This window comes from Streptomyces sp. NBC_00376, assembly GCF_036077095.1.
GTDB lineage: Bacteria > Actinomycetota > Actinomycetes > Streptomycetales > Streptomycetaceae > Streptomyces.
In genome coordinates this window covers 7,115,127-7,172,797 of the sequence record NZ_CP107960.1, presented here as the reverse complement: position 1 = coordinate 7,172,797, position 57,671 = coordinate 7,115,127, and the positions used below count along the sequence as shown (strand labels likewise).

General features: G+C 70.9%; 52 protein-coding genes and 2 pseudogenes (2 of these 54 cut by a window edge). 8 read left to right on the top strand and 46 right to left on the bottom strand.

Features of this window, described 5'->3' with window-relative positions:
- The 4 genes from OG842_RS32415 to fmt form a co-directional block, all read right to left on the bottom strand.
- Positions 1-179, bottom strand: partial view of a sugar-binding transcriptional regulator gene (locus OG842_RS32415; RefSeq protein ID WP_072484555.1) — the 5' end (the start) only. The gene continues 838 nt to the left of window position 1, outside the view; 179 of the gene's 1,017 nt are visible here — the first part of the coding sequence; it begins with the start codon at positions 177-179; its stop codon lies off the left edge, out of view.
- 152 nt (positions 180-331) lie between these two features.
- Positions 332-1,015, bottom strand: a complete 684-nt coding sequence (gene rpe, locus OG842_RS32410) for a ribulose-phosphate 3-epimerase (protein ID WP_266735842.1) — start codon at positions 1,013-1,015, stop codon at positions 332-334.
- 189 nt (positions 1,016-1,204) lie between these two features.
- Positions 1,205-2,638: an RsmB/NOP family class I SAM-dependent RNA methyltransferase gene (locus OG842_RS32405; RefSeq protein WP_266735844.1), complete on the bottom strand. Its 1,434-nt coding sequence runs from the start codon at positions 2,636-2,638 to the stop codon at positions 1,205-1,207.
- Positions 2,639-2,727: 89 nt separating this feature from the next.
- Entirely contained in the window at positions 2,728-3,660 is a 933-nt protein-coding gene (gene fmt / locus OG842_RS32400; RefSeq protein WP_266735846.1) for a methionyl-tRNA formyltransferase, read from the bottom strand.
- A gap of 229 nt (positions 3,661-3,889) precedes the next feature.
- Between fmt and OG842_RS32395 the strand changes: the two genes are divergently transcribed.
- Complete coding sequence (locus tag OG842_RS32395) at positions 3,890-4,432, top strand: hypothetical protein (protein WP_266735848.1); 543 nt, start codon at positions 3,890-3,892, stop codon at positions 4,430-4,432.
- A gap of 178 nt (positions 4,433-4,610) precedes the next feature.
- On the opposite strand, the gene OG842_RS32390 is transcribed toward OG842_RS32395, so the two are convergent.
- The 14 genes from OG842_RS32390 to pyrR form a co-directional block, all read right to left on the bottom strand.
- Positions 4,611-6,755, bottom strand: coding sequence for a primosomal protein N' (locus OG842_RS32390; protein ID WP_266735850.1), 2,145 nt, complete (start codon positions 6,753-6,755; stop codon positions 4,611-4,613).
- 126 nt (positions 6,756-6,881) lie between these two features.
- Positions 6,882-8,090, bottom strand: a complete 1,209-nt coding sequence (gene metK / locus OG842_RS32385) for a methionine adenosyltransferase (protein ID WP_266735852.1) — start codon at positions 8,088-8,090, stop codon at positions 6,882-6,884.
- A 243-nt stretch (positions 8,091-8,333) separates the two neighbouring features.
- Positions 8,334-9,536 carry a bifunctional phosphopantothenoylcysteine decarboxylase/phosphopantothenate--cysteine ligase CoaBC gene (gene coaBC, locus OG842_RS32380; protein WP_266735853.1) on the bottom strand — a complete coding sequence of 401 codons (1,203 nt, stop codon included), beginning with the start codon at positions 9,534-9,536 and terminating at the stop codon, positions 8,334-8,336.
- Between the two features lie 132 nt (positions 9,537-9,668).
- Positions 9,669-9,941, bottom strand: a complete 273-nt coding sequence (gene rpoZ, locus OG842_RS32375; RefSeq protein WP_003970369.1) for a DNA-directed RNA polymerase subunit omega — start codon at positions 9,939-9,941, stop codon at positions 9,669-9,671.
- 88 nt (positions 9,942-10,029) lie between these two features.
- Positions 10,030-10,647 (bottom strand): guanylate kinase, encoded by a 618-nt coding sequence (gene gmk, locus OG842_RS32370; protein ID WP_266735855.1) that lies wholly within the window; start codon positions 10,645-10,647, stop codon positions 10,030-10,032.
- Between the two features lie 38 nt (positions 10,648-10,685).
- On the bottom strand, positions 10,686-11,009 hold the full coding sequence (locus tag OG842_RS32365; RefSeq protein ID WP_014157387.1) for an integration host factor: 324 nt from the start codon (positions 11,007-11,009) through the stop codon (positions 10,686-10,688).
- Between the two features lie 244 nt (positions 11,010-11,253).
- Entirely contained in the window at positions 11,254-12,093 is an 840-nt protein-coding gene (pyrF, locus tag OG842_RS32360; RefSeq protein WP_266735856.1) for an orotidine-5'-phosphate decarboxylase, read from the bottom strand.
- Positions 12,090-13,199 (bottom strand): quinone-dependent dihydroorotate dehydrogenase, encoded by a 1,110-nt coding sequence (locus OG842_RS32355; RefSeq protein WP_266735858.1) that lies wholly within the window; start codon positions 13,197-13,199, stop codon positions 12,090-12,092. Before OG842_RS32355 ends, pyrF begins: the two co-directional genes overlap by 4 nt.
- A gap of 64 nt (positions 13,200-13,263) precedes the next feature.
- Positions 13,264-16,572 carry a carbamoyl-phosphate synthase large subunit gene (gene carB, locus OG842_RS32350; protein WP_266735859.1) on the bottom strand — a complete coding sequence of 1,103 codons (3,309 nt, stop codon included), beginning with the start codon at positions 16,570-16,572 and terminating at the stop codon, positions 13,264-13,266.
- The gene (carA, locus tag OG842_RS32345) at positions 16,565-17,707 is read right to left on the bottom strand and encodes a glutamine-hydrolyzing carbamoyl-phosphate synthase small subunit (protein ID WP_266735861.1); all 1,143 of its coding nucleotides are present in this window, start codon (positions 17,705-17,707) and stop codon (positions 16,565-16,567) included. Before carA ends, carB begins: the two co-directional genes overlap by 8 nt.
- Positions 17,704-18,282, bottom strand: coding sequence for a PH-like domain-containing protein (locus OG842_RS32340; RefSeq protein ID WP_266735863.1), 579 nt, complete (start codon positions 18,280-18,282; stop codon positions 17,704-17,706). The genes carA and OG842_RS32340 overlap by 4 nt, the downstream gene beginning before the upstream one ends.
- Positions 18,279-19,565 carry a dihydroorotase gene (locus OG842_RS32335; RefSeq protein ID WP_266735864.1) on the bottom strand — a complete coding sequence of 429 codons (1,287 nt, stop codon included), beginning with the start codon at positions 19,563-19,565 and terminating at the stop codon, positions 18,279-18,281. The genes OG842_RS32340 and OG842_RS32335 overlap by 4 nt, the downstream gene beginning before the upstream one ends.
- Positions 19,566-19,567: 2 nt before the next feature.
- Entirely contained in the window at positions 19,568-20,554 is a 987-nt protein-coding gene (locus OG842_RS32330) for an aspartate carbamoyltransferase catalytic subunit (protein WP_266737312.1), read from the bottom strand.
- Between the two features lie 93 nt (positions 20,555-20,647).
- On the bottom strand, positions 20,648-21,232 hold the full coding sequence (pyrR, locus tag OG842_RS32325; protein ID WP_072484539.1) for a bifunctional pyr operon transcriptional regulator/uracil phosphoribosyltransferase PyrR: 585 nt from the start codon (positions 21,230-21,232) through the stop codon (positions 20,648-20,650).
- 221 nt (positions 21,233-21,453) lie between these two features.
- Here pyrR and bldD point away from each other — a divergent pair, with 221 nt between their 5' ends.
- The gene (bldD, locus tag OG842_RS32320) at positions 21,454-21,954 is read left to right on the top strand and encodes a transcriptional regulator BldD (RefSeq protein WP_014044812.1); all 501 of its coding nucleotides are present in this window, start codon (positions 21,454-21,456) and stop codon (positions 21,952-21,954) included.
- 182 nt (positions 21,955-22,136) lie between these two features.
- Here bldD and nusB read toward each other — a convergent pair whose 3' ends face one another.
- The 13 genes from nusB to OG842_RS32255 form a co-directional block, all read right to left on the bottom strand.
- On the bottom strand, positions 22,137-22,568 hold the full coding sequence (nusB, locus tag OG842_RS32315; protein WP_266735866.1) for a transcription antitermination factor NusB: 432 nt from the start codon (positions 22,566-22,568) through the stop codon (positions 22,137-22,139).
- A 2-nt stretch (positions 22,569-22,570) separates the two neighbouring features.
- Positions 22,571-23,137 carry an elongation factor P gene (gene efp / locus OG842_RS32310; RefSeq protein WP_266735867.1) on the bottom strand — a complete coding sequence of 189 codons (567 nt, stop codon included), beginning with the start codon at positions 23,135-23,137 and terminating at the stop codon, positions 22,571-22,573.
- Between the two features lie 50 nt (positions 23,138-23,187).
- Positions 23,188-24,294: an aminopeptidase P family protein gene (locus OG842_RS32305; protein WP_266735869.1), complete on the bottom strand. Its 1,107-nt coding sequence runs from the start codon at positions 24,292-24,294 to the stop codon at positions 23,188-23,190.
- Between the two features lie 92 nt (positions 24,295-24,386).
- A complete protein-coding gene (locus OG842_RS32300; protein WP_266735870.1) occupies positions 24,387-25,208 on the bottom strand; it encodes a Pro-rich N-terminal domain-containing protein in 822 nt (273 codons plus the stop codon).
- A 126-nt stretch (positions 25,209-25,334) separates the two neighbouring features.
- A complete protein-coding gene (gene aroQ, locus OG842_RS32295) occupies positions 25,335-25,775 on the bottom strand; it encodes a type II 3-dehydroquinate dehydratase (protein ID WP_266735872.1) in 441 nt (146 codons plus the stop codon).
- Positions 25,772-27,418 (bottom strand): 3-dehydroquinate synthase, encoded by a 1,647-nt coding sequence (gene aroB, locus OG842_RS32290; protein WP_266735873.1) that lies wholly within the window; start codon positions 27,416-27,418, stop codon positions 25,772-25,774. The genes aroQ and aroB overlap by 4 nt, the downstream gene beginning before the upstream one ends.
- On the bottom strand, positions 27,415-28,599 hold the full coding sequence (gene aroC / locus OG842_RS32285; RefSeq protein ID WP_266735874.1) for a chorismate synthase: 1,185 nt from the start codon (positions 28,597-28,599) through the stop codon (positions 27,415-27,417). The genes aroB and aroC overlap by 4 nt, the downstream gene beginning before the upstream one ends.
- Positions 28,600-28,744: 145 nt before the next feature.
- On the bottom strand, positions 28,745-29,581 hold the full coding sequence (locus tag OG842_RS32280; RefSeq protein ID WP_266735876.1) for a shikimate dehydrogenase: 837 nt from the start codon (positions 29,579-29,581) through the stop codon (positions 28,745-28,747).
- A complete protein-coding gene (gene mltG, locus OG842_RS32275) occupies positions 29,568-31,292 on the bottom strand; it encodes an endolytic transglycosylase MltG (RefSeq protein ID WP_266735877.1) in 1,725 nt (574 codons plus the stop codon). Before mltG ends, OG842_RS32280 begins: the two co-directional genes overlap by 14 nt.
- Positions 31,293-31,387: 95 nt before the next feature.
- Complete coding sequence (ruvX, locus tag OG842_RS32270) at positions 31,388-31,873, bottom strand: Holliday junction resolvase RuvX (RefSeq protein WP_266735879.1); 486 nt, start codon at positions 31,871-31,873, stop codon at positions 31,388-31,390.
- Positions 31,870-34,539 carry an alanine--tRNA ligase gene (gene alaS, locus OG842_RS32265; RefSeq protein WP_266735881.1) on the bottom strand — a complete coding sequence of 890 codons (2,670 nt, stop codon included), beginning with the start codon at positions 34,537-34,539 and terminating at the stop codon, positions 31,870-31,872. Before alaS ends, ruvX begins: the two co-directional genes overlap by 4 nt.
- Positions 34,539-34,901, bottom strand: coding sequence for a DUF6167 family protein (locus OG842_RS32260; protein ID WP_266735883.1), 363 nt, complete (start codon positions 34,899-34,901; stop codon positions 34,539-34,541). The genes alaS and OG842_RS32260 overlap by 1 nt, the downstream gene beginning before the upstream one ends.
- A gap of 7 nt (positions 34,902-34,908) precedes the next feature.
- Positions 34,909-35,346, bottom strand: coding sequence for a DUF948 domain-containing protein (locus OG842_RS32255; RefSeq protein WP_266735885.1), 438 nt, complete (start codon positions 35,344-35,346; stop codon positions 34,909-34,911).
- 206 nt (positions 35,347-35,552) lie between these two features.
- Between OG842_RS32255 and OG842_RS32250 the strand changes: the two are divergent.
- Positions 35,553-37,755 (top strand): annotated as a pseudogene (locus tag OG842_RS32250) (ATP-binding protein).
- 17 nt (positions 37,756-37,772) lie between these two features.
- Here the strand turns inward: OG842_RS32250 and rpsD are convergent.
- Positions 37,773-38,387, bottom strand: coding sequence for a 30S ribosomal protein S4 (rpsD, locus tag OG842_RS32245; protein ID WP_072484525.1), 615 nt, complete (start codon positions 38,385-38,387; stop codon positions 37,773-37,775).
- A 188-nt stretch (positions 38,388-38,575) separates the two neighbouring features.
- Here rpsD and OG842_RS32240 point away from each other — a divergent pair, with 188 nt between their 5' ends.
- A complete protein-coding gene (locus tag OG842_RS32240; protein ID WP_266735887.1) occupies positions 38,576-39,277 on the top strand; it encodes a DUF2470 domain-containing protein in 702 nt (233 codons plus the stop codon).
- Between the two features lie 25 nt (positions 39,278-39,302).
- Here OG842_RS32240 and OG842_RS32235 read toward each other — a convergent pair whose 3' ends face one another.
- The 4 genes from OG842_RS32235 to OG842_RS32220 form a co-directional block, all read right to left on the bottom strand.
- Positions 39,303-40,682, bottom strand: a complete 1,380-nt coding sequence (locus OG842_RS32235) for a replication-associated recombination protein A (RefSeq protein ID WP_266735889.1) — start codon at positions 40,680-40,682, stop codon at positions 39,303-39,305.
- Between the two features lie 66 nt (positions 40,683-40,748).
- Complete coding sequence (locus OG842_RS32230; protein WP_266735891.1) at positions 40,749-41,384, bottom strand: vitamin K epoxide reductase family protein; 636 nt, start codon at positions 41,382-41,384, stop codon at positions 40,749-40,751.
- A gap of 535 nt (positions 41,385-41,919) precedes the next feature.
- Positions 41,920-43,182 (bottom strand): histidine--tRNA ligase, encoded by a 1,263-nt coding sequence (hisS, locus tag OG842_RS32225; RefSeq protein WP_266735893.1) that lies wholly within the window; start codon positions 43,180-43,182, stop codon positions 41,920-41,922.
- 13 nt (positions 43,183-43,195) lie between these two features.
- On the bottom strand, positions 43,196-43,882 hold the full coding sequence (locus tag OG842_RS32220; RefSeq protein WP_266735894.1) for an MBL fold metallo-hydrolase: 687 nt from the start codon (positions 43,880-43,882) through the stop codon (positions 43,196-43,198).
- Positions 43,883-44,030: 148 nt separating this feature from the next.
- Here OG842_RS32220 and OG842_RS32215 point away from each other — a divergent pair, with 148 nt between their 5' ends.
- From OG842_RS32215 to OG842_RS32200, 4 genes and pseudogenes are all read left to right on the top strand, one after another.
- Complete coding sequence (locus OG842_RS32215; protein ID WP_266735895.1) at positions 44,031-44,822, top strand: peptidylprolyl isomerase; 792 nt, start codon at positions 44,031-44,033, stop codon at positions 44,820-44,822.
- 196 nt (positions 44,823-45,018) lie between these two features.
- Positions 45,019-46,248 carry a DUF349 domain-containing protein gene (locus OG842_RS32210; RefSeq protein ID WP_266735896.1) on the top strand — a complete coding sequence of 410 codons (1,230 nt, stop codon included), beginning with the start codon at positions 45,019-45,021 and terminating at the stop codon, positions 46,246-46,248.
- Positions 46,249-46,503: 255 nt separating this feature from the next.
- A pseudogene (locus OG842_RS32205) lies at positions 46,504-46,893 on the top strand (ALF repeat-containing protein); the annotation flags it as partial.
- A 35-nt stretch (positions 46,894-46,928) separates the two neighbouring features.
- Positions 46,929-47,255 carry an ALF repeat-containing protein gene (locus tag OG842_RS32200; protein ID WP_443064017.1) on the top strand — a complete coding sequence of 109 codons (327 nt, stop codon included), beginning with the start codon at positions 46,929-46,931 and terminating at the stop codon, positions 47,253-47,255.
- A gap of 64 nt (positions 47,256-47,319) precedes the next feature.
- Here OG842_RS32200 and OG842_RS32195 read toward each other — a convergent pair whose 3' ends face one another.
- The 10 genes from OG842_RS32195 to pdxT all read right to left on the bottom strand — a co-directional run.
- Positions 47,320-49,899: a RelA/SpoT family protein gene (locus tag OG842_RS32195; protein WP_266735898.1), complete on the bottom strand. Its 2,580-nt coding sequence runs from the start codon at positions 49,897-49,899 to the stop codon at positions 47,320-47,322.
- Between the two features lie 169 nt (positions 49,900-50,068).
- The gene (locus OG842_RS32190; RefSeq protein WP_266735900.1) at positions 50,069-50,620 is read right to left on the bottom strand and encodes an adenine phosphoribosyltransferase; all 552 of its coding nucleotides are present in this window, start codon (positions 50,618-50,620) and stop codon (positions 50,069-50,071) included.
- Positions 50,617-51,720 carry a protein translocase subunit SecF gene (gene secF / locus OG842_RS32185; protein ID WP_266735902.1) on the bottom strand — a complete coding sequence of 368 codons (1,104 nt, stop codon included), beginning with the start codon at positions 51,718-51,720 and terminating at the stop codon, positions 50,617-50,619. Before secF ends, OG842_RS32190 begins: the two co-directional genes overlap by 4 nt.
- A gap of 1 nt (position 51,721) precedes the next feature.
- On the bottom strand, positions 51,722-53,509 hold the full coding sequence (gene secD / locus OG842_RS32180; RefSeq protein WP_266735903.1) for a protein translocase subunit SecD: 1,788 nt from the start codon (positions 53,507-53,509) through the stop codon (positions 51,722-51,724).
- Between the two features lie 145 nt (positions 53,510-53,654).
- Positions 53,655-54,134, bottom strand: a complete 480-nt coding sequence (yajC, locus tag OG842_RS32175; RefSeq protein ID WP_266735904.1) for a preprotein translocase subunit YajC — start codon at positions 54,132-54,134, stop codon at positions 53,655-53,657.
- A gap of 165 nt (positions 54,135-54,299) precedes the next feature.
- On the bottom strand, positions 54,300-55,373 hold the full coding sequence (ruvB, locus tag OG842_RS32170; RefSeq protein WP_266735905.1) for a Holliday junction branch migration DNA helicase RuvB: 1,074 nt from the start codon (positions 55,371-55,373) through the stop codon (positions 54,300-54,302).
- Positions 55,374-55,457: 84 nt separating this feature from the next.
- The gene (ruvA, locus tag OG842_RS32165) at positions 55,458-56,084 is read right to left on the bottom strand and encodes a Holliday junction branch migration protein RuvA (protein ID WP_266735907.1); all 627 of its coding nucleotides are present in this window, start codon (positions 56,082-56,084) and stop codon (positions 55,458-55,460) included.
- On the bottom strand, positions 56,081-56,653 hold the full coding sequence (gene ruvC, locus OG842_RS32160; RefSeq protein ID WP_266735909.1) for a crossover junction endodeoxyribonuclease RuvC: 573 nt from the start codon (positions 56,651-56,653) through the stop codon (positions 56,081-56,083). Before ruvC ends, ruvA begins: the two co-directional genes overlap by 4 nt.
- A 124-nt stretch (positions 56,654-56,777) precedes the next feature.
- The gene (locus OG842_RS32155) at positions 56,778-57,530 is read right to left on the bottom strand and encodes a YebC/PmpR family DNA-binding transcriptional regulator (protein WP_072484508.1); all 753 of its coding nucleotides are present in this window, start codon (positions 57,528-57,530) and stop codon (positions 56,778-56,780) included.
- A gap of 61 nt (positions 57,531-57,591) precedes the next feature.
- Positions 57,592-57,671, bottom strand: partial view of a pyridoxal 5'-phosphate synthase glutaminase subunit PdxT gene (gene pdxT, locus OG842_RS32150; RefSeq protein WP_266735911.1) — the 3' portion only. Its footprint extends 514 nt past the window's final position; the window shows 80 of its 594 coding nt (coding positions 515-594); its start codon lies off the right edge, out of view; its stop codon occupies positions 57,592-57,594.

Here is a 57,671-nt window from a genome sequence, read left to right as displayed (position 1 = left end):
CGTACGAGGTCGCGCTCGAGAGCCGTCTCCAGGACCCGGGCCACCTTGAAGCGGCTGACGCCGAACTCCTCGGCGATCTGGATCTTCGACTTTCCCTCGAGGTAGAAGCGGCGGGCCATGGCCGCCGCCTGCACCAGCTCCGCGGGCCCCATCCGCAGGGCGGACCGGCCCGCCGACATTGCAGACACCGCGATCTCCTCACTGCTGTTCACACTCTCGATACGCCGTTCATCCTGTCAGATCCGGCGTTCCTTGATCGGTCCCGTCGGACCGAGTTCATCTGGCCTTGGCCGGGCCGACCCGTGATCGGGTACGGGAACCGGTTCGGGTGTCAGTGACCGCACGCCCAGGCCGCCGAGGCGGTGGCCCCGTCGGCCTTGGCGCGCAGGGCCCGCACGGCTTCGGCCGGGTCCGTCGCCCCGTACACCGCCGAACCCGCGACGAAGACGTCCGCACCGGCCTCGGCGCACCGCTCGATGGTGGAGGCGGAGACGCCGCCGTCGACCTGGAGCCACAGTTCGAGGCCGTGCTTGGAGATGAGCTCACGGGTGCGGCGGATCTTCGGCAGCATGATGTCCAGGAAGGCCTGGCCGCCGAAGCCCGGCTCCACCGTCATGATCAGCAGCATGTCGAGCTCGGGGAGCAGGTCCTCGTACGGCTCGATGGGCGTCGCGGGCTTGAGCGCCATGGAGGCGCGGGCGCCCTTGGCCCGGATCTCCCGCGCCAGCCGCACGGGGGCCGCCGCGGCCTCCACGTGGAAGGTGACGGAACCCGCGCCTGCCTCGACGTACTGGGGCGCCCAGCGGTCCGGGTCCTCGATCATCAGATGGCAGTCCAGCGGGGTTTCCGTGGCCCGGCTGAGCGATTCGACGATCGGCACGCCGAGGGTCAGATTGGGCACGAAGTGGTTGTCCATCACATCGACGTGGAGCCAGTCGGCGCCTTCGACCGCCTTCGCCTCCTCGGCGAGACGGGCAAAGTCGGCGGACAGGATGCTGGGGTTGATCTGGGCCATGTCCCAAGCCTGCCATGCTCCGCGCCACTTCCCCGCCCCGGTGCGGGCCAAAGCCTCACGGGATCATTACAGTTCGCGCGATCCGGGCGCTCCCGGCCGCACGATCCGGGCGTTTCGGTCCCGGGCGGGTGGTTCGGGGCCCGCCGCCGCCGGAACGGGCGCGGGCCTCGAGGGCCGCCGTCGAAGGGGTCAGGCGGTACGTCGCAGCAGTGCCAGGTACATCGCGTCGGTGCCGTGCAGATGCGGCCACAGCTGGACGTCGGGGCCGTCGCCCAGCGCGGGCACGCCCGGCATCAGCGGGCGGGCGTCCACCCACTCGGCCTCCACGGGCTGACCGCCGCGCCCCTTGAGCACGTCCTCGACGACCACCCGGGTCTCCGCGAGGTGCGGCGAGCAGGTCGCGTAGCCGACCACGCCGCCGACCCGCACCGCCTTCAACGCCTCGCGCAGCAGGCCGCGTTGGAGCGGAGCGAAGTTCTCCAGGTCCTCCTTGCGGCGGCGCCAGCGCGCCTCCGGGCGGCGGCGCAGGGCACCCAGACCCGAGCACGGCACGTCCATGAGGACCCGGTCGAAGCTGCCGGGCTGCCACGGCGGGCGGGTGCCGTCGGCGGTGATCACCTGGTACGGGCCGGGGTTGCCGGCCAGCGCGCGCTCGACGAGGCGGGCCCGGTGTGGCTGCTTCTCGGCGGCGAGCAGGGCGGCGCCCCGTTCGGCGGCGAGCGCGGCGAGCAGGGCGGCCTTGCCGCCGGGACCGGCGCAGCCGTCGAGCCAGCGGCTGTCGCCGCCCTCCACGGGTGCGTTGGCCAGGGCCGCGGCCACCAGCTGGCTGCCCTCGTCCTGGACCCCGGCCCGGCCCTCCTGGACGGCGGTCAGCGCGCCGGGCTCGCCGCCCTCCGCCATCCGTACGGCGTACGGGGACCAGCGGCCCGGCAGGCCGTTCTCGTCGCCGAGAGCGGTCAGCAGCTCCTCGGTGGTGGAGCGGCCGGGGCGGGCGACCAGGGTGACCTCGGGCCGCTCGTTGTCCGCTTCGAGCAGGTCCTCGATGCCGGCGCGGCCGCCGCCCAGCGCGTCCCACAGCGCGGAGACGACCCACCGCGGATGCGAGTGCACGACCGCGAGGTGGTCCTCGGCGTCCTCCTCGTACGAGGGGGCGACCTTGGCCACCCAGCCGTCGAGGTCGTCCGCGGAGACCTTGCGCAGCACCGCGTTGACGAACTTGGCGCGCCCCTCGCCGAGCACCACCCGGGCCAGCTCCACGCTGGCGGAGACCGCCGCATGGGTGGGGATCCGGGTGCCGAGCAGCTGGTGGACGCCCATGTTCAGCACGTCCAGGACCGGCGGGTCGACCTCGCGCAGCGGCCGGTCGATGCAAGCCGCGACGATCGCGTCGTACGTCCCCTGGCGGCGCAGCGTCCCGTAGACCAGCTCGGTCGCCAGCGCCGCGTCCCGGTTGTCGAAGTCGCCCTTGGCGCGGGCCTTCTTCAGCAGCGGGGGCAGGACGAGGTTGGCGTACGCGTCCCGTTCGTCGACGGCCCTGAGGGCCTCGAAGGCGAGGAACCGGACGGGGTCCTTCTTGGGGCGGCGATGCGGCTTGGCGGGACGGCGACGCTGCTGGTCGTTCACGTGAAAGGTGCTCCGCTGATGGTGAGGGGGCGAACCCTCCCAGCCTACGTCGCCGCCCCGGCCCCGGAGAGCCTCGGCTCCCGAGGGCCTCAGCTCTCCAGCAGCTCGCCGTGGGCGATCCGTACCCCGCGGGCCCAGTCCGCGGCCCGCATCGGCTTCTTGCCCTGGGGCTGGACCCAGAGCAGCTCGACCGCGTGCGATCCGGTGCCCACGTACACGTTGTTCTTGGCCGCCGACAGCTCGCCGGGCGCCAGATCGGCACGGTCCAGCACGGGCACCGCCTGGATCAGCTTCAGCCGCTCCCCCCGGAACAGCGTCCACGCGCCGGGCGCGGGCGTGCAGCCGCGCACCACGCGGTCGACCCGCAGGGCCGGGGCGGACCAGTCCACCTGGGCGTTCTCGACCGTGATCTTCGGTGCGAGGGTGATCCCGTCGGCGGGCTGCGGCACGGCGTGCAGGGTGCGGTCCTCGATGCCGTCCATCGTGGCGACGAGCAGCCCCGCACCGGCGAACGCGAGCCGGGTGAGCAGGTCGCCGCTGGTGTCGGTGGGACGCACTTCCTCGGTGAGTACGCCGTAGACCGGGCCGGAGTCGAGCCCCTCCTCGATCAGGAAGGTCGACGCGCCGGTCACCTCGTCCCCGGCCATGACCGCGTGCTGCACGGGGGCCGCGCCGCGCCAGGCGGGCAGCAGCGAGAAGTGGAGGTTGACCCAGCCCCGGGCGGGGACGGCGAGCGCCTCCTTGGGGAGCAGCGCGCCGTAGGCGACGACCGGGCAGCAGTCCGGGGCGATCTCCCGCAGCCGGGCGAGGAAGTCCTCGTCGCGCGGCCGGACGGGCTTGAGCACCTCGATGCCGGCTTCCTCGGCGCGCTCGGCGACGGGGCTCGCGACCAGTCGGCGGCCGCGCCCGGCGGGGGCGTCGGGCCGGGTCACGACGGCGGCCACCTCGTGCCGGTCGGAGGCGATCAGGGCGTCCAGGGCGGGTACGGCTACCTCGGGGGTGCCTGCGAAGACGAGCTTCATGGGTGGCTGACTGCCTCTCGGGCCGGAACGTACGGTGACGAGCAACGCACAAGTCTATTGGCCCGGCAGCCGGGGGGCGTACGCATGACCGCGCGCCCCTTTGAAGGGCGCACGCGCCCCTGAAGCGTGACCAGATCCACAGGTGAGGCGTTGGTCAAGAGAGATTGACCGAAGCGAGCCGCCATGGTGCGGCCCGATCCCTTTCAATGCCGGTTCGAGAGGCTTCTTCATGGCCGACCACGCAACCCACGACGCCCAAGCGAGGGCCAGTCTGCATCTGTTGGTGCGCGACATCGAGCGGGTCCGGCGGCAGGTGGACGCGCTGCGCACGCTCACCGCCCAACTGGGCAACGTCTACCGTCCGCGCCGCTCCGGCCCGTCCACGGGCTTCGTCGTCTACGGCAGGGCCCCGGCCCCCACTGTCAGGCTGGCCCAGGAACTGCGCGACAGCGTCGAGACCCTGGTCACCGCCGCGGTCGACTTCGACCGCTCGCTGGGCTTCTCCTGGGACGCGGTGGGCTCCGCACTGGGGGTCACCAAGCAGGCGGTGCACCGCCGCTACGGCGCACGCCGCAACGCCCGCCAGCCCGGAGCGGCCGAATCCGGCGCGGAGACCGCGGTGCCGCGCCCGCTGCCGGGCTCCGCCAACCCGTCCGCGCTGCCGCCCGTCGTGCCTGCCGCGCGCTCCATGCCGCCGCAGCCGTCGGCGGACCGCCCGTCACTGCGCGAGGACCTGCGCCCGGGCGTCTTCCCCGGCCCGCGCAACGGCTGACCGCCCCGCCCACTGCCCCGCCGCGCCCGACGCCCGGCGGGGCAGCCGCATACCCGCCCCGAGCTCCGGGCTCCTGGGCTCCCGGCCGCCGAACGGCCCCGGGCGCCGCGTGCTCCGTCGCGTCACCCGGCGTCCGCCGGCGCATCGCCCGGCTTCCGCCGGGCCGCCCGGCCCCCTGTCACCCGATGTCCGGCGGATCCACCCTGATCCGGACCTGCTCGCCGCTCCCCCGGGACATCCGGGCCGCCTGTGTGGCCTTCAACGCGGCCGCCAGCGCCGCCCCGCTGCCCGGAGGCACCCTGAGCAGCGCCCGCTCCCAGGACTCCCCGTGGGGCGCGTCCCCGGGTCTGCGGGGCCTGCCCGGTCCGGTGACCGGCACCGGGACCGGGCCCAGCACCTCCGCCTCCGGCGGCAGCTCGGCCGCCGCGAGGAACGCGGCCAGCGCCTCGGGCGTGCCGGTCACCGAGGCCATCCGGGACACCGGGGGGAAGCCCAGCTCGGCCCGCTCCGCCAGCTCACGACGGGCGTGGCCGACCGGGTCCCAGCGCACCAGGGCCTGCACCGGCCGCAGCGTCGGCTCGGCGACGACCACCACCGTGCCGCCCTCCGGCTGGCCGCGCACCAGCGAGGCCGCGGCCGTCCAGCGGCGCAGCGCCTCCTCGCCGGCCCTGAGGTCGGGGCGGCCGACCATCGCCCAGCCGTCCAGCAGCAGCGCGGCCGCGTAGCCGCCCTCGGCCACGGGCTCGGCGCCGGGGGTGCTGACGACCAGCGCGGGCGCATCCGGCACCGAGTCGAGGATGTGGTCGCGGCCGGAGGTCCGCACCGGCACCGCGGGGAACGCACGGCCGAGCTCCTCGGCCGTGCGGCGGGCGCCGACGATCTGGGCCCGCAGCCGGTTGGAACCGCAGGCGGCGCAGTGCCATGAGGTTTCGGCCCGCCCGCACCAGGCGCAGTCGAGCGCCTGCTGGTCAGGCGCCTGAAGCGGCCCCGCGCAGTGCCGGCACCGGGCGGGCTCACGGCAGCGCTCGCAGGCCAGCCGCGGCGCGTATCCCCGGCGTGGCACCTGGACCAGGACGGGGCCGCTGCGCAGCCCGTCCCGTACCGTCTGCCAGGCCAGGCTGGGCAGCCGGGCGGCCCTCGCGGCGCCGTCCCGCGCCAGCTCGCCGTCGCCGACCGTACGGACCAGGGGCGCCGCGGTCCGCAGCTGTTCCCGGTCCGCGCGCAGCGGCAGCGCCCAGCCGCTCTCCACCAGCTGGGCGGCCTCCACCGTGCAGCTCGTACCGCCGAGCAGGAAGGCGCAGCGCCCGTGCGCGGCCCGCAGTTCGAGCACTTCGCGGACGTGCGGGAAGGGGGCGTTGTCGTCGCTGTGGCTGGCGTCCCCGTCGTCCCAGACCGCGACCAGGCCGAGGTCCGCGACCGGGGCGAACATCGCCGCCCTCGTCCCGACGACCGCCCGTACCGAGCCGCGCCGCACGGCGAGCCACTCCCGGTACCGCTTCTCCGGACCGGAGTCGGCGGTCAGCAGCGCATGACGCCCGGGGCCGAGCAGCGCGGTGAGTGCGGCGTCCACCCGCCCGGCGGTCCGGCCGTCGGGGACGACGACGAGGGCGCCGCGCCCGGACGCGAGGGTCGCGGCCATGGCCCTGGCGATCTCCTCGGGCCAGTGGGGTCCGGGCAGCGCGGTCCAGACGGCCCGGGGGGCACCGCCCTCGGCCAGCGCCCGCAGGAACGCCGGCCCCTGTGCGTACCGCTCCCAGCTCCCCGCCGACGGCGCGGGCGGTGGGGGCAGCGGCTCGGGCGAGGGCCTGGACTCGGCCCTGCTGTTCCGGGGTGGTACGGCGAGCTGGAGCACATCGGCGAGGCTGCCCGCGTAGCGGTCGGCGACGGCCCGCGCGAGCGCGAGCAGCTCGGGGCCCAGCACCGGTTCGGTCGATACGACGGAGGCGAGCGCGGCGAGGGCGCCCGGGTAGTCCGACTCGGCGAGCCGCTCGACGAGGAAGCCGTCGATCAGCCCGCCGCCTTCGCGCCTGCCGCCGCGCACATTGCGTCCACCGGCCCCGAAGCGGACCCGCACCCGCACCCCCGGCTGAGCCTCGGCGGCGAGCTCCTCGGGCACCGCGTAGTCGAAGTACTGGTCGAGGTGGAGCACGCCCTTGTTGACCAGCACCCGGGCGACGGGAAGCTCCTTGGCGAGCGCGGCGCCGCGCCAGGTCCGCGGCTTGGCCCGGGGCACCTTGGCCTTGCGCACCGTCTCCCGGATCAGCGCAAGCTGCTCCGGGGCCCCGTCGCCGGGGTCCGCGGATCGCTCGTTCTCGCTGCTCACAGCCAAATTCCTACCAGACACGACTGACAGCGGCCCCGTCGAGGCGGTGCCGGGGCCGCACGCACCGGGGCCCGGACACCATGTGCGGTGTCCGGGCCCCGGCGTACGGACGGAAGAGCGGCGGGCCTACAGCCCGGCCGCCGCGCGCAGCGCGTCCACGCGGTCGGTGCGCTCCCAGGTGAAGTCGGGAAGCTCACGGCCGAAGTGGCCGTAGGCCGCGGTCTGGGCGTAGATCGGGCGGAGCAGGTCGAGGTCGCGGATGATCGCGGCCGGGCGGAGGTCGAAGACCTCGCCGATGGCGTGCTCGATCTTCTCGGTGTCGACGGCGGCGGTGCCGAACGTCTCGACGAACAGACCGACCGGCTCGGCCTTGCCGATCGCGTACGCGACCTGCACCTCGCAACGGGCGGCGAGGCCCGCGGCGACGACGTTCTTGGCGACCCAGCGCATGGCGTAGGCGGCCGAGCGGTCGACCTTCGACGGGTCCTTGCCCGAGAAGGCACCGCCGCCGTGACGGGCCATGCCGCCGTAGGTGTCGATGATGATCTTGCGACCGGTCAGACCGGCGTCGCCCATCGGGCCGCCGATCTCGAAGCGCCCGGTCGGATTGACCAGCAGCCGGTAGCCGTCGGTGTCCAGCTTGATGCCGTCCTCGATCAGCTGCCCGAGCACGTGCTCGACGACGAACTCGCGGATGTCGGGCGCGAGCAGCGAGTCGAGGTCGATGTCGCTGGCGTGCTGCGAGGAGACGACGACCGTGTCGAGGCGGACGGCCTTGTCGCCGTCGTACTCGATGGTGACCTGGGTCTTGCCGTCGGGGCGCAGGTACGGGATGGTCCCGTTCTTGCGGACCTCGGAGAGCCGGCGGGAGAGCCGGTGCGCGAGGTGGATCGGGAGCGGCATCAGCTCGGGCGTCTCGTCGCAGGCGTAGCCGAACATCAGGCCCTGGTCGCCGGCGCCCTGCTTGTCGAGCTCGTCCTCATCGCCCTCGACCCGCTTCTCGTACGCGGTGTCGACACCCTGCGCGATGTCGGGAGACTGCGCCCCGATGGACACCGAGACACCGCAGGAGGCGCCGTCGAAGCCCTTCTTCGAGGAGTCGTAGCCGATCTCCAGGACCTTGTTGCGTACAAGGGTCGGGATGTCGGCGTAGGCCTTGGTCGTGACCTCACCCGCAACATGCACCAGACCGGTGGTGATCAAGGTCTCGACGGCGACGCGGGACCGGGGGTCCTCGCGCAGCAGCGCGTCGAGAATGGTGTCGCTGATCTGGTCAGCGATCTTGTCGGGGTGACCCTCGGTGACGGACTCCGAGGTGAAGAGACGGCGGGACACATCGCTCCCTGGGGTTGCAGCGGCTGCTGGCTGATCATTTGGCGGACGGCCGGGAGCTGCGCCCGGCATGGTCCGGGGGTCAGTTTATCGTTCGCCTCCGTCCGGCGGACAACGTGTCTCGCCCTTTGGGAGTTCTGTGACCTGCGGCACGGCCATCCGGCGCGGGCCGATTCGCCTCGGTCGATGCCATTTACGCCCATATTCCAAGGGTTTCGGCCCGGCCACGGGCACGTCACGAGAAATTCATCCGAGACGTGACGACACGAGATCCCAGACCGTGTCGGCGAGTGCCTCCTTGGGCCCGTGAGGCACCTGGGTCTCGCCGCCGTCGGCGGCGAGCACCACGGCCTCGTTCTCCTCCGAACCGAAGGTCCGGCGCTCCCCGACCTCGTTGACGACGAGGAGGTCGCAGCCCTTGCGGCGGAGCTTCTCCCGGCCGTTGGCGAGGACGTCGTCGGTCTCGGCGGCGAATCCGACGACGATCTGCGCCGGCCGGGCGCGTTCGCCGGCCACCTCGGCGAGGATGTCGGGGTTCCGGACCAGCGTGATGGGCGCGGGCTCCTGGCCGTCCTTCTTCTTGATCTTCCCCGTGGCGTACTCGGCGGGACGGAAGTCGGCGACCGCCGCCGCCATCACGACCACGTCGGCGTCCGCCGCGGCCTTCAGCACGGCCTCGCGGAGCTGCACGGCCGTCCCCGCGTGCAGGACGTCGGCGCCGGCCGGGTCGGGCAGGCCGGTGTTGGCCTCGACGAGGGTGACCCGGGCGCCCCGGGCGACCGCGGTACGGGCCAGGGCGTAGCCCTGCTTGCCGGAGGAGCGGTTGCCGAGGTAGCGCACCGGGTCGAGCGGCTCGCGCGTACCGCCCGCGCTGATCACCACATGGCGGCCGGCCAGGTCGGGTTCGACGGGTCCGCGGGCCAGCACCCGGCGGCAGACCTCGAAGATCTCCCCGGGATCGGGCAGCCGGCCCTTGCCGGTGTCGACGCCGGTCAGCCGGCCGACGGCGGGCTCGATCACGACGGCGCCCCGGCGGCGCAGCGTGGCGACGTTCTCCTGGGTGGCCGGGTGCTCCCACATCTCGGTGTGCATGGCGGGCGCGAAGACGACCGGGCAGCGGGCGGTGAGCAGCGTGTTGGTGAGCAGGTCGTCGGCGAGGCCGTGGGCCGCCTTGGCGAGCATGTCGGCGGTGGCGGGGGCGACGACCACCAGGTCGGCGTCCTGCCCGATCCTGACGTGCGGCACCTCGTGGACGTCGTTCCAGACCTCGGTGGAGACCGGGTGGCCGGAGAGCGCGGACCAGGTGGCCGCTCCCACGAAGTGCAGCGACGACTCGGTCGGTACGACGCGCACGTCATGACCGGACTCGGTCAGCCGGCGCAGCAGTTCGCACGCCTTGTACGCGGCGATGCCTCCGCTGACCCCCAGAACGACCTTCGGCTTGTCCACTGCGTCTCCCCGCACTCGGATACGAACACCCCCATGCTGCCTCACCGGGCCCGGCCCGACGCTGTCGCCCCGGACACACCTCAGGCCCGGCAGTGGTGACCGCCGGGCCTGAGATGAAGGTGCAATTCCTGCTTACTGCGCGGGGCCCTCGATGGCCTCGGAGGTGAGCAGGCCCGCGTTGATCTCGCGGAGCGCGATCGAGAGCGGCTTCTCGTGCACGTGGGTGTCGACGAGCGGACCGACGTACTCCAGGAGACCCTCGCCGAGCTGCGAGTAGTACGCGTTGATCTGGCGCGCGCGCTTGGCGGCGTAGATCACGAGGCTGTACTTCGAGTCGGTGGCCTCGAGGAGCTCATCAATCGGCGGGTTGATGATGCCCTCGGGCGTGGTGATGGAAGAGGACACTCTCTGCCTTCCGAAGGGGGTAAAGATCAAAGAAATCTTTGACGGTGCGGAGTTCCGCGGTGGGGCGTACCGAATTCGTCAGCATCCGTCAGTCGCTGTCGGCACGGTGGCCGGAAGCCTCCAGCATCAAGGCTAGCAGCTCACGGGCCACGTCCTCGACGGAGGTGTTGACCAGCGTCGTGTCGAACTCGGCCTCGGCGGCCAGTTCGACCTTGGCGGCGGCGAGCCGGCGATCGATCACCTCGGGCGCCTCGGTCCCGCGGCCGGTGAGCCGGCGGACCAGCTCCTCCCAGCTCGGCGGGGCCAGGAAGACCAGCTGGGCGTCCGACATCGACTGCCGGACCAGCCGGGCACCCTGGAGATCGATCTCCAGCAGCACCGGCTCGCCCGCCTCCAGGCGGTCGAGCACGGCGCGGCGGGGCGTGCCGTAGCGGTTGCCCGCGAACTCGGCCCACTCCAGCAGCTCGCCGTTGGCGATCAGCTTGTCGAACTCCTCGTTGTCCACGAAGAAGTAATGGACACCGTTGCGCTCGCCGGGGCGCGGCTTGCGGGTCGTCGCCGACACCGAGAGCCATACCTCGGGGTGGACCTTGCGCATATGAGCGACGACCGTGCTCTTGCCGACCCCGGAGGGGCCGGAGAGCACGGTCAGCCGCGGACGTACGTCCGGGGGTACGGGGGACGTCCCCCGGGATGTTGCAGCCATGGAGCGATTATCCAGGTTCTCAGGAGTGCCTGAGAACGTCAGGCGGCGCTGCCGCCGAACTCGCGCTCCAAGGATGCGATCTGGTTGGAGCCGAGACCCCGGACCCGGCGGCTCTCGGAGATGCCGAGCCGCTCCATGATCTGCTTGGCGCGGACCTTGCCCACGCCCGGCAGGGACTCCAGGAGGGCGGAGACCTTCATCTTGCCGATGACGTCGTTCTCCTGGCCCTGCTTGATGACCTCGTGGAGGGAGGCGCCGGAGTGCTTGAGTCGATTCTTGACCTCGGCCCGCTCCCGGCGAGCCGCGGCGGCCTTTTCGAGCGCGGCTGCGCGCTGTTCAGGGGTAAGGGGCGGAAGAGCCACGCCTACGTCACCTCGGATGTCGATCTGTCGGATACGGACCGGTGAGGAAGCTGAACGCTCCACACCAGGTGAGCGACGGACAACTTGTGTACGTCGGCTCTCGACGGAGACTAGCGGCCAAGGCCGCCCGAGTCAGCGAGAACCAACGAAAAGTCCTGGTCAGCCTTGGCCGACCAGGACATTTCTGGCATAACAACCGAGTTTTTTGGTCAGGAAAGAGTCAACACCCGGTTACGTGGCATGATCAGCTACCCGCCACGGCCGCCCGGATCTCGTCCGTGAGCCGTTCGGCGGCCTCCCGCAGCCCCGCCGCGTCCGGGCCCTGGCTCAGTACGCCGCGGCTCACGCTGGGCACCACATTGCCCACCGCAACACCGAAGACGCCGGGCAGATCCGCGGGCGTCGCGCCCTGCGCCCCGATCCCGGGAGCGAGCAGCGGGCCGTTGATCGCCAGGTTCACCCCCGCGTCCCCGAGCGTGGCTCCGACCACCGCGCCGACGGAGCCGAGCGGGGCCACCCCCTCGTTCTCGGCGGCCATGTGGTCGAGCATGAGCTGGGCCAGCGAGCGGCCGTCGGCGGCGGTGGCGCGCTGCACCTCGGCGCCCTCCGGGTTGGAGGTGAGGGCCAGCACGAAGACGCCCGCGCCGGAGAGGACCGCCGCGTCGAGCGCCGGACGCAGCGAGCCGAAGCCGAGGTACGGCGAGACGGTGACCGCGTCCGAGAACAGCGGCGAGTCCTTCTCCAGGTAGGTCGCCGCGTAGGCGCCCATGGTGGAGCCGATGTCGCCGCGCTTGGCGTCCATCAGCACCAGCGCGCCGGCCGCCCGCGCCTCCTGGACCGCCTTCTCCAGGACGGCGATGCCGCGCGAGCCGAAGCGCTCGAAGAACGCGGACTGCGGCTTGAGCACGGCGACCCGGTCGGCCAGTGCCTCCACGACGGTGCGCGTGAAGCGTTCGAGCCCGGCGACGTCGTCGTTCAGGCCCCAGGCGGTGAGCAGCGAGGCGTGCGGGTCGATGCCGACGCACAGCGGTCCGCGGGTGTCCATGGCGCGGCGCAGGCGCGCGCCGAAGTGTTCGGTGCTCATGCGGTGGCCTTCCTGGTCTCTGCGCCGACGGCCTCGGCGAGGGTGGCGTACGGGGAGGCGGCCAGGCGCGCGGCCAGGCCCTTGTGGATGGCGCGGGCGTAGAACGGGCCCTCGTAGATGAAGGCGCTGTAGCCCTGGACGAGCGTGGCGCCGGCCAGGATGCGCTGCCAGGCGTCCTCGGCGTTCTCGACGCCCCCGACGCCGACCAGGGTGATCCGGTCGCCCACGCGCGCGTAGAGGCGGCTCAGCACCTCCAGGGAGCGGGTCTTGAGGGGGGCGCCGGAGAGTCCGCCGGTCTCCTGGACCAGGGACGGCGAGGACTTCAGGCCGAGGCCCTGGCGGGCGATGGTGGTGTTGGTGGCGATGATGCCGTCCAGGCCCAGCTCGACCGCGAGGTCGGCGACCGCGTCGACGTCCTCGTCCGCGAGGTCCGGAGCGATCTTGACGAGCAGCGGCACCCGGCGTCCGGTGACGGTCCGGTCGGCCGCGTCGCGCACGGCGCTGAGCAGGGGCCGCAGCGCCTCGGTGGCCTGGAGGTTGCGCAGCCCCGGGGTGTTGGGCGAGGAGACGTTCACGACGAGGTAGTCGGCGTGGGCGGCGAGCCGCTCGGTGGACTTCACGTAGTCGTCGGCCGCTTCGGCCTCCGGCACGACCTTCGTCTTGCCGATGTTGACGCCGACCGTGGTCCGGAAGACCGGCCTGCGGGCGGCGAGGCGGGCGGCGACGGCGGCCGAGCCCTCGTTGTTGAAGCCCATGCGGTTGATCAGCGCGCGGTCCGCGACGAGGCGGAAGAGGCGCTTCTTGGGGTTGCCGGGCTGCGGCTCGCCGGTGACCGTACCGATCTCGATGTGGTCGAAGCCGAGCATCGACATGCCGTCGATCGCGACGGCGTTCTTGTCGAAGCCGGCGGCGAGGCCGAACGGGCCGTGCATCCGCAGGCCGAGGGCCTCGGTGCGCAGCTCCTTGTACCGGGGCGCGAGCGCGGCGGCGACGAAGGTGCGCAGCACGGGGGTCCGGGCGGCGAGGCGGATCCACCGGAAGGCCAGGTAGTGAGCCTGCTCCGGGTCCATCCGCTTGAAGACCAGCCGGAAGAAGAACTTGTACATCGGGGTGTCCTCGGTGTCCTCACGGAGAGGGGGACACCGTTTCCGGTGTCCCCCTGTCGGTCTGCTAGTCGCGGGCCGCGGTCAGATGTTCCGCGTGTTCCTGGAGGGAACGGACGCCGACGCCTCCGTGGGTGAGCGCGTCGATGCCCTGGACGGCGGCGGCGAGCGCCTGGACCGTCGTCAGGCACGGCACGGACCGGGCCACGGCCGCGGTACGGATCTCGTAGCCGTCGAGGCGGCCGCCCGTTCCGTACGGCGTGTTGACGATGAGGTCGACCTCGCCGTCGTGGATCAGCTGGACGATGGTCTTCTCGCCCTGCGGGCCCACGCCCTCGGACTGCTTGCGCACGACCGTGGCGTTGATGCCGTTGCGCTTGAGGACCTCGGCGGTGCCGGAGGTGGCGAGCAGCTCGAAGCCGTGGGCGACGAGTTCGCGCGCCGGGAAGATCATCGAGCGCTTGTCGCGGTTGGCGACGGAGATGAAGGCGCGGCCCTTGGTGGGCAGCGGGCCGTACGCGCCGGCCTGCGACTTGGCGTACGCCGTACCGAAGACCGAGTCGATGCCCATGACCTCACCGGTGGAGCGCATCTCCGGGCCGAGGACGGTGTCGACGCCGCGGCCGTGGATGTCGCGGAAGCGCGACCACGGCATGACGGCCTCCTTGACGGAGATCGGCGCGTCCAGCGGCAGGGTGCCGCCGTCGCCGTTGGCCGGGAGCAGGCCCTCGGCGCGCAGCTCGGCGATGGTCGCGCCCAGCGAGATGCGGGCGGCGGCCTTGGCGAGCGGGACCGCGGTCGCCTTCGAGGTGAAGGGGACGGTGCGGGAGGCGCGCGGGTTGGCCTCCAGGACGTAGAGGATGTCGCCGGAGAGCGCGAACTGGATGTTGATCAGTCCGCGTACGCCGACGCCCTTGGCGATGCCCTCGGTGGAGGCCCGCAGCCGCTTGATGTCGTAGCCGCCGAGCGTGATCGGGGGCAGCGCGCAGGCGGAGTCGCCGGAGTGGATGCCGGCCTCCTCGATGTGCTCCATGACGCCGCCGAGGTAGAGCTCGGTGCCGTCGTAGAGCGCGTCGACGTCGATCTCGATGGCGTCGTCGAGGAAGCGGTCGACCAGGACCGGCCGGGTGGGGCTGATCTCGGTGGACTCGGCGATGTACGAGGAGAGCCGCATCTCGTCGTACACGATCTCCATGCCGCGGCCGCCGAGCACGTAGCTGGGGCGGACGAGGACGGGGTAGCCGATCTCGTCGGCGATGGCCTTGGCCTCGTCGAAGGTGGTGGCGGTGCCGTGCTTCGGGGCGGGGAGTCCGGCCTCGGCCAGGACGCGGCCGAAGGCGCCACGGTCCTCGGCGGCGTGGATGGCCTCCGGGGACGTGCCGACGACCGGCACGCCGTTGTCCTTGAGCGCCTGCGACAGGCCCAGCGGGGTCTGGCCGCCGAGCTGGACGATGACACCGGCGACCGGTCCGGCGAGGGTCTCCGCGTGCACGATCTCCAGCACGTCTTCCAGCGTCAGCGGCTCGAAGTACAGGCGGTCGGAGGTGTCGTAGTCGGTGGAGACGGTCTCCGGGTTGCAGTTGACCATCACGGTCTCGTAGCCCGCGTCGCTCAGCGCGAAGGAGGCGTGGACGCAGGAGTAGTCGAACTCGATGCCCTGGCCGATGCGGTTGGGGCCTGAGCCGAGGATGATCACCGCGGGCTTGGTGCGGGACGCGACCTCGTTCTCCTCGTCGTAGGAGGAGTAGAAGTACGGCGTCTTCGCGGCGAACTCGGCGGCGCAGGTGTCGACCGTCTTGTAGACCGGGCGGATGCCCAGCGCGTGCCGCACCTCGCGCACGACGTCCTCGCGCAGGCTGCGGATCTCGGCGATCTGCGCGTCGGAGAAGCCGTGCCGCTTGGCCTCGGCGAGCAGCTCGGGGCCCAGCTCGTCGGCGGCGGCGAGCTCGTCGGCGATCTCCTTGATCAGGAAGAGCTGGTCGACGAACCAGGGGTCGATCTTCGTGGCGTCGAAGACCTCTTCCTGGGTGGCGCCGGCCCTGATCGCCTGCATGACGGTGTTGATCCGGCCGTCGGTCGGACGGACCGCCTCGGCGAGCAGCTCGGCCTTGTCGCCGGGCTCGCCGACGAAGGAGAACTGCGAGCCCTTCTTCTCCAGCGAACGGAGCGCCTTCTGGAGCGCCTCGGTGAAGTTCCGGCCGATCGCCATGGCCTCGCCCACCGACTTCATGGTGGTGGTGAGGGTGGAGTCGGCGGAGGGGAACTTCTCGAAGGCGAACCGCGGGGCCTTGACCACGACGTAGTCGAGGGTCGGCTCGAAGGAGGCCGGGGTCTTCTCGGTGATGTCGTTGGGGATCTCGTCGAGCGTGTAGCCGACGGCCAGCTTGGCGGCGATCTTGGCGATCGGGAAGCCGGTGGCCTTGGAGGCGAGCGCCGAGGAGCGGGAGACGCGCGGGTTCATCTCGATCACGATGACCCGGCCGTCGGTCGGGTCGATGGCGAACTGGATGTTGCAGCCGCCGGTGTCGACGCCGACCTCGCGGATGATCGCGATGCCGACATCGCGCAGCCGCTGGTACTCGCGGTCGGTGAGCGTCATCGCCGGGGCGACGGTGATCGAGTCACCGGTGTGGACACCCATCGGGTCGAAGTTCTCGATGGAGCAGACGACCACGACGTTGTCGTTCTTGTCGCGCATCAGCTCCAGCTCGTACTCCTTCCAGCCGAGGATGGACTCCTCCAGGAGCACCTCGGTGGTCGGCGAGAGCGTGAGGCCCTGTCCGGCGATGCGGCGCAGCTCGTCCTCGTCGTGCGCGAAGCCGGAGCCGGCGCCGCCCATGGTGAAGGAGGGGCGGACGACGACGGGGTAGCCGCCGAGCGTCTCGACGCCCGCGAGGACGTCGTCCATGGAGTGGCAGATGACCGAGCGGGCGGACTCGCCGTAACCGATCTTCGCCTTGACGGCCTCGACGACACCCTTGAAGAGGTCGCGGTCCTCGCCCTTGTTGATGGCCTCGACGTTGGCGCCGATGAGCTCGACGCCGTACTTCTCCAGGACACCGTTCTCGTGCATGGAGATCGCGGTGTTGAGCGCGGTCTGGCCGCCCAGGGTGGGGAGCAGCGCGTCGGGGCGCTCCTTGGCGATGATCTTCTCGACGAACTCGGGGGTGATCGGCTCGACGTACGTGGCGTCGGCGATCTCCGGGTCGGTCATGATCGTCGCCGGGTTGGAGTTCACCAGGATGACGCGCAGGCCCTCGGCCTTGAGGACGCGGCAGGCCTGGGTGCCGGAGTAGTCGAACTCTGCGGCCTGGCCGATGACGATCGGGCCGGAGCCGATGACCAGGACGGACTGGATATCGGAGCGCTTAGGCACGCTGGCCCTCCATCAGGGAGACGAAACGGTCGAAGAGGTACGCGGCGTCGTGCGGGCCGGCGGCTGCTTCGGGGTGGTACTGGACGCTGAAGGCGGGCTGGTCGAGGAGGTGGAGCCCCTCGACGACCTGGTCGTTCAGGCAGACGTGGGAGACCTCGGCGCGGCCGAACTTCGTCTCGGACACCTTGTCGAGCGGGGCGTCGACGGCGAAGCCGTGGTTGTGCGCGGTGACCTCGACCTTGCCGGTCGTGCGGTCCTGCACGGGCTGGTTGATGCCGCGGTGGCCGTACTTCAGCTTGTAGGTGCCGAAGCCGAGGGCGCGGCCGAGGATCTGGTTGCCGAAGCAGATGCCGAAGAGCGGGGTCTTCCGCTCCAGGACGCCCTGCATGACGGAGACCGGGTGGTCGGCGGTGGCCGGGTCGCCGGGGCCGTTGGAGAAGAACACGCCGTCGGGCTCGACCGCGTACACGTCCTCCAGAGTGGCGGTGGCGGGCAGCACGTGCACCTCGATGCCGCGCTCGGCCATCCGGTGCGGGGTCATGCCCTTGATGCCGAGGTCGATCGCGGCGACGGTGAACTTCTTGGTGCCGATCGCGGGGACGACGTACGTCTCCTTGGTGGCGACCTCGGCGGAGAGGTCTGCGCCGACCATCTCGGGGGCCCGCAGGACCCGGGCCAGCAGCGTGGCCTCGTCTGCGACCGCGTCACCGGAGAAGATGCCGACGCGCATGGCGCCGCGCTCGCGCAGGTGGCGGGTGAGCGCGCGGGTGTCGACACCGCTGATGCCGACGACGCCCTGGCGCTCCAGTTCCTCGTCGAGCGAGCGCTGCGAGCGCCAGTTGGAGGGGACCCGGGCGGGGTCGCGGACGACGTAGCCGGACACCCAGATCCGTCCGGACTCGGGGTCCTCGTCGTTCACCCCGGTGTTCCCGACGTGCGGGGCGGTCATCACGACGACCTGGCGGTGGTACGAGGGGTCGGTCAGCGTCTCCTGGTAGCCGGTCATGCCGGTGGAGAAAACCGCCTCGCCGAAGGTCTCCCCCACGGCCCCGTAGGCACGGCCGCGGAAGGCGCGGCCGTCCTCCAGGACGAGTACGGCGGGAGCTTTGGCGGCTCCCCGGGTGGAGATCGTCATCGTGCGGTGCCTTCCGTAGTTCTGGTGAGTTGGTCGATGGCCTCGACCCAGGCCGGGTGCTCGGCTGAGCGGTCGGAGCGGAATCCGGAGTCGATCAGTTTGTCGCCGTGCGCCCAGGTGATGATCAGCAGGCCGCCCTCGGGGAGGACCTTGCCGGCGATGCCCTTGTCGAGCCGGGCCCCGCGCAGGGCGGCGGCCGGCACGAAGAAGTCGGCGGCCCCGGGCCGTACGACGTCCAGGCCCTGTTCGGTCAGGGTGAGCTCGACGCGGCTGCGGGTGCCCAGGCCGTGGGCGACGATCCGGTCGAGCCACTGCCCGGCGGTGGTCGAGGCGTGGTACCGGCCGGTCAGTGTGAGCAGCTTCTCGCCGTCCGCGAACCCCTCGGGGGTGGCGGCGAGCTCCGGCAGGTCGGACTGGAGGCTGCCCCGCCACTTCCATCCCTGGCGCATCAGCCAGTACACGAAGGCGATGAGGACGATCAGTCCGATGACCCAGCTGATCCGGGCGGACCAGTCGGTCACTTCGGCCGACTTCCGTTCTGCGGCGAGCTGGTACAGAGGGGTGAGTGATGTCACGCGAGCTTCCCGTCGACGACCGTGGCACGGCCCCGCAGGAAGGTGTGGGTGACTCGGCCCGGCAGCTCGCGCCCCTCGTACGGAGTGTTGCGGCTGCGGGAGGCGAAGCCCGCGGGGTCCACGACACCACGGTAAGCCGGATCGACCAGGGTGAGGTTGGCGGGCTCACCGGCCGAGACGGGCCGGCCGTGTCCGTCGAGCCGTCCGATGGCGGCCGGGCGGAACGACATCCGGTCGGCGACGCCCGCCCAGTCGATCATTCCGGTCTCGACCATCGTCTGCTGGACGACGGAGAGCGCGGTCTCCAGGCCCACCATGCCCATGGCGGCAGCGGCCCACTCGCAGTCCTTGTCCTCGTGCGGGTGCGGGGCGTGGTCGGTGGCGACGCAGTCGATGGTGCCGTCGGCGAGCGCCTCGCGCAGGGCCATGACGTCGGCCTCGGTGCGCAGCGGCGGGTTCACCTTGTAGACCGGGTCGTAGGACCGCACGAGCTCGTCGGTGAGGAGCAGGTGGTGCGGAGTGACCTCGGCGGTGACGTTCCAGCCCTTGGACTTGGCCCAGCGGACGATCTCGACGGAGCCTGCGGTCGACAGGTGGCAGATGTGCACCCGGGAGCCGACGTGGGCGGCCAGCAGCACGTCGCGGGCGATGATCGACTCCTCGGCGACGGCGGGCCAGCCGCCGAGACCGAGTTCGGCGGAGACGACGCCCTCGTTCATCTGGGCGCCCTCGGTGAGGCGGGGCTCCTGGGCGTGCTGGGCGACGACGCCGTCGAAGGCCTTCACGTATTCCAGCGCGCGGCGCATGATCACCGCGTCGTCGACGCACTTGCCGTCGTCGGAGAAGACCTTCACCCCGGCAGCCGAATCGTGCATGGCACCGAGCTCGGCGAGCTTCTTGCCCTCCAGGCCGACGGTGACGGCGCCGATCGGCTGCACGTCGCAGTAGCCGGACTCCTTGCCGAGCCGCCAGACCTGCTCGACGACGCCGGCGGTGTCGGCGACCGGGAAGGTGTTGGCCATCGCGTGCACGGCGGTGAAGCCGCCGACGGCCGCGGCCTTGGTGCCGGTGAGGACGGTCTCGGAGTCCTCGCGGCCGGGCTCGCGCAGGTGGGTGTGGAGGTCGACCAGGCCGGGCAGCAGGATCAGGCCCTCGGCCTCGACGACGGTCGCGTCGCCGGCCTCGATGCCGGTGGAGACGGCGGCGATGGTCTCGCCGTCGATCAGGACGTCCTGGGGTTCGCCGCCGAGGACCTTCGCGCCGCGGATAAGGATCTTGCTCATGGTTACTTGTTCTCCTCGGTACGGGACGGGGCGGCGGGGGCGGCGGATTCGTACCCGCCCAGCAGCAGGTACAGGACGGCCATGCGGATCGAGACGCCGTTGGCGACCTGCTCGACGACCGTGCACCGGTCGGAGTCGGCGACCTCGGCGGTGATCTCCATGCCGCGCACCATCGGGCCGGGGTGCATGACGACGGCGTGCTCGGGCATCCGCGCCATGCGGTCGGCGTCCAGGCCGTAGCGGCGGGAGTACTCGCGCTCGGTCGGGAAGTACGCGGCGTTCATCCGTTCACGCTGCACACGGAGCATCATCACCGCGTCGGACTTCGGCAGCACGCCGTCGAGGCTGTAGCTGACGTCGCAGGGCCACCGCTCGACGCCGACCGGGACAAGGGTCGGCGGGGCCACCAGGGTGACGTGGGCGCCGAGCGTCGTCAGCAGGTGCACGTTGGAGCGGGCCACCCGGCTGTGCAGGATGTCGCCGACGATGGTGATCCGGCGGCCTTCGAGGTCCCGGCCGAGACCGCTGTCGGTCCCGACCAGGCGGCGGCGCATCGTGAAGGCGTCCAGGAGGGCCTGGGTGGGGTGCTCGTGGGTACCGTCACCGGCGTTGACGACGGCGCCGTCGATCCAGCCGGAGGTGGCGAGGCGGTACGGGGCGCCGGAGGCGCCGTGCCGGATGACGACGGCGTCGGCGCCCATCGCCTCCAGGGTCAGCGCGGTGTCCTTGAGCGACTCGCCCTTGGAGACGGAAGAGCCCTTCGCGGAGAAGTTGATGACGTCCGCGGAGAGGCGCTTGGCGGCGGCCTCGAAGGAAATGCGGGTGCGGGTCGAGTCCTCGAAGAAGAGGTTGACGACGGTACGGCCGCGCAGGGTGGGGAGCTTCTTGATCGGCCGGTCCGCGACCCTGGCCATCTCCTCGGCGGTGTCGAGGATCAGGACGGCGTCGTCGCGGGTGAGATCGGCGGCCGAGATGAGGTGACGCTTCATCTGGGTGTTCTCCGGGTGGCTGGAGGGTTCAGGCATGCGGGCGTGCGGAAGCAGCGGTACGGGCTCGTGGTGCGCCGTACGGGTGTGGTGGGGCTACTGCTCGCCCGTGGGGGCGGTCCGCTCGACACCGAGCAGCACGGCGTCCCGGCCGTCCTCCTCGGCGAGCTGGACCTTGACCGTCTCCCGCAGCGACGTGGGGAGGTTCTTGCCGACGTAGTCGGCGCGGATCGGGAGTTCGCGGTGACCGCGGTCGACGAGGACCGCGAGCTGTACGGCACGGGGCCGGCCGATGTCGCCCAGGGCATCGAGGGCGGCGCGGATCGTGCGGCCCGAGAAGAGGACGTCGTCGACGAGGACGACCAGGCGGCCCTCGATGCCCTCGCCGGGGATGTCGGTGCGGGCCAGGGCGCGCGCCGGGCGCAGCCGCAGGTCGTCGCGGTACATGGTGATGTCGAGGGAGCCGACCGGCATCTTCCCGCCAGTGATCTCTTCGAGCTTCTCGGCGAGCCGGCGGGCGAGGAAGACGCCTCGCGTCGGGATGCCGAGGAGAACCACGTCGTCGGCGCCCTTGGCGCGTTCGACGATCTCGTGGGCGATCCGGGTCAGTACCCGGGCGATGTCGGGAGCCTCGAGAACGGGGCGTGCCGCATTGCCGGTGGCTTCGTGCTGTGCGTCCATAAGAAACGGACCTCCTTCTCCGTCTCACGGGACGGACCTTAAAGGACGTCGAAATTGCGTCATCCACGTTACCAGGGCTTGCACCGGCTCCCGCTCCCGCCCCCGGGAGATGCCGGTCCGGACCATTCGGCTTGACGCATCCAAGTAACGCTGCGTAACCTCACAGTGAGTTACCAGCAACGCGGCGGAGCCGCGAAATGTCCCAGCGTCCGGGGAGCCTTATGTCCAGCGAATACGCAAAACAGCTCGGGGCCAAACTCCGTGCCATCCGCACCCAGCAGGGCCTCTCCCTCCATGGCGTGGAGGAGAAGTCCCAGGGCCGCTGGAAGGCCGTCGTGGTCGGCTCGTACGAGCGCGGCGACCGCGCCGTGACCGTACAGCGCCTCGCTGAGCTCGCGGACTTCTACGGGGTCCCGGTCCAGGAGCTCCTGCCCGGTACGACGCCCGGCGGTGCCGCCGAGCCGCCGCCGAAGCTCGTCCTGGACCTGGAGCGCCTCGCCCACGTCCCGCCGGAGAAGGCCGGTCCGCTGCAGCGCTACGCGGCGACGATCCAGAGCCAGCGCGGTGACTACAACGGCAAGGTGCTCTCGATCCGCCAGGACGACCTGCGCACACTGGCCGTGATCTACGACCAGTCGCCGTCCGTGCTCACGGAGCAGCTGATCAGCTGGGGCGTGCTGGACGCGGACGCGCGTCGCGCCGTGGCCCACGAAGAGGGCTGACGACCCCCTGAAGAAACGTACCGCCGTGTCGGTGCGGTTCACCCCATCGGGTGCCCGCACCGGCACGGCTTTTTCGTGTACGCCGGGCCGCGCGCGGCGGTACGTGTACGACGGGCCCACGCACGGCGAAGGGCCCACGGTCGAGCGACCGTGGGCCCTTCGCCGGCAGAATGCCGCCGGAGCTACTGCTCCCGGCGGAGGTTCGGCTTGAGGTCCTTGAAGCGGGCCAGCAGCCCGTTCACGAAGGACGGGGAGTCGTCGGTGGAGAACTCCTTGGCGAGCTGGACCGCCTCGTCGATCACCACCGCGTCCGGGGTGCCGTCCTCCCAGATCAGCTCGTAGGCGCCGAGCCGCAGGATGTTCCGGTCGACGACCGGCATGCGGTCGATCTCCCAGTCCACCGCGTAGGTCACGATGAGGTCGTCGATCCGGTCCGCGTACTGCGCGTACCCCTCGACGAGCTCCATCGTGTACTCGGTGACCGGCGGCTGACGGTTGTCGGCCCGCGAGTGCCGCACCCAGTCCGCGAGGACCGTCTGCACGGACTCGCCGCGCTGGTCGGCCTCGAAGAGGATCTGGAAGGCGCGCTTGCGGGCCTTGTTCCGGGCAGCCACGGTTAGCTGTTCACCCGGCCGAGGTAGTCGCTGGTGCGGGTGTCGACCTTGACCTTCTCACCGGTGGTGATGAAGAGCGGGACCTGGATCTGGTAACCGGTCTCCAGGGTGGCGGGCTTGGTGCCACCGGTGGAGCGGTCGCCCTGGACGCCCGGCTCGGTCTCCTTGATGACGAGCTCGACGGCGGCCGGGAGCTCGACGTAGAGCACCGAGCCCTCGTGCTGCGCCACGGAGGCGGTGAAGCCCTCGATCAGGAAGTTGGCAGCGTCACCGACGGACTTGCGGTCGACCATGAGCTGGTCGTAGGTGTCCATGTCCATGAAGACGAAGTACTCGCCGTCCATGTACGAGAACTGCATGTCGCGACGGTCGATGGTGGCCGTTTCGACCTTCACACCGGCGTTGAACGTCTTGTCGACGACCTTGCCGGAGAGCACGTTCTTGAGCTTGGTGCGCACGAAGGCCGGGCCCTTGCCGGGCTTGACGTGCTGGAACTCGACGACGGACCAGAGCTGGCCTCCGTCGAGCTTGAGCACCATGCCGTTCTTGAGGTCGTTCGTGGAAGCCACGGTTGCGGAATCTCCTGGACTGAAGCTGGTGGAACGACCGAGGATGCGCGCTAGAGCGCGAGCAGCTCCTTGGTCGTAATGGTGAGTAGCTCGGGTCCGCCGTCCGCCTCGGGGCGCACGACGAGCGTGTCATCGATCCGGACCCCGCCCCGGCCCGGGAGGTGGACCCCCGGTTCGACGGTGACCGGCACACAAGCGTCCAGTTTACCCATGGCCGCAGGTGCCAACTGCGGGTCCTCGTCGATTTCGAGTCCCACCCCGTGCCCGGTCCAGGGTGCCAGGCCCCCGCCGTGCCCCGCCGAGTCCAGGACATAGCGGGCCGCGCGGTCCACGTCGCGGTAGGCGGCGCCCGGTACGAGGGCCTCGCGCCCAGCCCGCTGAGCGGCGAAAACCAGGTCGTAGAGCTCGATCTGCCAGTCGGCGGGCGTCGTCCCGATGACGAACGTGCGGCCGATCTCGCAGCGGTAGCCGCGATAGTTCGCGCCGAGGCAGACGGAGAGGAAATCTCCTTCCTCCACCCGCCGGTCCGAGGGGCGGTGGCGACCCTGGCCCGAGTTCGGTCCGGTGGCGACGGAGGTGGCGAAGGCGGGGCCGTCGGCGCCGTGGTCCACCAGGCGGCGCTCCAGCTCCAGGGCGAGATGCCGTTCGGTGCGGCCCACCAGGATGGATTCGAGGAGTTCGCCCAGGGCCTGGTCGGTGATCTCGGCGGCGATCCGCAGACAGGCGATCTCCTCCTCGTCCTTGACCACCCGCAGCTGCTCGACGGTGGCCCCGAGATCGGCCAGCCTCAGCCGCGGGGCGACCGAGCCCATGGCCCGGTGGCGGGCGACCGTCAGGTGGTGCTCCTCGACGGCCAGCGACTCCGCGCCCGAGGAACCGGCCAGATCGGCGGCGGCAACCACCGGATCGCCGTCGGAAGGAGGCAGCAGGGAGACCCGCAGCTGATCGTCGGTGCGCCCGTCGGCCGGGTCGCCGCCCGGGGCCCGGGGAGAGACCAGGACGTCCCCGGCGGGTCCGAGCAGCAGCACGGCGCCCGGCGGCGCACCGCCCGCGAGATAGCGGACGTTGGCGGGGCGGGAGACCAGGGCGGCCGCGGATCCGACGGCGGCGCACCGGTCGCGAAGCAGCCCGCGGCGGACGGCGTACACCTCTGACATGTCACGAGCCTACGAGCGGTGGCGCGGGCCTGCTCGGTCAGCGCACCCGACCGGGGGTCGGCCGGGCACCGGAAGCACCGCCCGGTGACGGTTCACCAGGCCGGCGGGCTGGCTATGGAGCGGGCGAGGATGTCGTCCAGGACGCGGGCGGTGGTCTCCACGTCGTACGTCGAGTTGTCGATGATCGGCAGGCCGGAGCCGTACCAGCCGGCCATCCGGCCGTGGATCCTGGCGACCTCCTCGTCCGAGAGGCGGCGGTTGCCGCTTCGGGCGGCGTTGCGCTCCAGCACGATCTCCAGGCCGGGCAGCAGGACGACGGGCAGGAGTCCGGGGCCGACGTGGCGCTTCCAGCCGCCGAGCCCGACGACCGGGCGGTCGGGGAAGACTGCGTCGTCGAGGATGCAGGAGATGCCGTTGGCGAGGAAGTTGCGGGCGGCGAAGCCGCAGGTGCGGCGGGCCAGGCGGTACTGGGCCTCGGAGTGGTCGTTCCACCCGGACTGCGGGTCGGCGAAACCGGAGCAGACCCATTCGCGGACGTCGTCGAGGCTGACATGGGCGGTGGGCACCCGGCGGCGGCTGGCCCAGAGCTTGGCCACGGTGGTCTTGCCGGCGCCCGCGGGGCCGATCAGGAGGACCGCGAGGGTCGTACTGCCGGTGCCGGGCTCGGCGGGCGGCGCGGGCAGCGGGACCGGGCCGCCGGGCGGCAGCTGGACGTGTCCCGTGGTCTCCCTGAGGGGAGGGCCCGGGGCGTGCTGCGGGGCGGGCCCGCTCCACCCGCCGGGCGCGGGCGGGGTGATGGGTGGCGGCCCCGGCGGACCGGGGTGGCCGGGGTGCTGGGCCTGGTGCGACCAGCCGACAGGTCCGCTTCCGGGTCCTTGGGGCGGCGGCAGCGGGGCCCCCACTGCGTGCTGCATCCGGTGCCACTCCGTCTCGTACAGGCAACTGGCGCTGGTGGAACGGCAACCGTACCGTCCCCGGCCGCCGGTGGAACAACGGCCGGGGACGCGTAACAGTGCCCGGATGGCCGGGAAACCGGTCCGTCAGCCGGTCAGCTCGTCCGCGAGGGCGCGCAGGGCGAGGCGGTAGGAGCCGATGCCGAATCCGGCCACGGTCCCCGTGGCGACCGGCGCGACCACGGAGTTGTGTCGGAATTCCTCCCGCGCGTACGGGTTCGAGATGTGCACCTCGATCAGCGGGGCGGTGCGCTGGGCCGCCGCGTCCCGCATCCCGTACGAGTAGTGGGTGAAGGCACCCGGGTTGAGAACGACCGGAATTGAACCGTCCGCGGCCTCGTGGAGCCAGCGGATCAGCTCGCCCTCGTCGTTGGTCTCGCGGACGTCGACGTCGAAGCCGAGCTCCTTGCCGAGCGCCTGGCAGGTCTCGACGAGTCCGGCGTAGGACGTGGCGCCGTACACGTCCGGCTCGCGGGAGCCGAGCCGGCCGAGGTTCGGGCCGTTGAGGACGAGCACCCGGCGGGTCACGCCGACACCTCCCCGTAGGCGGCCAGCAGCACGGCCGGGTCGGGGCCCTCCAGGACGGTGGGCTTGCCCAGGCCGTCCAGGACGATGAAGCGCAGCAGGTCGCCGCGGGACTTCTTGTCGACCTTCATGTTCTCCAGCAGCTTGGGCCACTGGTCGCCGCGGTAGGTGAGCGGCAGGCCGACGGACTCCAGGACGGCGCGGTGCCGGTCGGCGGTGGCGTCGTCGAGCCGTCCGGCCAGCCGGCCCAGCTCGGCGGCGAAGACCATGCCCACCGAGACCGCGGCGCCGTGACGCCACTTGTAGCGCTCGTTCTTCTCGATGGCGTGGGCCAGGGTGTGGCCGTAGTTGAGGATCTCGCGCAGTCCGGATTCCTTCAGGTCGCTGGAGACGACCTCGGCCTTGACCCTGATGGCGCGTTCGATCAGCTCCGCGGTGTGCGGTCCGGTGGGCCTGCGGGCGCCCTCCGGGTCCGCCTCGACCAGGTCGAGGATGGCCGGGTCGGCGATGAAGCCGGCCTTGATGACCTCGGCCATGCCGCTGACGTAGTCGTTCACGGGCAGCGAGTCCAGCGCGGCCAGGTCGCAGAGCACCCCGGCCGGCGGGTGGAAGGCGCCGACGAGGTTCTTGCCCTCGGCGGTGTTGATGCCGGTCTTGCCGCCGACGGCCGCGTCGACCATGGCGAGCACGGTCGTGGGCACGGCGATCCAGCGCACCCCGCGCAGCCAGGTCGCCGCGACGAATCCGGCCACATCGGTGGTGGCGCCGCCGCCGACGCCGACGATGACGTCGGTGCGGGTGAAGCCGGTCTGGCCGAGCGCCTTCCAGCAGTACGCCGCGACCTCGGCGGTCTTCGCCTCCTCGGCGTTGGGCAGCTGGATGGCGATGGCTTCGTAGCCCTGCGCGGCCAGGTCCTGGCGGACCGCCTCACCGGTCTCGGCGAGAGCCTCCGGGTGCAGCACCGCGACCCGCTTGGCACGGTCGCCGATGAGATGGGGCAGCTCGCCCAGCAGCTGCCTGCCGACCAGCACCTCGTACGGGTCGGTGCCCGCGCTGCCTGCGATCGGGATGCGGATGAGGCCTTGCTCGGTCATGCGTGTGTTCTCCCGGCCGGGCGCGACGGGGTCGTCCGTGCGCTCCGGCAGTTCCAGTGCGTCGAGGACCGCCTGGGCGACCTCTTCGGGGGTGCGCTCGTCGGTGGCGACGGTCACGCGGGCCACCTCGGTGTACAGGTGGCGGCGGGCGTCCATCAGCTCGCGCCACTGCCGGCGCGGGTTGACGGCGAGCAGCGGGCGGGCGGTGTTCAGGCCGACCCGCTTGACGGCCTCCTCCACCTCCATCGAGAGGTAGACGACGGGGCGGCCGGCGAGCAGCTCGCGGGTCGTCGCGTCGAGCACGGCGCCGCCGCCGAGGGAGAGGACGCCGGTGTGCTCGGCGACGGCGGTGTGCACCGCGCGCCGCTCCAGCTCGCGGAAGTGCTCCTCGCCCTCGTCGTAGAAGATCTCCGGGATCGGCTTGCCCGCCGTGGCCACGACGTCCGCGTCGGTGTCGCGGTAGCCGGTGCCGAGGCGGTCGGCGAGCAGCTCACCGACCGTGGACTTGCCGACGCCCATCGGGCCGACGAGGACGATCAGCGGGCCGCTCATCGGATCTGGAGGTGGTCGAGGTACGACTGCACGTTGCGGTGGGTCTCGGTGACGCTGTCGCCGCCGAACTTCTCCGCGACGGCGTCGGCCAGGACCAGGGCGACCATCGCCTCGGCGACGATGCCTGCGGCCGGAACGGCACAGACATCGGAGCGCTGGTGGTGGGCCTTGGCGGGCTCGCCGGTGACGACGTCGACGGTGGCGAGTGCGCGCGGCACGGTCGCGATGGGCTTCATCGCGGCCCGGACCCGCAGCAGTTCGCCGGTGGTCAGACCGCCCTCGGTGCCGCCGGAACGGCCGGAGGCGCGCTTGATGCCGTCCTCGGTGACCAGGATCTCGTCGTGCGCCTTGGAGCCGGGGACCCGGGCCAGGTCGAAGCCGTCGCCGACCTCGACCCCCTTGATGGCCTGGATGCCCATGAGGGCGGCGGCGAGGCGGGCGTCGAGCCGGCGGTCCCAGTGGACGTGCGAGCCGAGGCCGACGGGCACGCCGTACGCCAGTACCTCGACGACGCCACCGAGGGTGTCGCCGTCCTTGTGGGCCTGGTCGATCTCGGCGACCATTTCCTTGCTCGCGTCGGCGTCCAGGCAGCGCACCGGGTCGGCGTCGAGCTTCTCCACGTCGGCGGGGGTCGGGTAGACGCCGTAGGGCGCCTTGGCCGCGGCCAGTTCGACGACATGGCTGACGATCTCGATGCCGGCGGTCTCCTTGAGGTACGACCGGGCGACGGCGCCGAGCGCGACGCGGGCCGCCGTCTCCCGGGCGCTGGCGCGCTCCAGGATCGGCCGGGCCTCGTCGAAGCCGTACTTCTGCATGCCGGCGAGGTCGGCGTGGCCGGGCCTCGGGCGGGTCAGCGGGGCGTTGCGGGCCAGCGCGGCCAGCTCCTCGGGGTCGACCGGGTCGGCCGACATGACCTGCTCCCACTTGGGCCACTCGGTGTTGCCCACCATCACGGCGACCGGGGAGCCCATGGTGAGCCCGTGGCGCACCCCGCCGAGGAAGGTGACCTCGTCCTTCTCGAACTTCATCCGCGCACCGCGGCCATAACCGAGCCGCCGCCGGGCGAGTGCGTCCGCCACCATCTCCGTGGTGATCGGGACGCCGGCCGGAAGACCCTCCAGCGTCGCCACGAGTGCGGGGCCGTGCGACTCCCCCGCGGTCAGCCAGCGCAACCTGCTCAACGGTGCTCCTCATGCTCGCGCCTGGAACTGCAACGGCGCGACCGGGTGCGCGGCCCTGGCCCGCCGCCTTCGATCCTCCCACGGCCGGGGGCCCCGGCCCGCCGCCGGTCCATCAGACGGACGGATCGGCGGGCCGGATCCACGGTCAGCGGGCGGCCAGCGCCTGCTCGCCGGCCCGGCGCATGGCGGCCAGCGGGGCCGGTGAACGGCCCGTCATCTGCTCGACCTGGAGGACGGCCTGGTGCACCAGGAGGTCAAGACCTCCGATGACTGGACCGCCGCGAGCCGCCCAGGCGGACGCGAGTCCGGTGGGCCAGGGCTCGTACAGCACATCGAAGAGCGTGCCGGGATGCTCCGGCACGTCAGCCATCAGCCCGTCCGTGGCCCCCGCCGGGGTCGTCGCGACGACCAGCGGGGCACGCAGCGCCTGCGCGGCCTCCGCCCAGTCGGCGATCCGCACCTCGACACCGAGACGCTCGCCCCAGCCGCGCATCTCGTCACCGCGCTCGCGGCTGCGGACGTAGGCCGTGACCGGTCCGGTGCAGATCTGCGAGAGCGCGGCGAGCGCGGAAGAGGCGGTGGCGCCGGCGCCGAGGACGGCGGCGGACTCGGCCTTCTCGACGCCGCGCTCGCGCAGGGCGGCGATCATGCCGGGGACATCCGTGTTGTCGCCGACGCGCCGGCCGTCCTCGGTGAACACCACCGTGTTGACGGCCTCGACCGAGGAAGCGGTCGCGCTGATCTCGTCCAGCAGCGGGATGACCGCGCGCTTGAGCGGCATGGTCAGCGAGAGCCCGGCCCACGTACGGTCCAGGCCCTCGACGAAGCCGGGCAGCGCCTGCTCGTCGATCTCGAACCGGTCGTACGACCAGCCGTCGAGGCCGAGTTCGGCGTACGCGGCCCGGTGCAGGACCGGGGAGAGCGAGTGCGCGATGGGCGAACCCAGGACGGCTGCCCGGCGGGGCCCGTCATTCGAGGCCATGCTTTTCCTTGAACTTCTTGTTGAGCTTCTCGTGCTCGGCGGCCGTCTTGGTGAACTGCGTCTTCTTGCCGTCGAGCGAGATGAAGTACATCCACCCGTCACCGGTGGGGCTGAGCGTGGCCCGCAAGGCTTCGTCGCCCGGATTGCTGATCGGACCCGGCGGAAGTCCCGCGTGGTAATAGGTGTTGTAGGGATCCGGGTTGGTCAGGATCTCATTCGAACTGATCTTGATCTTGCTCTGCTTCGTGAGGTAATTGAAAGCGGAGTCGAATTGGAGCTTGCGGTTCGTGGCGGTGTTGTCGGGCTTCAAGCGGTTGTAGACGACTTCGGCCATCTTGCGGAAGTCGTCGTGCGTGAGCCCCTCCACCTGCACCAGGCTGGCGACGGTGAGCACCTGCCACGGGCCGTCCAGCTTGTACTTCTTGGCGGTTCCTTCGAGGTCGAGCTTCTTGTACTCCTCGTTGGACCGCTCGACCATCTTCTTGAGGATGGCCTCGGGCTTGGTCTCCTTCGTCACCGGATACGCGGCCGGGTAAAGGAATCCTTCCAGCGGATCCTTGATGTCCTTGTTGTCGCTCGCCCAGTCCGGCAGACCGAGGTCGGACGCATCGGACTTGGCGATGCCCTTGGTCGTGCCCGCCTTGAGGTCCAGCTTCTTGTCGATCAGCTCGTAGATCTGGACGTTGCGGCGTCCCTCGGGAATCACGAGAAGGTTCTGGCTGTTCGGGTCGACCATCATCTTCACGGCCTCGGCCGCGGACATCTTCTCGTGGAGGAGATACACCCCGGCCTGGATCGACTTCCCCTTGGGGTTCTCGCCCTGCGCGGCAACGAACGCGTCGACGCTCTTGACCACACCCTGCTTCTTGAGGATGTTGGCGATGTCGGTCCCGAACGCACCCTTGGGGATCTCCACCTCGACCGATCCCGTGCCAGTACCCGAGTAGTCGGGCGCCGCGCCGAACTTGTCCTGCCAGTACGAGTAGCCGAGGTAACCCACCCCGCCGAGGCCGCCGGCCAGGACCAGCGAGACGACCAGGCAGGCACAGCCGCTGCGGTTCTTCTTCTTGCCCTTGCCGCGGCGCTCGTTGCCGCCGCGGCTGCCGCGGCGCGACTCACGCGGGTCGTCGTCGTAGTCGTCGTCCTTGCCGTCGCCGTTGTCGTCGCGATCGTCGGCGCCCGTGAAGAACGGGTGGGTCTCCTCCGGCTGGACCTCCGGGTCCCAGTCGGGAGTCTGCGTCGGGGCCTGCTGGGGAGCGGCCTCACGACGGCCCGGGGGCTGCGGCGGCGGGTAGGCCTCCGGCGTGCCGTAGTGGTCCTGCGTCTCGCCGTAGCCGCCCTGTCCTCCGCCGTACGGGTCGGCAGCCGGCTGGGCGTCGTACGGCATCGCGGCGGGCTGCTGCCCGGTGCCCCAGCCGCCGTTGTCGTACTGGGGCTGCTGGGGCTGCTGCGCGTACGGGTCCTGCTGTACTCCGTAGCCGGGCTGCTGCTGGTAGTGCTGCTGGGCGTACGGGTCCTGCGGCTGTTGCGGCTGTTGCGCGTACGGGTCCTGCTGCTGCTGTGCGTACGGATCGTGCGGGTGGGGCTGCTGCTGTCCGCCGTACTGGTTCTGGCCGTGGGCAGACTGCTGTCCTCCCCATCCCTGGTCCCCGTACAAGGGGTCCTCGGGATGCCACGGTTCGGAGCCGGGGCCCCGGCCATACTCAGTCATCGATCCCCTAGAGCCGCGAGACGACGTTCCGCCTCTTGCTGTGCGGTGTTTGTTCGAAGCACCGCCGCATCGCGCGGAACGTTACCGTATCGCGATCAGACAACCACTTCGACGGCTTCGCCCGGGGCCCGGCCCGACGCCCGTTCGGACTCCAGAGCGTTCTGAAGGATCACCACAGCGGCAGCTTGGTCGATGACGGATCGGCCTTTCTTGGACTTCACGCCCGAAGCGCGCAGCCCCTGACTGGCCGTAACTGTGGTCATCCTCTCGTCCACGAGTCGCACCGGAATGGGTGCGACCGCGCGGGCGACCTCCTGGGCGAAAACCCGGATCTTGGCGGCGGCGGGTCCCTCACCGCCGCCGAGGGACCGCGGCAGGCCGATGATGATCTCGATCGGCTCGTACTCCTCGACGATCTGCCCGAGCCGCCGGTGGGCCGCCGGGACATCGCGTCCCGGAACGGTCTCCACCGGCGTGGCGAGGATCCCGTCGGGGTCGCACGAGGCGACCCCGATCCGGGCGTCCCCGACATCGATCGCGAGACGACGACCGCGGCGCATCTGCGTCATTCCCGTCGTCACGCCGTCTCGGTGACGAGGCGTTCGACGGCGGACACCGCGGCGCCGATGGCCTCGGGGTCCTGGCCGCCGCCCTGGGCGACGTCCGGCTTGCCGCCACCGCCGCCGCCGAGGGTCTTGGCCGCGGTACGGACCAGGTCACCGGCCTTGAGACCGCGCTCGCGGGCGGCCTCGTTGGTGGCGATGACGGTCAGCGGGCGGCCGTTGGCCGTGGTGAACAGGGCCACGACGGCCGGGCGGCCGCCCTGGATGCGGCCACGGACGTCGAGGACGAGCTTGCGCAGGTCGTCGGCGGAGGTGCCGTCGGGGACCTGACCGGTGACCAGGGCGACGCCGCGTACGTCCTTGGCGGACTCGGCCAGTCCGGCAGCGGCCTGGAGGACCTTCTCCGCGCGGAACTTCTCGATCTCCTTCTCGGCGTCCTTCAGCTTGCCGAGCATTCCGGCGATCTTCTCCGGGAGCTCCTCGGGACGCCCCTTGACCAGCTCCTGGAGCTGGGCGACGACCGTGTGCTCCTTGGCGAGGAAGTTGTACGCGTCGACGCCGACGAGGGCCTCGATGCGACGCACGCCGGAGCCGATGGACGACTCGCCGAGCAGCTTCACCAGGCCCAGCTGGGCGGTGTTGTGGACGTGCGTACCGCCGCAGAGCTCCTTGGAGAAGTCGCCGATGGTGACGACCCGGACCCGCTCCCCGTACTTCTCGCCGAACTCGGCGATGGCGCCCTGCTTCTTGGCCTCGTCGATCGACATGACCTCGGCCTGGACGTCGAGTTCGCGCGAGAGCACGTCGTTGATCTTCTGCTCGACGTCGGTCATGACCGAGCCGGGAACGGCGTTCGGCGAGCCGAAGTCGAAGCGGAAGCGGCCGGGCTGGTTCTCGGAACCGGCCTGGGCGGCCGTCGGGCCGAGAGCGTCGCGCAGGGCCTGGTGCGTGAGGTGCGTGGCGGAGTGGGCGCGGGCGATGGCACGGCGGCGCTTGACGTCGATGGAGGCGAAGACCGGAGCACCGACGGTGACCTCGCCGACCTGGACGACACCCTTGTGGACGTGGACGCCGGGGACCGGCTTCTGGACGTCGCGGACCTCGATGACGGCGCCGGTGTCGAGCCTGATCCGGCCCTGGTCGGCGATCTGGCCGCCGCCCTCGGCGTAGAACGGGGTGCGGTCGAGGACGACCTCGACCTCGTCGCCCTCGGAGGCGGCCGGGGAGGACACGCCGTCGACGAGGAGGCCGACGATGGTCGACTCGCCCTCGGTGGCGGTGTAGCCGGTGAAGTCGGTGGCGCCGGAGCTGTCGGCGACCTCGCGGTAGGCGGACAGGTCGGCGTGACCGGTCTTCTTGGCGCGGGCGTCCGCCTTGGCGCGGTCCCGCTGCTCCTTCATCAGGCGGCGGAAGCCCTCCTCGTCCACCGAGAGGCCCTGCTCGGCGGCCATCTCCAGGGTGAGGTCGATCGGGAAGCCCCAGGTGTCGTGGAGCAGGAACGCCTTGTCGCCGGCGAGGACCTTGCCGCCGGCGGCCTTGGTCTCGGTGACGGCGGTGTCGAGGATGTTGGTGCCGCCCTTGAGGGCCTTGAGGAAGGCGGCCTCCTCGGCGAGGGCGACGGTCTCGATGCGCTTGCGGTCGGTGATCAGCTCCGGGTACTGCTGCCCCATCGTCTCGATCACGACGTCGACCAGGTCCTTGACGACCGGTCCCTGGGCACCCATCAGGCGCATGTTGCGGACGGCGCGGCGCATGATGCGGCGCAGCACGTAGCCGCGGCCCTCGTTGCCCGGCGTCACGCCGTCACCGATGAGCATCACGGAGGTACGGATGTGGTCGGCGACCACGCGCATCGAGACGTCGGAGTCGTGCTTGTCGCCGTAGCGGACACCGGTCAGCTCGGTGGCCTTGTCCATGACGACGCGCAGGGTGTCGGTCTCGTACATGTTCTGTACGCCCTGAAGGATCATGGCGAGGCGCTCCAGCCCCAGACCCGTGTCGATGTTCTTCGACGGCAGGTCGCCGAGGATCGGGAAGTCCTCCTTGCCGTCACCGGCGCCGCGCTCGAACTGCATGAAGACCAGGTTCCAGATCTCCACGTACCGCTCGTCGTTGACGGCCGGGCCGCCCTCGACGCCGAACTCGGGGCCGCGGTCGTAGTTGATCTCGGAGCAGGGACCGCAGGGGCCGGGGACGCCCATGGACCAGAAGTTGTCCTTCTTGCCCAGGCGCTGGATGCGCTCGGCGGGAACGCCGATCTTCTCGCGCCAGATCTGCTCGGCCTCGTCGTCGTCGAGGTAGACCGTGATCCACAGCCGCTCGGGGTCGAGGCCGTAGCCACCGTCCGCCACGGAGCTGGTGAGCAGCTCCCAGGCGTAGCTGATGGCCCCTTCCTTGAAGTAGTCGCCGAAGGAGAAGTTGCCGCACATCTGGAAGAACGTGCCGTGCCGGGTGGTCTTGCCGACCTCTTCGATGTCCGGCGTACGCACGCACTTCTGCACGCTGGTGGCGCGCGGGGCCGGCGGCTTCGTCTCGCCGAGGAAGTACGGCTTGAAGGGAACCATGCCCGCGTTGACGAGCAGCAGAGTCGGGTCGTCCGCGATGAGCGACGCCGAAGGGACGACGGTGTGACCGCGCTCCTCGAAGAAGCTCAGCCAGCGGCGACGAATTTCAGCCGACTCCATCAGTGGTCCTCATTCCGGTTGTACGACGTGTAGGGGAGCTTGCGGTATTCGGTGGCCCCGAGGGACCTTTCGGGTCCGAGGGGCTCGGACGCCTCGACGACGTAGTGCCGCCGCACCGGGAGGTCCGGGTCGACCGGCGCCTCCAGGCCCAGCGCCTCGCCCAGTTCGGCCTCGCGCCGCGCCATGGACTCACGGACGTCCAGGGCGAAGTCCTTGAGCTTGTGCCCCGTCTCGATCGCCCGGTCCGCGGCCTGCGCCGCGAGGCTCTCGGGGGTCAGCTGCTTGAGCTTCCGGTTGACCTTGGCGGTGGCCCAGACACCGGCGGCGGCGCCTGCGGTGAACCAGAACGTACGGCGGAACATGGCTGCGTCAGTCCTTCGGTCCGCGGGGGTTTCTGCCGCTGCGCTTCCTGCCGCGTGCGGACGGCACGGTGCGGCCGACGACCACCGCGCGGCGGGCGGGTTCCGGTTCGGGGTCGGCCTTCCGGCCGATCGCCCGCCGCACCCCGTAGCCGAACGCGGCGACCTTGACGAGCGGGCCGCCGAAGGTCGAGGCGACGGTGGTGGAGAGCGCGGAGGCGTTCGAGGTGACTTCCTGGACGTCCGTGGCGATCGCGTCGACCTTGTCGAGCTGGGTCTGCGCGGAACGCACGGTCGCGGAGGCGTCGGCGAGCAGCGGGACCGCCTGTTCGGTCACGTCCGCCACGAGCTTGGTGGTCGCCCTGAGCGTCTGGGCGAGCCTCACCAGCACGACGGCGAGGAACGAAACCAGGATCGCCCAGAAGACGGCCACCAGGATCCCGGCCACCTCTCCACCGGACACAGTGCACCGCTCTCTAGCTTGTCGCTGTCTCTGTCTGTCTCTCCGGCGACGGCCGTCGCAGCGGCCGGTCGTCGTCCCCCGAGCCTATCGCGCCGGTGGTCGCACCCCGTACCGCATTACCCGCGGAAAGGGCGGGCGTTGCCATAAGGAGATTGTACGGAGAGCTTTCAGGCCAGTACTCTGCGTGTCTCATGCGACGCTCTCAGCGCTCCGTTCCGTCCCCCCACATTCCGAGTGCCCCCACAGCACCCGGAAATCTCCCGGCGGAACTGAACAGATTCGTGGGACGGGAGAACGAACTCGTCCGTCTCGCCCAGCTCCTGGACGAGTCCAGGCTCGTGACCATGGTCGGCGTGGGCGGCGTGGGCAAGACCCGCTGCGCCGCCCGGATCGCCGCACTCCTGGAGAAACGGTACTGCGACGGTGTCCGGATGGCCGAGCTCTCCGCCGTCCACGACCCCGAACTGCTGGAACACGCCCTGGTCGACGCCCTGGGCCTCACCGACCACACCAGCAGACCGCCCCGAACGACCCTCGTCGAGCACCTGGCCGACCGCCGGCTCCTCCTGGTGATCGACGGCTTCGAGCACCTGGTCGACGCCTGCGCCGAACTCGTTCGGGTACTGCTGCGCCGGGCCCCGCACCTGCGGGTGCTGGCCGCCGGACGGCTGCCGCTGGAGCTGGACGGGGAGCTCCTCTACCCGCTCCAGCCGATGACGGACGAGGACGCGATGCTGCTCTTCGCCGAGCGTGCCGCCGCCGTGCGGCCGGACTTCCGGCTGACCGACGAGAACCGCTCGGCCACCCGGGAGCTGTGCCGCCGCCTGGACGGCATCCCGCTCGCGCTGGAACTGGCCGCCGGACGGCTGCGCGCCCTGTCCACCGTGCAGGTCCTGCAACGCCTCGACGACCGCTTCCGGCTGCTGACCGGTTCGAGCCGCAGCGCGCCGGCGCGCCACCAGACGCTCCGTACGGCCATCGGCTGGAGCCATGAACTCTGCGCTCCGGAGCAGCGGTTGCTCTGGGCACGGCTCTCGGTCTTCGCCGGACAGTTCGACCTGGAAGCGGTCGAATACATCTGCAGCGGCGCCGATCTGCCGGCCGAGTCGGTGCTCGACGTGCTCTCCGGACTGCTGGCGCAGTCCGTCGTCGTGCGCGAGGACTCGGCGCACGGCACCCGTTACCGGATGCTGGACACGGTGCGGGAGTACGGCGCCGAGTGGCTGGCGGCCACCGACGACACGGACCGGCTGCGGCGCCGTCACCGGGACTGGTTCCTGGGGCTGGCGACCTGGTGCGAGCTCGACTGGTTCAGCCCGCGCCAGGGCGAGGTGGCCGCGCGGGCCGAGAGCGAACTGCCGAACCTGCGGCGGGCGATGGAGTATTCGCTGGAGAGTCCGGGCGAGGCCCATATCGCGCAGTATCTGGCGGGCACCCTGTGGTTCCTCTGGGTGGGCTGCGGGCGGCTCTCGGAGGGCCGCCACTGGCTGGACCACGTACTGGAGGAGGACACCCCGCACGACTCCTCTCGGCTGAAGGCGCTGTGGGTGCTCGGGTACGTGGCCGTACTGCAGGGCGATCCGGTCGGCGCGGTCTCCGCGCTGCAGGAGTGCCGGGACGAGGCGGAGCGGGCCGGTGACGCCACGGCGCTCGCGTACGCGATGCACCGGAAGGGATGTCTGGCGCTCCTCACCGACGACATGGCCAGGGCCCAGGAGCTGTTGGACGAGGCGCTGCGCCGTTACCGGGAGCTCGGCGAGCTGAACAGCAATGTGCTGATGGCCCAGATCGAGCTCGCGATGGCGGTCGGCTTCCAGGGTGATCTGGACGGTGCGGCCGCCATCTGTGAAGAGGTCAGGGAGATCTGCGAGGACCACGGGGAGCGGTGGGCCCTGTCGTACGCGCTGTACGTGCTGGCCTTTGCGGCGTTGCAGCGCGGTTGTCCGGAGCGGGCCCGGGAGCTGCTCGGCCAGTCGCTGGCGATCAGCCACACCTTCCACGATCTGCTCGGCTCGGTGCTCGTCCTGGAGCTGCTGGCGCTGATCACGGCCGTCGAGGGCGACGCGGCGGAGGCTGCGGTGCTCCAGGGCGCCGCCGACCGGATCTGGCCGTCGGTGGGACTGCCGCTGTTCGGATCGGTGCACTACGGGCAGCCCCGGGTGCGCTGCGAGGAGCTGGCCCGCCGGGCGCTGGGCGACAGCCGGTACGAGGCGGGGCTGCGCGAGGGCGGGCAGCTGGATCCGGACGCGGCGGTGGCCAGGGCCCTGGCGAGCGACCCGGCGGGCCCCAGGGAGACTCCTGGGCGGCCGCCCGGAACGCTGCCGGGTCCCCGGGAGAACGCGGAGGCCCGCCGCCTCCCGTACATCCGGGAGGGGCGGGCCTGAGCGCTGGTGAGAGCGACTACGCCTGGATCAGCGGGCGTAGTACTCGACGACGAGCTGCTCGTCGCAGATCACGGGGATTTCCTTGCGGTTCGGGTCCCGGTCAAGGCGGAAGGCCAGGGCCTTCAGGTTCACCTGCAGGTAGCGCGGGGTCTCGCCGTCGGGGGCGTAGCCACCCTCGCGGGCCACCTGGAAGGGGTGCTTGTCGCGGCTGCGCTCGCGGACCATCACGATGTCGTCGGGACGGACACGGAACGACGGCTTGTCGACCTTGCCACCGTTGACCTCGATGTGACCGTGCACGACCATCTGACGGGCCTGGTAGATGGTGCGGGCGATGCCCGAACGCAGAACCAGCGCGTCGAGACGGCGCTCGAGCTCGACGACCAGCGCCTCGCCCGTCTTGCCCTCGGCCTTCTTGGCGCGGTCGTACGCGCGCGCCATCTGGCGCTCGCTGATGTCGTACTGCGCACGCAGACGCTGCTTCTCCAGCAGACGGACCTTGTAGTCCGAGTTCTGCTTGCGGCCACGGCCGTGCTCGCCCGGCGGGTAGGGGCGGGCCTCGAAGTACTTGACGGCCTTCGGCGTCAGCGCGATGCCGAGCGCGCGGCTCTTCTTGACCTTGGGACGCGACTGGTTAGGCACGTTCTCCAGACCTCCGTTGTAGGTTAGGTTAGGCTCACCTTACTTAAGGAGATCGCATGTCTCGCCCGGGGAACACCAGTCACATCACGGACAGCACTGACAGCGTCGACACCCCTCGGGGTGCCGATACGACGGAGGACCGATCAGATCGTGGTCAGCCGCGTCCCGGCGGGCTTGAAAACACTCGGATGCCGTCAGCAGCCGAGCGCACACGAACTCTCGTACAGAGTACCTGCTCGTCGGTGCTGCTCATCCCCGGGGTGGACGCAGCGGCCTGGGATCAGCTGATGCCGCTCACCCGAAGCGTCGGCCCCGACGGGGATCTGTTCCTGGAACTCCCCGCCGATTCCCCGGTGGTACGGACCGCGACACACGCCGAGGACGACGAGCTGTCGGCTGTGCTGGAGCTCACGGACGTAGCACCGGTATCCGTCCCGCACCGCATCCGCGGCCGCGCGTGGGTCTCGGGTTGGCTCACCACCGTACCCGGCCTGTCGGGTCCCGGCCGGATGACGCTCAGGCTGGAGACGGGCGAGGCGTACGTCGACGATCTGTGGGGCGCCGAGGAGGTCGAGCCGGAGGCGTTCCGGGACGCGGCACCCGATCCGCTGATCGAGTACGAGGCGGAGCTGCTGCAGCATCTGCACGCGGCGCACGGCGAGCAGCTGGCGACGCTGTGCGGGCTGCTGGGCGACCGGACGGAGGGCCGCTGCCCGGCCCACCTGCCTTCCGTCGTGCCGCTCGCGCTGGACCGGCACGGGCTGCGGCTGAGGCTGTGCGAGGACCGGGGGCGGAGCTACGACGCCCGCTTCGAGTTTCCCGCTCCGGTGCGGGACGTCGACGAACTGCGCGAGGCCATGTACACGCTCTTCGAGGCCGCGGCGCACTGAACGGGTGGCGCGACCCCGCACTCCCTCAGCCCGCGGACGGGCCGGTGCCGTCGCCGGCCGTGCGGCCGAGCCGCTCGCGGACCCGCTCCACCACATCCGCGTAGCGCGCCTCCGCGCCGTAGCGCGTGGGCTGGTAGTAGTGCTTGTCGCGCACCGCGTCCGGTGCGTACTGCTGGGCGGCGATGCCGCCGGGGACGTCGTGCGGATACACATAGCCCTGGGCGTGGCCCAGCTTGGCGGCGCCCTTGTAGTGGCCGTCACGCAGATGGGCAGGAACGGGGCCCGCGAGTCCCTTCCGTACGTCCTCCTGGGCGGCGAAGATCGCCAGGGTCGCCGCGTTGGACTTGGGGGCGAGGGCCAGGGCGATCGTGGCATGGCTCAGGGTCAGCGCCGCCTCCGGGAAACCGATCATGGCGACCGCCTGGGCGGCCGCGACGGCGGTGGGCAGCGCCGTGGGGTCGGCGAGGCCGATGTCCTCGCTGGCCGAGATCATCAGCCGCCGGGCGATGAACCGGGGGTCCTCCCCCGCCTCGATCATCCGGGCCAGGTAGTGCAGCGCCGCATCCACGTCGGAACCGCGGATCGACTTGATGAGCGCGCTCGCCACGTCGTAGTGCTGGTCGCCGTCCCGGTCGTACTTGACGGCCGCGCGGTCGACGGTCTCCTCCAGGGTCAGGAGGCTGATCTCCTTCTCCTGCTTGGCCAGCGCGGCACCGGCCGCGGCCTCCAACGCGGTCAGCGCCCGGCGGGCGTCGCCGCCCGCGATCCGCAGCAGATGCGCCTCGGCCTCCTCCGGCAGCGTCACCGCGCCGCCGAGCCCCCGCTCGTCGGTGAGCGCGCGCCCGAGCAGGCCGCGCAGATCGTCGTCGGTGAGCGATTCCAGGGTGAGCAGCAGCGAACGGGACAGCAGCGGCGAGATGATCGAGAAGTACGGATTCTCGGTGGTCGCCGCGATCAGCGTCACCCAGCGGTTCTCCACGGCCGGCAGCAGGGAGTCCTGCTGCGCCTTGGAGAAGCGGTGGATCTCGTCGAGGAAGAGGACGGTCTCCTTGCCGTAGCCACCGGTGGCGCGGCGGGCGCCCTCGATGACCGCGCGCACCTCCTTGACGCCCGCGGTGATCGCGGAGAGCTCGACGAAGCGCTTGTTGGTGGCCTTGCTGACCACGTACGCCAGCGTCGTCTTCCCGATGCCGGGCGGGCCCCAGAGGATCACCGACGAGGGGCCCGCCGGCCCGCCGTTGCCCTCGCCGACCAGGCGGCGCAGTGGCGAGCCCGGCTTGAGCAGATGCTGCTGGCCGACAACCTCGTCGAGGGTGCGCGGGCGCATCCGGACAGCCAGTGGGCTGCTGGACGGGTCCTTCTCCTGGCGGTCTTCGGCTGCTGCGGTAAAGAGGTCGGGCTCCACGTTTTGAAGCCTATGCCACGGCACCGACATCCCCGCCGGGCCGGTCGCCCGGGAGGGACGGGCCGGTCAGGTGGTCCAGAAGTCCCACCAGCGGGTCAGGACCAGCATGCCGATGATGCCGACCCACAGGACCGGCGGCACCCAGTGGAACTCCGTCAGACCGTTGCGCAGCCAGCGCGGCGCGGGAATGATCCGGTGCTTGATGTTGTGCGTGGTGACGTAGCAGAACATGAAGATCGTGGCGACCCAGGCCAGGCAGCACCAGAGGCAGAGCGAGTTGATGTTGTAGAGCGACTGGTACTGGAGCCAGGTGCAGAAGCCGACGCCGAACAGCGTGCCGGCGTTCATCCCGAGCCAGTACCAGCTGCGGAAGCGGGCGCCGGCGAGCAGTGCCAGCCCGATTCCGATGATCACGGGGTAGGTGGCCATGCCGAGCATCGGGTTCGGGAAGCCGAAGGCGGCCGCCTGCTCGCTCTTCATGATGTTGCCGCACGCGACGACCGGGTTGAGGCTGCAGCCCGGTGTGAAGTTGGGGTCCTCCAGCAACTTGAACTTGTCGATGGTGATGACCCAGGCGGCGAAGAGCCCGGCGGCGCCCGTGATCACCAGCAGCAGTGCGAGCGCCCGACTGCCGCCGATGGTCCTCTTCCCGCCGTCCTCGTCCTGTTCGGAGGAGGGATGGTCAACCGCTGCAGTCGTCATATCGCCGTTCCATCAGTGAGTGGCCTGCTGGGCACGGTCATTGTGCCGCACCACGGCGCAGCTCTTCTGTTCGATGGACATAAAGGTGTACCCAAAGGTCTGCGCACGACCGGCGCGGAACCCACGGGCCGCGAGAGGCTCCGCGCCATGACCGAACTCGCGGTGGAAGTACGCGCACCGGGGAAACACCACGACGAACCGGCCTCCGTGTACGGCCCGGACCTGGGGATCCGGCGGGGCGAGGTGTCCGGGACCCTCGGACCGAACGGGCCGGGAAAAGCACGGGCGTGGCGAACCCGCAGGGTCGTCGCGGCCGTGCCGAGGGGTCCGTCACGGTGGCCCGGCGTCGATCCGGCCCCTGCCGGCCGCCGTTGGCGCTCCTGGTTCGGCCGCGCCTGTCAGGATGAATCCGCACCTGCCGAGTTGACGGCACGGGAGACAATCGAGCACTCCGCCCGCTGCCGGAGAGGGCCGGGGCCGGACATGACTTCGGGGTGGCCGACGGGAAGATCCCGTCGGCCACCCCGAAGACGCCTCAGGCCAGGCGCTGGCGGACCGCCTCGGTCACGCCGGAGAGCGGCACGGCCGTCTGCTCGCCGGACTCCATGTCCTTGAGCTGGACGACGCCCTCGGCCAGGTCGCGCTCGCCCGCGACGATCGTGAGGCGGGCCCCCGACCGGTTCGCGCTCTTCATCGCGCCCTTGAGGCCGCGGTTCCCGTACGCGAAGTCCGCCGCCACGCCCTCGCGGCGCAGCTGCGTGACGACGCCGAAGAGCACCCGGCGGGCCTCCTCGCCGAGCGGCACCGCGAAGACGCTGGTGGCGGCGGGCAGTTCGAGCTCGATGCCCTCCGCCTCCAGTGCGAGCACCGTACGGTCCACGCCGAGCGCCCAGCCGACCGACGGGAGCGCCGGTCCGCCGATCATCTCGGACAGGCCGTCGTAGCGGCCGCCGCCGCCCACCGCGGACTGCGAGCCGAGCCCGTCGTGGACGAACTCGAAGGTGGTGCGGGTGTAGTAGTCGAGGCCGCGGACGAGCTTCTCGTCGTCCTCGTACACCACGCCCGCCGCCGAGAGCAGGTCGCGCACCTCCTCGTGGTACGCCTTGCAGGCGTCGCAGAGGTAGTCGCGCAGCACCGGGGCACCGGTCAGCTGCTTCTGCACCTCGGGCCGCTTGTCGTCGAGGACCCGGAGCGGGTTGATCTCGATGCGGCGGCGGGTCTCCTCGTCCAGGTCGAGCTCGCGCAGGAAGCCCTGGAGCGCGTCCCGGTAGACGGGGCGGCACTCCTTGTCGCCCAGCGAGTTGAGCAGGATGCGGAAGTTCCGCAGGCCCAGCGCGCGGTACGCCTGGTCGGCCAGGATGATCAGCTCGGCGTCCAGCGCCGGGTCCTCGGCGCCGATCGCCTCGGCACCGACCTGCGAGAAGTGGCGGTAGCGCCCCTTCTGCGGGCGCTCGTAGCGGTAGTACGAGCCGGAGTACCAGAGCTTCACGGGCAGGTTGCCGAGCTTGTGGAGGTTGGCCTCCAGTGCGGCGCGGAGCACCGAAGCGGTGCCCTCGGGGCGCAGGGCCAGCTGGGAGCCGCCCTTGGTGGTGAGGGTGTACATCTCCTTGGTCACGATGTCGGTGGACTCACCGACACCGCGCGAGAAGAGCGCGACGTCCTCGAAGCCGGGGGTCTCGATGTAGCCGTAGCCGGAGTTCTTCAGGGGTGCGGCGATGGCCTCGCGCACCGCGAGGTACTTGGCGGAGTCCGGCGGGGTCAGGTCGTACGTGCCCTTGGGGGCCTTGAAAGTGCTCACGGGATTTCTCTCGTCACATTCCTCGTCGGGGCGCGTCCATGCCGTTCAGGAACGGATTCGAGGCGCGCTCACGGCCGATGGTCGTCTGGGGTCCGTGGCCGGACAGCACCACGGTCGAGTCGTCGAGCGGCAGGCACACACGGGCCAGCGACTCGAGCAGCTCGGCGTGGTCGCCGCCGGGCAGGTCGGTGCGTCCGACGGAGCCGGCGAAGAGCAGGTCGCCCGAGAAGAGGATCTGCGGAACATCCGCGGCCTCGGGCATCCTGAACGTCACCGACCCCTTGGTATGGCCGGGCGCATGCGCGACACCGAACTCCAGACCGGCCAGCTTCAGCAGAGCACCGTCGCTCAGCTCCTTGACGTCGTCCGGCTCCCCGATCGTCAGCTCGCCCATGAGCGGCATCCCGATGGAGCGGCCGAGGGCCTTCTCCGGGTCACTCATCATGTAGCGGTCCTCGGGGTGGATCCAGGCGGGGACGTCGTGCGCGCCGCACACGGGGACGACCGAGGCGACATGGTCGATGTGGCCGTGGGTCAGTACGACGGCGACGGGCTTCAGCCGATGCTTCTCCAGTGCTTCCTCGACTCCGGCCGCGGCCTGGTGGCCCGGGTCGATGATCACGCACTCCTCGCCTGCGGCCGGGGCGACCAGATAACAGTTGGTCCCCCAGGCCCCTGCGGGGAACCCGGCAATGAGCACGATCGTCCTTAATGGTCGTCCGACGGCGGATTGCGACTGAGAAGGTCGCGGCAGTTCAGAGCCTACCGGCGCTCCTCATTCCACAGCTAACCCATATACGGTACGGGGCAGCCAAGGCCCATCACACGACCTACAAGGAGATCACCCGGTGGTCAGCAGCGATCAGCGGCGGCGGCAGCTCGCCAGGGAGAAGTTCGAGCGGCAGCAGCAGCGCCGGGAGGAGGCCCGCCGCAGGACGAGGCGGCTGACGGCCGTCATCGCGTCCGCGGTGGCCGTGGTGGCGGTCATCGGTGTGGGCTCCTACCTCGCCCTCGACGACGACGGCAAGAAGGACAAGGCGGACGCCGCCGCGAGCGCGGACCCGTCGGCCGACGCGTCGCCGGCGCCCAGCGAGAGCAAGGCGCCCGAGCCGGCGATGAAGATCGACAAGAAGGCCGAGTACGCGATGTCGCTCAAGACGAGCCAGGGCGACATCAAGTTCACGATGGACGCGGCGAAGACCCCGCACACCACGAACTCCTTCAAGTCGCTGGCCGACAAGGGCTTCTTCGACGGCACCAAGTGCCACCGGCTGACCACGCAGAACATCTTCGTCCTGCAGTGCGGCGACCCCAAGGGCGACGGCACCGGCGGCCCCGGCTACACGATCCCGGACGAGAACCTGACGGGGCTGGGCAAGGCGGGCGCCGACGGCACGGTGACCTACCCGGCGGGTGTGGTGGCGATGGCCAACGCCGGCCCTCAGACCGGCGGCAGCCAGTTCTTCCTGGTGTACAAGGACAGCAAGCTGCCACCCAACTACACCCCGTTCGGCACGATGGACGACGCCTCGCTGAAGGTCGTCAAGGAGATCGGTGCGGCGGGCGCGGAGGGCGGCGTCCCCGACGGTGCGCCGAAGAAGGCCGTGAAGATCACGAAGGCCGCTGTCGACAAGTCGTGACCGGCCCGGGGCGGCCGGCCCGGCCCTGAGAGGTCCTGGCGCGGGACGGATTTTTTTCGGCCGCGCTGAGTGCGGACAGCCGGGCGGCCGGTCGCCTAGATTGGCGTTGTGCAGGGCGGGCGCTGCCCGCCCCAGGAAACTGTGGACGATGCCAGGGGGGCGAACCCCCTCGCGGGCATCAGGTGGAGGAGGCGCTGTGAGCAGCGACCCGTGGGGCCGTGTCGATGAGACCGGCACCGTGTACGTGCGGACAGCCGACGGCGAGCAGGTCGTCGGATCGTGGCAGGCGGGTTCCCCCGAGGAGGCTCTGGCCTACTTCGAGCGCAAGTACGAGGGCATTGTGGTCGAGATCGGCCTCCTCGAACGGCGGGTGAAGACCACCGACCTGTCGGCGAAGGACGCGACGACCGCCATCGAGCATCTGCGTCTGCAGGTGGACGAGCATCACGCCGTCGGTGACCTCGACGCGCTGCGCAAGCGGCTCGACGCGCTCGTCGCGACGGTCGACTCGCGGCGCGAGGAGCGCAAGGCCCAGAAGGCGAAGCAGACCGACGAGGCGAAGCAGGCCAAGGAGGCCCTGGTCGCCGAGGCCGAGGAGCTGGCGCAGAGCGAGCAGTGGCGTTCCGCGGGCGAGCGGCTGCGTGCGCTCGTCGACACGTGGAAGGGCCTGCCGCGGCTCGACCGCAAGTCCGACGACGAGCTGTGGCACCGGTTCTCGCATGCCCGCTCGGCGTTCTCCAAGCGCCGCAAGGCCCACTTCGCATCGCTGGACGCCCAGCGCGAGGAGGCCCGCAAGGCCAAGGAGAAGCTGGTCGTCGAGGCGGAGTCGCTCTCCGGTTCCACCGACTGGGCGGCCACGGCCGCCCGCTACCGCGATCTGATGACGGAGTGGAAGGCGGCGGGCCGCGCCCAGCGCGAGGCCGAGGACGAGCTGTGGAACCGCTTCCGCGGTGCTCAGGACGTCTTCTTCGCCGCCCGCAGCGAGGTCTTCGCCGAGCGGGACGCGGAACAGGGCGAGAACCTCAAGCTGAAGGAGGAGCTCGCGGTCGAGGCCGAGCGGCTGGTGCCGGTGAAGGACCTGAAGGCGGCCAGGGCCGCGTTCCGGGCCATCAACGAGCGCTGGGAGGCCATCGGCCACGTACCGCGTGACGCCCGCCCGAAGGTCGAGGGGCGGATGCACGCGGTGGAGCGGGCGCTCCAGGAGGCCGAGGAGTCGGAGTGGCGGCGGACGAACCCGGAGGCGCGTGCGCGCGCCGCGGGTCTGACCGGTCAGCTGCAGGCGGCCGTGGACAAGCTGCGTTCGCAGATCGACACGGCCCGCGCCTCGGGCAACAACGCCCGTGCCGACAAGCTCGCCAAGGAGCTGGAGGGCCGGCAGGCGCTGCTGGACCAGGCGCTCAAGGGCCTGGAGGAGTTCGGCGGCTGACGCCTCCTGGCACGCCCGAGGGGCTTCTCCGCGCTCGCGCGGGGAAGCCCCTCGGGCGTGCCAGGGCGTACGCGGCGCTCGCCGGCCCCGCCGTGGTGCGACCGGCTGTGGGCGGTCGGCAGCGAGGAGTCGTGTCAACTGCCGGGAACGGGCAGTGACATGAGGCCGGGACGGAAGAGATGATCTACGTACCGGCGCGCTTCGTGTGGCTGCCGGATCCGCCGAGATCACTACGTCCTTGAGGCAGGTCCACCGATGAGACTGACCCGTGCCGCCCTGACCGTCGCGGCCACCGCTCTGGCCCCGGCACTTCTGCTGACCGGCCCGGCCTTCGCCGCCGGGGAGGCCTCCCCGGCCACCGCCGAGGCCGCGGCACCGGCGGCCGACGGCTCCGGCACCCCGGTGGACGAGATGTCCGACGACGAACTCCGGATCGCGATCCTGCGCATCCTGGCGGACGAGGACAGCGGCAAGGGGGTCGTCCGGGAGGCCAACGAAGCCCTGGACATCGGCACCACGGAAGCCATGCGGTACTTCCTGGAGACCGGCTATGCCCTGGCCCAGGCCGAGGACGACCGCGTCGCCATCGTCCGCATCCTCGCCGACCCCGACTCGGGCAAGCGCGTCACCAAGGAGATCAACCAGCTCCTCGACAGCGGCACCCCGCAGGAGATACGGCAGTGGCTGGAGACCGGCTACCGCCTCGCCCAGGCCGAGGACGACGCGTCGCCATCGTCCGCATCCTCGCCGACCCCGACTCGGGCAAGCGCGTCACCAAGGAGATCAACCAGCTCCTCGACAGCGGCACCCCGCAGGAGATACGGCAGTGGTTGGAGACCGGCTACCGCCTCGCCCAGGCCGAGGACGACCGCGTCGCCATCGTCCGCATCCTGGCCCGCCCGGACATCAGCGAGGCGATGCGCGCGGCGGTCGGCAAGGCGATCGACGGCACGCCTGAGGAGATGCGGTACTTCCTGGAGTACGGGCAGTACGAGGTCGACGCGTAGCCGGGCACCGTCCGCCGGCGGCGCAGGGCCGGAGCCCGGCCGCCGGCGAGTGCCGGGCCCCGTTCTACGGCCTGCGGGCCGAGGTCACCCGGTAGACGTCGTAGACGCCCTCCACGCCACGTACCGCCTTCAGTACGTGGCCGAGGTGCTTCGGGTCGCCCATCTCGAAGGTGAAGCGCGAGGTGGCCACCCGGTCCCGGGAGGTCTGCACGGCCGCCGACAGGATGTTGACGTGCTGGTCGGACAGGACGCGGGTGACGTCCGAGAGCAGCCGGGACCGGTCGAGGGCCTCGACCTGGATGGCGACCAGGAAGACCGAGGACTGGGTCGGCGCCCACTCGACCTCCAGGATCCGTTCCGGCTGCTGCGACAGCGAGTCGACGTTGACGCAGTCGGCGCGGTGCACGGAGACGCCGCTGCCCCGGGTGACGAAGCCGATGATCGGGTCGCCGGGAACGGGCGTGCAGCAGCGGGCCAGCTTGACCCAGACGTCCTCGACGCCCTTGACGACCACGCCTGGATCGGCGTTGGAGCGGCGCTTGCTGCGGCTGCGCGAGGGCGGCGAGCTCTCGGCGATGTCCTCGTTGGCCTCGTCCTCGCCGCCGAGCGCCTGGACCAGCTTCTGCACGACACCGGCTGCCGCGACATGTCCCTCGCCGATCGCCGCGTACAGCGACGAGATGTCCGGGTAGCGCATCTCGTGGGCGAGGGTGACCAGGGAGTCGCCGGTCAGGATGCGCTGGATCGGCAGGTTCTGCTTGCGCATGGCACGCGCGATGGCGTCCTTGCCCTGCTCGATCGCCTCGTCGCGGCGCTCCTTGGAGAACCAGGCCCGGATCTTGTTGCGGGCGCGGGGCGACTTGACGAAGCCCAGCCAGTCCCGGGAGGGTCCGGCGCCGGCCGCCTTGGAGGTGAAGACCTCCACCAGGTCGCCGTTGTCGAGCGTCGATTCGAGCGGTACGAGCCGCCCGTTGACCCGTGCTCCTATAGTCCGGTGGCCGACCTCCGTGTGCACCGCGTACGCGAAGTCGACCGGGGTCGCACCCGCGGGCAGCGCTATGACGTCGCCCTTGGGCGTGAAGACGAAGACCTCGTTGCGGGAGAGGTCGAAGCGCAGCGACTCCAGGAACTCGCTGGGGTCCTCGGTCTCCTTCTGCCAGTCCAGGAGCTGGCGCAGCCACGCCATGTCGTTGACGGTGTCCTGGCTCCGGCCGCCGCCGGTGTTCTTGGGGACGTCGGTACGGACCTTGGAGGCGCCCGCGACGGCCTCCTGCTTGTACTTCCAGTGCGCGGCGATGCCGTACTCGGCGCGGCGGTGCATGTCGAAGGTGCGGATCTGGAGTTCGACGGGCTTGCCGCTGGGACCGATCACCGTGGTGTGCAGCGACTGGTACATGTTGAACTTGGGCATCGCGATGTAGTCCTTGAACCGGCCGGGGACCGGATTCCATCGCGCGTGGACGGTGCCGAGCGCCGCGTAGCAGTCGCGGACTGTGTCGACAAGTACCCGAATTCCCACCAGGTCGTAGATCTCGGCGAAGTCCCTGCCCCGCACGATCATCTTCTGGTAGACGCTGTAGTAGTGCTTCGGCCGCCCCGTGACGGTGGCCTTGATCCGGGCGGCTCGCAGGTCGGCCTGGACCTCGTCGGTCACTATGGCGAGGTATTCGTCGCGCTTGGGGGCCCGCTCGGCGACGAGACGGACGATCTCGTCGTACATCTTCGGGTAGAGGATCGCGAAGGCGAGGTCCTCCAGCTCCCACTTGATGGTGTTCATGCCCAGGCGGTGCGCCAGCGGGGCGTAGATCTCAAGCGTCTCGCGGGCCTTCTTCTCCTGCTTCTCCCGCTTGAGGTAGCGCATGGTGCGCATATTGTGCAGCCGGTCGGCGAGCTTGATGACCAGGACCCGGGGGTCCTTGGCCATGGCGACGACCATCTTGCGTACGGTCTCGGCCTGGGCGGCCTCGCCGAACTTGACCTTGTCCAGCTTGGTGACGCCGTCGACGAGCAGGGCGACCTGGTCGCCGAAGTCGCGGCGCAGGGTGTCCAGGCCGTACTCGGTGTCCTCGACCGTGTCGTGCAGCAGCCCGGCCATCAGCGTCGCCGGGTCCATGCCAAGCTCGGCGAGGATCGTCGTGACGGCGAGCGGATGCGTGATGTACGGATCGCCGCTCTTGCGCTTCTGGCCGCGGTGCCAACGCTCGGCGACCTGGTAGGCACGCTCGATCTGGCGCAGCGTGGCCGTCTCGATCTTGGTGTCGTTGCTGCGGACGATGCGCAGCAACGGTTCGAGAACCGGGTTGTACGGGCTGGAGCGCTGCACGCCGAGACGGGCCAGCCTGGCCCGCACCCGGTTGGACGAGCCACCGGAGCGAGTGGCGGGGGCGCTCGGCGGGAGGGGCCTGCCCGCGGGCTTCGCGGGGGGCTTCGGGGCGGACGCGGCCGGGGAGACGGGTGCTGCCGGCTGTGCGGGGGAAGCGGGCGCGGCCCCGGGTGCCGGGGTGCTCGCCCGGTCCGGGCCAGGACCGGGCTCGGGGGCCGGGGGCTTCGGCTTGTCCGCGGGCTGCTTCTTCCCGGGCGTGGCTGAGGCCGCCGCGGGCTTGTCGGGCTGCGGGGCGGCGACTGGCTGGGCCTCGTCTGGCAAGAGCGCTCCTCGTGCGGATCCGGGTACCCGGAGAGGCCATCGTATCCACCCTGTGGCCGGTCCTCCCCCGGGGACCGTGGAGACTCCTGACAACGCGGGACGGGCACCCGGTTGTTCCCGGGTGCCCGTCCTGCTCGCACGATGCGTCGCCGTTTACGGTCGGTGCTGCTCAGACCGTGATCAGAACCTCCAGCGGCGCGCCCCGCAGGCCCTGCTCCAGCCGGGCCCGTCCGGGGAGGAAGCCGAGCTCCATGAGGACCGCGACGCCCGCGACCTCGGCACCGGCCCGCCGGATCAGCTCCAGCGAGGCCTCGGCGGTGCCACCCGTGGCGAGGACGTCGTCGATGACCATGATCCGGTCGTCGGCGGAAAGGTCCTCCGCGTGGATCTCGATCTCGGCGGTGCCGTACTCCAGCTCGTACGCCTGGCTGAGCGTGGCTCCGGGCAGCTTCCCCGCCTTGCGGACGGGCACGAAGCCCAGCCCGGCCCGGACCGCGACCGGGGCGGCCAGGATGAAACCGCGCGCCTCCAGGCCGACGACCTTCGTGGCGCCGTGCCGTACGCACAGCTCCGCGAGGGTGTCGGTGAGGGCCGCGAACGCCTTCGGGTCCGCGAGCAGCGGGGTGATGTCCTTGAACAGCACGCCCGGCTTCGGGTAGTCCTGGACGTCACGGATCCGGCTGAGCAGGAGCTCGCGGGTGCCCTCGGTGGTGCTGGTCATCGACGATTCCCCGGGGTCCGGCCGTGGCCCCTGGGGGGCTGCTGGCGCTGGCCGACGACCGCGGCGGCGGGTGCGGCGTCCTGCGGGTGGTCGCCGTCCGACTGCTCGTCCTCGGCGGACTCGCCCTTGGCGGCGGCCGCCGCGCGCTTGGCGAGGATCCGCTTCTTCAGGGCCTTCATCTGCGGATCGCGTTCCTTGAGGTCGGCGACGAGCGGCGTGGCGATGAAGATCGAGGAGTAGGCACCGGCGGCGAGGCCGACGAAGAGCGCCAGGGAGATGTCGTTCAGCATGCCGGCGCCGAGGACGCCGCCACCGATGAAGAGCAGACCGGCGACCGGCAGCAGGGCCACCACGGTGGTGTTGATGGAACGGACCAGCGTGCCGTTGATGGAGCGGTTGGCGATCTCGCTGTACGTCCACCGGGTCTGCTTGGTGATCCCGTGGGTGCCCTCCTTGAGGCTGTCGAAGACGACGACCGTGTCGTAGAGGGAGTAACCGAGGATGGTCAGCAGACCGATCACGGTGCCCGGGGTGACCTCGAAGCCGACCAGGGCGTAGACACCGACCGTGATGGTGATGTCGTGGATCAGCGCGACCAGGGCCGCGATGGCCATGCGCCATTCGAAGGCGATGGCCAGGTAGATCACGACGAGGACCATGAAGATGCCGAGGCCGGTCCAGGCCTTGTTGGCGATCTGCTCACCCCAGCTGGGGCCGACCAGGTCGGCGGCGATCTTCTCGGCCGGGACGTCGAGGTCCTCGGAGAGCTTGTTCTTGATCTCGTCGGACTTCGCGGTGTCGACCTCGGTGATCTGGATGCGCAGACCGCCGTTGCCGAGCTTCTGGACGATCGCCTGGTGGCCGGAGGCCTCCGTGGCCAGGTCCTCGGCCTTGGCGACGGTGACGCTGGTCTTCGGCGTGGTGAAGACCGCGCCGCCCTTGAACTCGATGCCCATGTTCAGGCCGCTGACCGCCAGGCCGACGATGGCCGTGATGGTGATCAGGATCGAGATCCCGTACCAGATCTTGCGCTTGCCGATGAAGTCGTAGCCGACCTCGCCTCGGTAGAGACGGGCGCCGAGAGTGCCGAGTCGCGACATCTCACGCCTCCTTCGGTTCAGTGGGGGCGTTGACACGGCGCGAGCGGCGCAGCGGCGGCTTGGCGCCGAGCCGCTTCGGGTCCAGGCCGGACCACGGGTGACCGCTGGCGAAGAACTTCGTACGGGCCATCAGCGTCATGACGGGCTTGGTGAAGAGGAAGACCACGACCACGTCGAGCAGGGTGGTGAGACCCAGCGTGAACGCGAAGCCCTGGACCTTGCCGACGGTGACGACGAAGAGCACCGCGGCGGCGAGGAACGACACGAAGTCGGAGACCAGGATGGTGCGCCGGGCGCGCGGCCAGGCCCGCTCGACGGCCGGACGGAGCGTGCGGCCCTCGCGGATCTCGTCGCGGACCCGTTCGAAGTACACGATGAAGGAGTCCGCGGTGATACCGATGGCCACGATGGCGCCGCAGACCGCCGGGAGGTTCAGCGCGAAGCCGATGGCCGGGCCGAGCAGCGACATGAGCGTGTAGGTCAGGATGCCGGAGACCAGGAGGCTCAGGAGCGCGATGAACGCCAGGCCCCGGTAGTAGGCCACCAGGTAGATGACCACCAGGGCCAGACCGATGGCACCGGCGATCAGACCGGCCTGGAGCTGCTCACCGCCGAGTGCGGCAGTGACCGTGGTGACGCTCTGCTCCTTGAACGAGAGCGGGAGCGCACCGTAGGAGAGCACGTTGGCCAGGTCCTCGGCGGACTGCTGGGTGAAGCTGCCGGAGATCTCGGCGCTGCCGCTCAGTGTCGTGCGCACGGAGGGCGCGGAGACGACCTCGCCGTCCAGGGCGATGGCGAACTGGTTCTGCGGGGGCTGCTGCGCGGAGAGCTTCTTGGTGATCGTCTGGAACTGCTTGGAGCCCTTCTTGGTGAACTCCATGTTGACGACCCACATGCCGCGCTGCTGGTCGAAGCCGGCCTTGGCGTTGTCGACCTCGGTGCCGGACACCTCGGACGGGCCGAGGACGTACTTCGCGTCACCCTCGGAGCTGCATGCGACGACCATGTCGGTGGGCTTGGCACCCCGTGCGGCCTCGGCGCGGGACGCCTTGCTGGAGCAGTCGAGCTCTGCGAACTGCTTCTGCAGCTTGGCGGCGGCGGCCTCTTCGGCGGCGGATGCCGACGGCGTGGCGTCGGCCTTCGGCGTGGTGCTCGCCTTGGGGCTGGGCGTGGTGTCGGTCTTGAGGGCGCCGGTGACCGCGCGGCCCTGGGTGGTGGCGCTCGCGTTGGGCGTCGACGAGGCCTTCCCGTTGTCCGCGGTGGTGGCGCTCGCGTTCGGCGTCGCGGACGACTTGCCCTTGTCGGCGGTGGGGGCGCTGGGGCTGCCGGACGGGGCGGGCTTGCCGGACGACGAGGCGCTGGGCGCCGGGGTGGGCGTGCCCTGGGCGACGGTCAGCACCGGCCGGAAGTAGAGCTTGGCCGTGGTACCGACCTGCTCCCGGGCCTGGGCGGAGTTCGTGCCCTTGGGGATGTTGACGATGATGTTGCTCTTGCCCTGCGTCTGGACCTCGGCCTCGGAGACGCCAAGACCATTGACGCGGCGTTCCATGATCTGGACCGCGGTGTCCATGTTGGTCTTGTTGATCGCCGATTCCTGGCCCGGCTCGCTCTTCGCCTCAAGCGTGATCGAGGTGCCGCCCGCCAGGTCAATGCCCAGGCGTGGGGTCGGCTGATCGGCCAGGAACATCCCGCCGGTGAGCGCGACCATGACGATCAGGATAAAGGCCAGGGAACGCCCTGGCCTGCCCTGACCGCCGGCCGCCCCTCGGCTCTTCTTCGGTGCTGCCACCTTCTCGTTTCTCCCTGTCCAACCGCCCCGCGCCGGGTACGCGCCCGAGCGGCCACGAAGTGTAGTGGGGACCCACCCCCGCAGAAGACCGCAAGGCCCGGGGAATGCCGGATGCCGGTGGGCTCACGGCATCCCCGGGCGTGGGTTACTTCGCGTCGGCCTCGCCGTCGTCCTTGCCCTCGGACTTCTTGCCGGACTCGTCGTCCTTCGGCTCGGCGTCGTCGGCCTTCTTGCCGAGGTCGATCCGGGCGTCGTCCGAGACGTCCTTGTCGGCGTCGGTCTCGGTCAGCGAGGAGGCGTCGTCGGGGACGACGGCACCGTCGAGGTCGAGACCGCTCTCGTCGTCGCCGTGGACGATGCGGTTGTACTCCGCGTCGTCGAGGACGGCGCCGATGGCGTTCTTGGCGTAGATGGCGTGGACGTCGGGCGCGATCTCAAGGAGAACCGTGTCGTCGTGCAGCTCCTTGACTGTGGCGTACATGCCCCCGATCGTCCGGACGCCGGTGCCGGGCTGCATCTCGTTGCGCATCTGGGCGGCGGCCGCCTGCTTCTTCTTGGCGGACCGCGTCATCAGGAACATGGCCCCGATGAGCACGATGAAGGGGAGGAGAGTCACGGGATTCACGGGACGAGTTTCCTTCGCACGACCGCGCTGGAAGGCGGCCTGTATCTACGGGGGTGGGTACACCGACCTGTAAGGGCGGCATCGGCGGAGTCTAAGCGAGTCCGCATCGATGGAACAACGCCCGGACTCGCCCGGTGGTTCCTGCTCCGGCCAAGCTGTGACAGATCACGCCCCGAACAGGCCCTGTTGTCCCTTTCCGCCTTGCTGCGGAGGCACGATACCCAGATGGGCCCAGGCGGCGGGCGTAGCGACCCGCCCACGCGGCGTCCTGGCCAGCAGTCCTTCCCGGACCAGGAAGGGCTCCGCGACCTCCTCGACGGTCTCGCGCTCCTCCCCCACGGCGACCGCGAGGGTGGACAGCCCGACGGGTCCGCCGCCGAAGAGCTTCAGCAGGGCGCCGAGCACCGCGCGGTCGAGCCGGTCCAGGCCCCGGGCATCGACCTCGTACACCCCGAGGGCGGTGGCGGCGACCGGGCGGTCGATCCGGCCGTCGGCCTTGACCTGGGCGTAGTCCCGGACGCGGCGCAGCAGCCGGTTGGCGATGCGGGGGGTGCCCCGGGAGCGGCCGGCGATCTCGGCGGCGCCGTCCGCGTCTATCTCCACGTCGAGGAGGCGGGCGGAGCGGTGGATGACGCGCTCCAGCTCGGTGGGTGCGTAGAACTCCATGTGGCCGGTGAAGCCGAAGCGGTCGCGCAGCGGCGGCGGCAGCAGTCCGGCCCGGGTGGTCGCGCCGACCAGGGTGAAGGGCGGCAGTTCCAGCGGGATGGCGGTGGCGCCGGGACCCTTGCCGACGATGACGTCGACCCGGAAGTCCTCCATCGCCATGTAGAGCATCTCCTCGGCCGGCCGCGACATGCGGTGGATCTCGTCGAGGAAGAGAACCTCGCCCTCCTGGAGGGAGGAAAGGATCGCGGCGAGGTCGCCCGCGTGCTGGATGGCGGGGCCGGAGGTGATCCGGATCGGTGCGCCCATCTCGGCCGCGATGATCATGGAGAGCGTGGTCTTGCCGAGGCCGGGCGCGCCGGAGAGCAGGACGTGGTCGGCGGTGGCGCCGCGGGCGCGGGCCGCTTTGAGGACCAGGTCGAGCTGTTCGCGCACCTTCTCCTGGCCGACGAATTCGTCCAGGTCCTTCGGTCGCAGGGCCGCTTCGACCGCGGTGTCCTCGCCGTCCGCGTCGGCGTGGACGAGGCGCTCGTCGAGCCGCTCGTCGGTGTCGGGTCCGGTCTCGTCCCAGTTCATTCAGTCTGTCCCGCCTCAGGTGTTTCGGTGCCGTGCGGTGCCCGGCCCGGCGTCGGGGGTGGTCCCCGGGGTGCGGCGCTCCGGTCAGCGCGCGCGGTTGAGGGTCTGGAGTGCGGCACGCAGCAGCTGCGGCACGGGGGCCTGTCCGCCCTCGGCGATGGCCGCCTCTGCCTGGGGGGCGACGGCGGTGACCGCTTCGTCGGCCTCACGGGTGGCGTAGCCGAGGCCGATCAGGGCGGCCTGGAGCTGATCGCGCCAGGAGGAGGTGACGGCGGTGCCGATGCCCTGGCGGCCGATGTGGGCGCCGACGGGCTCGCCGAGCCTGTCCTTCAGTTCGAGGAGGAGTTTCTGCGCGCCCTTCTTGCCGATTCCGGAGACGGCGGTGAGCGCCTTCTCGTCGCCGGTGGCGACCGCGGTGCGCAGGGCGTCCGGGCTGTGGGTGGCGAGCATGGCCTGGGCGAGCCGGGGTCCGACCCCGCTGGCGGTCTGGAGCAGTTCGAAGACCTGCCGCTCGTCGTCGTCGGCGAAGCCGTAGAGGGTGAGCGAGTCCTCCCGTACGACGAGGGAGGTGGCGAGCCGGGCCTCCTTGCCGACCCGGAGGGCGGCGAGGGTGTTCGGCGCGCACTGGACGGCCATGCCGATGCCGCCGACCTCGATCACGGCCGTGGTCGGTGCGAGTGCGGCGACGGGGCCGCTGACGAAGGCGATCATCGGGGGACCTTCCGGACGGGAACTGCGGGGGTACGGGGGACGCGCCGGGTGCCGGCCGCGGCGGCTGCCGCGTGGGCCTGCTGAAGGCGGTTGACGGCGGGGGCACGCCAGATGTGGCAGATGGCGAGGGCGAGGGCGTCGGCCGCGTCGGCCGGTTTCGGCGGGGCGTCGAGCCGCAGCAGCCGGGTGACCATCGCGCCGACCTGTGCCTTGTCGGCGCGGCCGCTGCCCGTGACGGCGGCCTTGACCTCGCTGGGGGTGTGCAGGGCTACGGGTATGCCGCGGCGCGACGCGCAGAGCATGGCGACGGCGCTGGCCTGGGCGGTGCCCATGACCGTACGGACGTTGTGCTGGCTGAACACCCGCTCCACGGCGACGAATTCGGGCCGGTGCTCGTCGAGCCATTCCTCGATGCCGCGCTCGATGACGACCAGCCGGTGGCCGAGCTCCGCGTCGGCCGGGGTGCGCACGACGCCGACGCCGAGCATCGTCAGGGGGCGGCCGGCGACGCCTTCGACGACGCCGACACCGCACCGGGTCAGCCCCGGGTCCACACCCAGTACCCGCATGGGACGCCCCCTCCGTACCTATCGGTCAACTGTTCCCGCAGGCTATCGGCTCGCACTGACAATGCGACGGGCCGACGGGGTGTGTCCCCGTCGGCCCGTCGCTGAAGGCTGCGCAGAGCGCGGCTCAGGCGTCGACCTTCTCCATGACCTCGTCCGAGACGTCGAAGTTGGCGAAAACGTTCTGCACGTCGTCGCTGTCCTCCAGCGCGTCGATCAGCTTGAAGATCTTGCGCGCGCCCTCCTCGTCCAGCTCGACCTGCATGGTGGGCAGGAAGTTGGCCTCGGCGGAGTCGTAGTCGATGCCGGCCTCCTGGAGCGCGGTACGGACCGCGACCATGTCGGTGGCCTCGCTGACGACCTCGTACGTGTCACCGAGGTCGTTGACCTCCTCGGCGCCCGCGTCGAGCACGGCACCCAGGACGTCGTCCTCGGTCAGCTCGCCCTTGGGGACGATGACGACGCCCTTGCGGTTGAAGAGGTACGAGACCGAACCCGGGTCGGCCATCGAGCCGCCGTTGCGGGTCATCGCCACACGCACGTCGGAGGCGGCACGGTTGCGATTGTCGGTGAGGCACTCGATGAGCACCGCGACACCGTTCGGGCCGTAACCCTCGTACATGATCGTCTGGTAATCGACGCCGCCCGCTTCGAGACCGCCACCGCGCTTGACCGCGGAGTCGATGTTCTTGTTCGGTACGGAACTCTTCTTCGCCTTCTGGATCGCGTCCACGAGGGTGGGGTTTCCCTCGGGGTCCACACCGCCGGTGCGGGCCGCGACCTCGATGTTCTTGATCAGCTTCGCGAAGAGCTTGCCGCGCTTGGCGTCAATCACGGCCTTCTTGTGCTTCGTCGTAGCCCATTTAGAGTGGCCGGACATCTGCCTTCTCCTTCGCGTCACCAAAAACGATTCGAACCCGAGAGATCCTACCGGGATCGAGTCAGCCGACTGCGCGCACCATGTCCACGAACAGCGCGTGAACGCGATGGTCTCCGGTCAATTCCGGGTGGAACGACGTGG

Coding starts and splice junctions, on each gene's coding strand:
- rpe (WP_266735842.1), bottom strand. CDS start 1,015: ATGGCCCAGATCAACCCCAGCATCCTGTCCGCCGACTTTGCCCGTCTC.
- fmt (WP_266735846.1), bottom strand. CDS start 3,660: ATGAAGCTCGTCTTCGCAGGCACCCCCGAGGTAGCCGTACCCGCCCTG.
- OG842_RS32395 (WP_266735848.1), top strand. CDS start 3,890: ATGGCCGACCACGCAACCCACGACGCCCAAGCGAGGGCCAGTCTGCAT.
- gmk (WP_266735855.1), bottom strand. CDS start 10,647: ATGGCTGCAACATCCCGGGGGACGTCCCCCGTACCCCCGGACGTACGT.
- pyrF (WP_266735856.1), bottom strand. CDS start 12,093: ATGAGCACCGAACACTTCGGCGCGCGCCTGCGCCGCGCCATGGACACC.
- OG842_RS32355 (WP_266735858.1), bottom strand. CDS start 13,199: ATGTACAAGTTCTTCTTCCGGCTGGTCTTCAAGCGGATGGACCCGGAG.
- carA (WP_266735861.1), bottom strand. CDS start 17,707: ATGACGATCTCCACCCGGGGAGCCGCCAAAGCTCCCGCCGTACTCGTC.
- OG842_RS32335 (WP_266735864.1), bottom strand. CDS start 19,565: ATGAGCAAGATCCTTATCCGCGGCGCGAAGGTCCTCGGCGGCGAACCC.
- OG842_RS32330 (WP_266737312.1), bottom strand. CDS start 20,554: ATGAAGCGTCACCTCATCTCGGCCGCCGATCTCACCCGCGACGACGCC.
- pyrR (WP_072484539.1), bottom strand. CDS start 21,232: ATGGACGCACAGCACGAAGCCACCGGCAATGCGGCACGCCCCGTTCTC.
- bldD (WP_014044812.1), top strand. CDS start 21,454: ATGTCCAGCGAATACGCAAAACAGCTCGGGGCCAAACTCCGTGCCATC.
- OG842_RS32305 (WP_266735869.1), bottom strand. CDS start 24,294: ATGTCAGAGGTGTACGCCGTCCGCCGCGGGCTGCTTCGCGACCGGTGC.
- OG842_RS32300 (WP_266735870.1), bottom strand. CDS start 25,208: ATGCAGCACGCAGTGGGGGCCCCGCTGCCGCCGCCCCAAGGACCCGGA.
- aroB (WP_266735873.1), bottom strand. CDS start 27,418: ATGAGCGGCCCGCTGATCGTCCTCGTCGGCCCGATGGGCGTCGGCAAG.
- OG842_RS32280 (WP_266735876.1), bottom strand. CDS start 29,581: ATGGCCTCGAATGACGGGCCCCGCCGGGCAGCCGTCCTGGGTTCGCCC.
- mltG (WP_266735877.1), bottom strand. CDS start 31,292: ATGACTGAGTATGGCCGGGGCCCCGGCTCCGAACCGTGGCATCCCGAG.
- alaS (WP_266735881.1), bottom strand. CDS start 34,539: ATGGAGTCGGCTGAAATTCGTCGCCGCTGGCTGAGCTTCTTCGAGGAG.
- OG842_RS32260 (WP_266735883.1), bottom strand. CDS start 34,901: ATGTTCCGCCGTACGTTCTGGTTCACCGCAGGCGCCGCCGCCGGTGTC.
- OG842_RS32240 (WP_266735887.1), top strand. CDS start 38,576: ATGCCGTCAGCAGCCGAGCGCACACGAACTCTCGTACAGAGTACCTGC.
- OG842_RS32230 (WP_266735891.1), bottom strand. CDS start 41,384: ATGACGACTGCAGCGGTTGACCATCCCTCCTCCGAACAGGACGAGGAC.
- OG842_RS32190 (WP_266735900.1), bottom strand. CDS start 50,620: ATGACCAGCACCACCGAGGGCACCCGCGAGCTCCTGCTCAGCCGGATC.
- secF (WP_266735902.1), bottom strand. CDS start 51,720: ATGTCGCGACTCGGCACTCTCGGCGCCCGTCTCTACCGAGGCGAGGTC.
- ruvB (WP_266735905.1), bottom strand. CDS start 55,373: ATGAACTGGGACGAGACCGGACCCGACACCGACGAGCGGCTCGACGAG.
- ruvA (WP_266735907.1), bottom strand. CDS start 56,084: ATGATCGCCTTCGTCAGCGGCCCCGTCGCCGCACTCGCACCGACCACG.
- ruvC (WP_266735909.1), bottom strand. CDS start 56,653: ATGCGGGTACTGGGTGTGGACCCGGGGCTGACCCGGTGCGGTGTCGGC.
- OG842_RS32155 (WP_072484508.1), bottom strand. CDS start 57,530: ATGTCCGGCCACTCTAAATGGGCTACGACGAAGCACAAGAAGGCCGTG.